At 61.1% G+C, this 55931-nt stretch carries 56 protein-coding genes, 1 other RNA gene and 1 pseudogene (2 of these 58 running past the window's edge); 36 read left to right on the top strand and 22 right to left on the bottom strand.

Annotated features, from left to right (window positions below):
* From LOY54_RS22720 to yaaA, 4 genes are all read right to left on the bottom strand, one after another.
* Window positions 1-387, bottom strand: the 5' portion of a protein-coding gene (locus tag LOY54_RS22720) for an alginate biosynthesis protein Alg44 (protein ID WP_258607987.1). The gene continues 780 nt to the left of window position 1, outside the view; 387 of the gene's 1167 nt are visible here — the first part of the coding sequence; its start codon is at window positions 385-387; the stop codon falls past the left edge of the window.
* Between the two features lie 37 nt (window positions 388-424).
* Window positions 425-1915: a mannuronan synthase gene (gene alg8, locus LOY54_RS22715; RefSeq protein WP_177329156.1), complete on the bottom strand. Its 1491-nt coding sequence runs from the start codon at window positions 1913-1915 to the stop codon at window positions 425-427.
* A 63-nt stretch (window positions 1916-1978) separates the two neighbouring features.
* Window positions 1979-3295 (bottom strand): nucleotide sugar dehydrogenase, encoded by a 1317-nt coding sequence (locus LOY54_RS22710; protein WP_045197240.1) that lies wholly within the window; start codon window positions 3293-3295, stop codon window positions 1979-1981.
* 735 nt (window positions 3296-4030) lie between these two features.
* A complete protein-coding gene (gene yaaA / locus LOY54_RS22705; protein WP_045197242.1) occupies window positions 4031-4810 on the bottom strand; it encodes a peroxide stress protein YaaA in 780 nt (259 codons plus the stop codon).
* A gap of 134 nt (window positions 4811-4944) precedes the next feature.
* Here yaaA and LOY54_RS22700 point away from each other — a divergent pair, with 134 nt between their 5' ends.
* Entirely contained in the window at window positions 4945-6072 is a 1128-nt protein-coding gene (locus LOY54_RS22700) for a polysaccharide deacetylase family protein (RefSeq protein ID WP_258607986.1), read from the top strand.
* Between the two features lie 340 nt (window positions 6073-6412).
* Window positions 6413-7807, top strand: a complete 1395-nt coding sequence (locus tag LOY54_RS22695) for a PhoH family protein (protein WP_045197246.1) — start codon at window positions 6413-6415, stop codon at window positions 7805-7807.
* A gap of 63 nt (window positions 7808-7870) precedes the next feature.
* On the opposite strand, the gene LOY54_RS22690 is transcribed toward LOY54_RS22695, so the two are convergent.
* Window positions 7871-8119: a hypothetical protein gene (locus LOY54_RS22690; protein WP_258607984.1), complete on the bottom strand. Its 249-nt coding sequence runs from the start codon at window positions 8117-8119 to the stop codon at window positions 7871-7873.
* Between the two features lie 186 nt (window positions 8120-8305).
* On the opposite strand from LOY54_RS22690, the pseudogene moaC (LOY54_RS22685) reads away from it, so the two are divergent.
* Window positions 8306-8419, top strand: a pseudogene (gene moaC, locus LOY54_RS22685) (cyclic pyranopterin monophosphate synthase MoaC); the annotation flags it as partial.
* A 39-nt stretch (window positions 8420-8458) separates the two neighbouring features.
* Here the strand turns inward: moaC (LOY54_RS22685) and LOY54_RS22680 are convergent.
* Window positions 8459-9688, bottom strand: coding sequence for an MFS transporter (locus tag LOY54_RS22680; protein ID WP_258607983.1), 1230 nt, complete (start codon window positions 9686-9688; stop codon window positions 8459-8461).
* A 496-nt stretch (window positions 9689-10184) separates the two neighbouring features.
* Here LOY54_RS22680 and moaC (LOY54_RS22675) point away from each other — a divergent pair, with 496 nt between their 5' ends.
* The 4 genes from moaC (LOY54_RS22675) (at window position 10185) to LOY54_RS22660 (ending at window position 12332) form a co-directional block, all read left to right on the top strand.
* Window positions 10185-10661 carry a cyclic pyranopterin monophosphate synthase MoaC gene (gene moaC / locus LOY54_RS22675; protein WP_010220726.1) on the top strand — a complete coding sequence of 159 codons (477 nt, stop codon included), beginning with the start codon at window positions 10185-10187 and terminating at the stop codon, window positions 10659-10661.
* The gene (gene moaD / locus LOY54_RS22670; RefSeq protein WP_045197253.1) at window positions 10658-10903 is read left to right on the top strand and encodes a molybdopterin converting factor subunit 1; all 246 of its coding nucleotides are present in this window, start codon (window positions 10658-10660) and stop codon (window positions 10901-10903) included. The genes moaC (LOY54_RS22675) and moaD overlap by 4 nt, the downstream gene beginning before the upstream one ends.
* Window positions 10904-10905: 2 nt before the next feature.
* Window positions 10906-11352 carry a molybdopterin synthase catalytic subunit MoaE gene (gene moaE, locus LOY54_RS22665; protein WP_195884975.1) on the top strand — a complete coding sequence of 149 codons (447 nt, stop codon included), beginning with the start codon at window positions 10906-10908 and terminating at the stop codon, window positions 11350-11352.
* 200 nt (window positions 11353-11552) lie between these two features.
* On the top strand, window positions 11553-12332 hold the full coding sequence (locus LOY54_RS22660) for an ABC transporter substrate-binding protein (RefSeq protein ID WP_258607980.1): 780 nt from the start codon (window positions 11553-11555) through the stop codon (window positions 12330-12332).
* Between the two features lie 29 nt (window positions 12333-12361).
* On the opposite strand, the gene LOY54_RS22655 is transcribed toward LOY54_RS22660, so the two are convergent.
* The 5 genes from LOY54_RS22655 to LOY54_RS22635 form a co-directional block, all read right to left on the bottom strand.
* On the bottom strand, window positions 12362-12988 hold the full coding sequence (locus LOY54_RS22655; protein WP_045197259.1) for a transcriptional regulator: 627 nt from the start codon (window positions 12986-12988) through the stop codon (window positions 12362-12364).
* A 73-nt stretch (window positions 12989-13061) separates the two neighbouring features.
* Entirely contained in the window at window positions 13062-14192 is a 1131-nt protein-coding gene (locus LOY54_RS22650; RefSeq protein ID WP_258607978.1) for an FAD-binding oxidoreductase, read from the bottom strand.
* Window positions 14193-14202: 10 nt separating this feature from the next.
* Complete coding sequence (locus LOY54_RS22645) at window positions 14203-15153, bottom strand: ornithine cyclodeaminase family protein (protein WP_258607976.1); 951 nt, start codon at window positions 15151-15153, stop codon at window positions 14203-14205.
* A 146-nt stretch (window positions 15154-15299) separates the two neighbouring features.
* Window positions 15300-16733: an ATP-dependent RNA helicase RhlB gene (rhlB, locus tag LOY54_RS22640; protein WP_045197884.1), complete on the bottom strand. Its 1434-nt coding sequence runs from the start codon at window positions 16731-16733 to the stop codon at window positions 15300-15302.
* A 102-nt stretch (window positions 16734-16835) separates the two neighbouring features.
* A complete protein-coding gene (locus LOY54_RS22635; protein ID WP_045197265.1) occupies window positions 16836-17492 on the bottom strand; it encodes an alpha/beta hydrolase in 657 nt (218 codons plus the stop codon).
* A gap of 335 nt (window positions 17493-17827) precedes the next feature.
* On the opposite strand from LOY54_RS22635, the gene LOY54_RS22630 reads away from it, so the two are divergent.
* The 4 genes from LOY54_RS22630 to LOY54_RS22615 all read left to right on the top strand — a co-directional run bounded on the left by LOY54_RS22630 (window position 17828) and on the right by LOY54_RS22615 (window position 21985).
* Window positions 17828-18856: an amino acid ABC transporter substrate-binding protein gene (locus LOY54_RS22630; RefSeq protein ID WP_038998832.1), complete on the top strand. Its 1029-nt coding sequence runs from the start codon at window positions 17828-17830 to the stop codon at window positions 18854-18856.
* A gap of 67 nt (window positions 18857-18923) precedes the next feature.
* Complete coding sequence (locus tag LOY54_RS22625; protein WP_045197267.1) at window positions 18924-20102, top strand: amino acid ABC transporter permease; 1179 nt, start codon at window positions 18924-18926, stop codon at window positions 20100-20102.
* A 10-nt stretch (window positions 20103-20112) separates the two neighbouring features.
* Complete coding sequence (locus LOY54_RS22620) at window positions 20113-21210, top strand: amino acid ABC transporter permease (protein WP_045197269.1); 1098 nt, start codon at window positions 20113-20115, stop codon at window positions 21208-21210.
* A gap of 10 nt (window positions 21211-21220) precedes the next feature.
* Complete coding sequence (locus LOY54_RS22615; protein ID WP_010220739.1) at window positions 21221-21985, top strand: amino acid ABC transporter ATP-binding protein; 765 nt, start codon at window positions 21221-21223, stop codon at window positions 21983-21985.
* Window positions 21986-22067: 82 nt separating this feature from the next.
* Here LOY54_RS22615 and algW read toward each other — a convergent pair whose 3' ends face one another.
* Window positions 22068-23225 (bottom strand): Do family serine endopeptidase AlgW, encoded by a 1158-nt coding sequence (gene algW, locus LOY54_RS22610; protein ID WP_213603325.1) that lies wholly within the window; start codon window positions 23223-23225, stop codon window positions 22068-22070.
* Window positions 23226-23454: 229 nt separating this feature from the next.
* On the opposite strand from algW, the gene LOY54_RS22605 reads away from it, so the two are divergent.
* From LOY54_RS22605 to cysN, 4 genes are all read left to right on the top strand, one after another.
* Window positions 23455-24213, top strand: a complete 759-nt coding sequence (locus LOY54_RS22605; protein ID WP_093379772.1) for a Nif3-like dinuclear metal center hexameric protein — start codon at window positions 23455-23457, stop codon at window positions 24211-24213.
* A gap of 136 nt (window positions 24214-24349) precedes the next feature.
* The gene (cysD, locus tag LOY54_RS22600; RefSeq protein WP_038998836.1) at window positions 24350-25267 is read left to right on the top strand and encodes a sulfate adenylyltransferase subunit CysD; all 918 of its coding nucleotides are present in this window, start codon (window positions 24350-24352) and stop codon (window positions 25265-25267) included.
* A 102-nt stretch (window positions 25268-25369) separates the two neighbouring features.
* Window positions 25370-25711: a four helix bundle protein gene (locus LOY54_RS22595; protein ID WP_258607974.1), complete on the top strand. Its 342-nt coding sequence runs from the start codon at window positions 25370-25372 to the stop codon at window positions 25709-25711.
* A 53-nt stretch (window positions 25712-25764) separates the two neighbouring features.
* Window positions 25765-27666 (top strand): sulfate adenylyltransferase subunit CysN, encoded by a 1902-nt coding sequence (cysN, locus tag LOY54_RS22590; protein WP_045197276.1) that lies wholly within the window; start codon window positions 25765-25767, stop codon window positions 27664-27666.
* Here cysN and LOY54_RS22585 read toward each other — a convergent pair.
* Window positions 27663-28019 (bottom strand): hypothetical protein, encoded by a 357-nt coding sequence (locus LOY54_RS22585; RefSeq protein WP_408980605.1) that lies wholly within the window; start codon window positions 28017-28019, stop codon window positions 27663-27665. The two genes, cysN and LOY54_RS22585, sit on opposite strands and share 4 nt — an antisense overlap.
* 108 nt (window positions 28020-28127) lie before the next feature.
* Window positions 28128-28607 (bottom strand): Lrp/AsnC family transcriptional regulator, encoded by a 480-nt coding sequence (locus LOY54_RS22580; RefSeq protein WP_045197280.1) that lies wholly within the window; start codon window positions 28605-28607, stop codon window positions 28128-28130.
* Window positions 28608-28735: 128 nt separating this feature from the next.
* On the opposite strand from LOY54_RS22580, the gene LOY54_RS22575 reads away from it, so the two are divergent.
* Together LOY54_RS22575 and mdeB are read left to right on the top strand one after the other, a co-directional pair.
* Window positions 28736-29932 carry a methionine gamma-lyase gene (locus LOY54_RS22575; RefSeq protein ID WP_045197282.1) on the top strand — a complete coding sequence of 399 codons (1197 nt, stop codon included), beginning with the start codon at window positions 28736-28738 and terminating at the stop codon, window positions 29930-29932.
* Window positions 29933-29968: 36 nt separating this feature from the next.
* A complete protein-coding gene (gene mdeB, locus LOY54_RS22570; protein WP_258607970.1) occupies window positions 29969-32665 on the top strand; it encodes an alpha-ketoglutarate dehydrogenase in 2697 nt (898 codons plus the stop codon).
* A gap of 84 nt (window positions 32666-32749) precedes the next feature.
* Here mdeB and LOY54_RS22565 read toward each other — a convergent pair whose 3' ends face one another.
* Window positions 32750-33184, bottom strand: a complete 435-nt coding sequence (locus LOY54_RS22565) for a YhcB family protein (protein ID WP_038998843.1) — start codon at window positions 33182-33184, stop codon at window positions 32750-32752.
* A gap of 138 nt (window positions 33185-33322) precedes the next feature.
* Between LOY54_RS22565 and LOY54_RS22560 the strand changes: the two genes are divergently transcribed.
* The 3 genes from LOY54_RS22560 (at window position 33323) to zapE (ending at window position 36509) form a co-directional block, all read left to right on the top strand.
* A complete protein-coding gene (locus LOY54_RS22560) occupies window positions 33323-33958 on the top strand; it encodes an alpha/beta hydrolase (RefSeq protein WP_258607968.1) in 636 nt (211 codons plus the stop codon).
* 24 nt (window positions 33959-33982) lie between these two features.
* Window positions 33983-35332 carry a tryptophan--tRNA ligase gene (locus LOY54_RS22555; RefSeq protein WP_045197286.1) on the top strand — a complete coding sequence of 450 codons (1350 nt, stop codon included), beginning with the start codon at window positions 33983-33985 and terminating at the stop codon, window positions 35330-35332.
* An 82-nt stretch (window positions 35333-35414) separates the two neighbouring features.
* A complete protein-coding gene (gene zapE / locus LOY54_RS22550) occupies window positions 35415-36509 on the top strand; it encodes a cell division protein ZapE (protein ID WP_045197288.1) in 1095 nt (364 codons plus the stop codon).
* A gap of 119 nt (window positions 36510-36628) precedes the next feature.
* On the opposite strand, the gene LOY54_RS22545 is transcribed toward zapE, so the two are convergent.
* Together LOY54_RS22545 and LOY54_RS22540 are read right to left on the bottom strand one after the other, a co-directional pair.
* Window positions 36629-37549, bottom strand: a complete 921-nt coding sequence (locus LOY54_RS22545) for a GlxA family transcriptional regulator (protein ID WP_177329159.1) — start codon at window positions 37547-37549, stop codon at window positions 36629-36631.
* A 190-nt stretch (window positions 37550-37739) separates the two neighbouring features.
* Window positions 37740-38780 carry an NADP(H)-dependent aldo-keto reductase gene (locus tag LOY54_RS22540; protein ID WP_045197290.1) on the bottom strand — a complete coding sequence of 347 codons (1041 nt, stop codon included), beginning with the start codon at window positions 38778-38780 and terminating at the stop codon, window positions 37740-37742.
* Between the two features lie 252 nt (window positions 38781-39032).
* Here LOY54_RS22540 and rplM point away from each other — a divergent pair, with 252 nt between their 5' ends.
* The 7 genes from rplM to LOY54_RS22505 all read left to right on the top strand — a co-directional run bounded on the left by rplM (window position 39033) and on the right by LOY54_RS22505 (window position 43897).
* A complete protein-coding gene (gene rplM, locus LOY54_RS22535; protein ID WP_010220758.1) occupies window positions 39033-39461 on the top strand; it encodes a 50S ribosomal protein L13 in 429 nt (142 codons plus the stop codon).
* A 14-nt stretch (window positions 39462-39475) separates the two neighbouring features.
* Window positions 39476-39868, top strand: a complete 393-nt coding sequence (rpsI, locus tag LOY54_RS22530; RefSeq protein WP_038998850.1) for a 30S ribosomal protein S9 — start codon at window positions 39476-39478, stop codon at window positions 39866-39868.
* A 263-nt stretch (window positions 39869-40131) separates the two neighbouring features.
* Window positions 40132-40725 (top strand): ubiquinol-cytochrome c reductase iron-sulfur subunit, encoded by a 594-nt coding sequence (gene petA / locus LOY54_RS22525; RefSeq protein WP_010220763.1) that lies wholly within the window; start codon window positions 40132-40134, stop codon window positions 40723-40725.
* On the top strand, window positions 40725-41936 hold the full coding sequence (locus tag LOY54_RS22520; protein WP_045197292.1) for a cytochrome bc complex cytochrome b subunit: 1212 nt from the start codon (window positions 40725-40727) through the stop codon (window positions 41934-41936). Before petA ends, LOY54_RS22520 begins: the two co-directional genes overlap by 1 nt.
* Complete coding sequence (locus LOY54_RS22515) at window positions 41936-42715, top strand: cytochrome c1 (protein ID WP_010220765.1); 780 nt, start codon at window positions 41936-41938, stop codon at window positions 42713-42715. Before LOY54_RS22520 ends, LOY54_RS22515 begins: the two co-directional genes overlap by 1 nt.
* Before the next feature lie 118 nt (window positions 42716-42833).
* Window positions 42834-43451: a glutathione S-transferase N-terminal domain-containing protein gene (locus tag LOY54_RS22510; protein WP_010220766.1), complete on the top strand. Its 618-nt coding sequence runs from the start codon at window positions 42834-42836 to the stop codon at window positions 43449-43451.
* A 17-nt stretch (window positions 43452-43468) separates the two neighbouring features.
* Window positions 43469-43897, top strand: a complete 429-nt coding sequence (locus LOY54_RS22505; RefSeq protein WP_045197293.1) for a ClpXP protease specificity-enhancing factor — start codon at window positions 43469-43471, stop codon at window positions 43895-43897.
* A gap of 50 nt (window positions 43898-43947) precedes the next feature.
* On the opposite strand, the gene LOY54_RS22500 is transcribed toward LOY54_RS22505, so the two are convergent.
* From LOY54_RS22500 to LOY54_RS22480, 5 genes are all read right to left on the bottom strand, one after another.
* Window positions 43948-44166, bottom strand: a complete 219-nt coding sequence (locus LOY54_RS22500; RefSeq protein ID WP_045197295.1) for a YgdI/YgdR family lipoprotein — start codon at window positions 44164-44166, stop codon at window positions 43948-43950.
* A gap of 54 nt (window positions 44167-44220) precedes the next feature.
* Window positions 44221-44799 carry a BON domain-containing protein gene (locus LOY54_RS22495; protein WP_045197297.1) on the bottom strand — a complete coding sequence of 193 codons (579 nt, stop codon included), beginning with the start codon at window positions 44797-44799 and terminating at the stop codon, window positions 44221-44223.
* Complete coding sequence (locus tag LOY54_RS22490) at window positions 44796-45389, bottom strand: phosphoheptose isomerase (RefSeq protein ID WP_026001179.1); 594 nt, start codon at window positions 45387-45389, stop codon at window positions 44796-44798. The genes LOY54_RS22495 and LOY54_RS22490 overlap by 4 nt, the downstream gene beginning before the upstream one ends.
* A 134-nt stretch (window positions 45390-45523) precedes the next feature.
* Window positions 45524-45895 (bottom strand): YraN family protein, encoded by a 372-nt coding sequence (locus LOY54_RS22485; RefSeq protein ID WP_045197304.1) that lies wholly within the window; start codon window positions 45893-45895, stop codon window positions 45524-45526.
* The gene (locus tag LOY54_RS22480) at window positions 45895-47715 is read right to left on the bottom strand and encodes a penicillin-binding protein activator (RefSeq protein WP_258607966.1); all 1821 of its coding nucleotides are present in this window, start codon (window positions 47713-47715) and stop codon (window positions 45895-45897) included. The genes LOY54_RS22485 and LOY54_RS22480 overlap by 1 nt, the downstream gene beginning before the upstream one ends.
* Window positions 47716-47901: 186 nt before the next feature.
* On the opposite strand from LOY54_RS22480, the gene rsmI reads away from it, so the two are divergent.
* From rsmI to mraY, 9 genes are all read left to right on the top strand, one after another.
* Complete coding sequence (rsmI, locus tag LOY54_RS22475; protein ID WP_045197308.1) at window positions 47902-48777, top strand: 16S rRNA (cytidine(1402)-2'-O)-methyltransferase; 876 nt, start codon at window positions 47902-47904, stop codon at window positions 48775-48777.
* A 67-nt stretch (window positions 48778-48844) separates the two neighbouring features.
* An RNA gene (rnpB, locus tag LOY54_RS22470) (RNase P RNA component class A) lies at window positions 48845-49204 on the top strand.
* 309 nt (window positions 49205-49513) lie between these two features.
* Entirely contained in the window at window positions 49514-49969 is a 456-nt protein-coding gene (gene mraZ, locus LOY54_RS22465; RefSeq protein ID WP_010220775.1) for a division/cell wall cluster transcriptional repressor MraZ, read from the top strand.
* A complete protein-coding gene (gene rsmH / locus LOY54_RS22460; RefSeq protein WP_408980535.1) occupies window positions 49966-50913 on the top strand; it encodes a 16S rRNA (cytosine(1402)-N(4))-methyltransferase RsmH in 948 nt (315 codons plus the stop codon). The genes mraZ and rsmH overlap by 4 nt, the downstream gene beginning before the upstream one ends.
* Window positions 50910-51203: a cell division protein FtsL gene (gene ftsL / locus LOY54_RS22455; RefSeq protein ID WP_045197313.1), complete on the top strand. Its 294-nt coding sequence runs from the start codon at window positions 50910-50912 to the stop codon at window positions 51201-51203. The genes rsmH and ftsL overlap by 4 nt, the downstream gene beginning before the upstream one ends.
* Window positions 51203-52936 carry a penicillin-binding protein 2 gene (locus tag LOY54_RS22450; protein ID WP_176794319.1) on the top strand — a complete coding sequence of 578 codons (1734 nt, stop codon included), beginning with the start codon at window positions 51203-51205 and terminating at the stop codon, window positions 52934-52936. The genes ftsL and LOY54_RS22450 overlap by 1 nt, the downstream gene beginning before the upstream one ends.
* Window positions 52936-54399, top strand: coding sequence for a UDP-N-acetylmuramoyl-L-alanyl-D-glutamate--2,6-diaminopimelate ligase (locus LOY54_RS22445; protein WP_258607964.1), 1464 nt, complete (start codon window positions 52936-52938; stop codon window positions 54397-54399). The genes LOY54_RS22450 and LOY54_RS22445 overlap by 1 nt, the downstream gene beginning before the upstream one ends.
* Complete coding sequence (gene murF, locus LOY54_RS22440; protein ID WP_258607963.1) at window positions 54392-55762, top strand: UDP-N-acetylmuramoyl-tripeptide--D-alanyl-D-alanine ligase; 1371 nt, start codon at window positions 54392-54394, stop codon at window positions 55760-55762. Before LOY54_RS22445 ends, murF begins: the two co-directional genes overlap by 8 nt.
* On the top strand, window positions 55762-55931 hold the 5' portion of the coding sequence (gene mraY, locus LOY54_RS22435; protein ID WP_036996790.1) for a phospho-N-acetylmuramoyl-pentapeptide-transferase. 913 nt of this gene lie beyond the right edge of the window; only the first 170 of its 1083 coding nucleotides appear in the window; it begins with the start codon at window positions 55762-55764; its stop codon lies beyond the right edge, outside the window. Before murF ends, mraY begins: the two co-directional genes overlap by 1 nt.

The raw sequence follows: 55931 nt of genomic DNA, 5'->3' as shown, positions 1-55931 counted from the left end.
GAGTACGTCGCCGATGGTGATCAGCTCGCCCGACAGGTGCGAGGTGATGATGTGGCGCAGGGTGGCGATATCGCGGGGTTCGAGGTTCTGGAACTGCACGCCGGCGCGGCCGCTGGAGGGGTCGAAGGAGCGCACCTGGAACTCGATGTCCATGGCCAGGCCGAGCTTGTCGACGGTGAACTGCAAGCGCCCGCGCAGCACTTCGCCGACTTTCAACGGGTGCTTGGCATGGAAGCTCAGGCCGCCGGCGGAAAGGTCGTCGACCTTCACTTCGAGGGTTTCGCGGTTCTCCCCCAGGTAGCGCAGCTTGGCCGGGATGCGTACCCGGGCGTGCTGGCGCTGGGCTTCGGACTCATGCACGACATTGACGTTCACGGCGGTATTCATGGCGATTTGTTCCTGTTTAATCCAATCGGGTTCCGGCTCACACGACCATGAACAGCACAGCAATGAAGATGCTGGCCGCCGAGAAGGTCATGGTCCGGGAGGACCAGGTGTTGAACCATTGTTGAAAGCTGGCGAGGTCGCGCTTGAGGGCAGTGGGCTGGCGGGTCCAGGACTGCTTGTCGAGGCGGAAGAACACGTAGATCTTCATGATCGCGCCGACGATCTGGTTGTAATAAAGAATCAGCGGGTAGGCCGGGCCGATGTTGTGGCCCGAGCACAACAGCATCAGGGTCAGGATCAGCCGGGTGATGCCGATCCACAGCAGGTACACCAGCAGGAACGCCGGGCCGAACTTGAGGCTGGCGATCACCGCGACGGTCAGGCCCAGCAGGCTGGTCCACATCGACACGCGCTGGTCGAACAACACCACGCTGGTGAACAGGCCCAGGCGGCGGATGCCCAGGCCCAGGGCGCGGGAGTTCTGCCGCAGGTTGTTGCCGTACCAGCGGTACATCAGTTTGCGGCTGGCCTTGATGAAGCTCTTTTCCGGCGGGTGCTCGACCGTGTTGATCGCCGCGTCCGGCACGTAGAAGGTGTCGTAGCCCAGGCGCATGAGGCTGAACCAGCTCGACTTGTCGTCGCCGGTGAGGAACTTGAAGCGGCCCAGGCGCCAGTGCTGCAGCGAGTCGTTCTCGACGTCGGCGATGAACTCGGGGTTGGTCACCACGGCGGCGCGGAACACCGACATGCGTCCGGTCATGGTCAGCACGCGCTTGGACAGGGCCATCGAGCACATGTTGATGTGGCGCTGGGCGAAGCGCAGCTTGTGCCACTCGCTCATGATGTAGCCGCCACGCACTTCACAGAATTCATTGGTGGTCAGGCCGCCGACATTGCCGAACAGCTTGAACCAGGGCACGGTCTTGCGCACCACGCCTTCGCCGAGCACGGTGTCGCCATCGATCACTGCGACCACGGCGTTTTCATCCGGCAGGTGGCGGGAGATGGCCCGAAAGCCGTAGGCCAGGCCGTCGCGCTTGCCGGTACCGGCAATGCGCACGAAATCGAGGGTCACGCGCTGCGGCGGGTTGTATTTCTCCCACAGGCTTTTCACCAGCAGTTCGTCGGACATTTCCACCAGCGAACAGACCACAGTGGTCGGGTAGCCGCAGTCGATCGCTTCGCGGATCACCGAGCTGTAGACCTGGGCGGTGGTCAGGGCATCGATGCGAAAACTGGTGACCATCAGGTACACATGAGATGGGTCGGCCGCGCTACCGAGCTTGCGCACCTTGCGCCGCAGGTAGGGGTAGACCACGTAGAGAAACAGCATGCCGCGGACAAAGTGCGTGGCACCCATGGAATAGCGCCAGATGCCGACGGCGCCGACCAGGAAAATGAAGTCCTTCGAGTCGGGGTCGAAAATGGAGTTGGGCAAGGCCAGGGCGATCAACATGAGCAGGCTCACGTAGAACAGCCAACCGGCGACCTGTAGCAGGCCGTGCTTGAGCCTATGCATGTTCTGCATCCGTATCGAATGGAAGGGGCGTTGATGGCGCGCGGGGCCGGGCGGCCCCGCGCAACCTGCGGGTTACCAGCAGATACCTTCGGTACGGCTGCTCGGGCAGGAGGCCTTGCTCATGAAACCGACCAGGTCGATGACCTGCTTGCCGGCGGGCGCCTGCTGGGCCAGGGCGCGAAACTTCTCGTCGCGGTTGCCCAGCACGATGACGTCGGCGTGGTTGATCACCTGCTCGAAGTCAGCATTGAGCAGCGACGACACGTGAGGGATTTTCGACTCGATGTATTCCTTGTTGGCGCCGTTGACCCGCGCATACTCGACGTTGCTGTCGTAGATGTTCAGCTCGTAGCCCTTGCCGATCAGGCGTTCGGCAAGCTCCACCAGCGGGCTTTCGCGCAGGTCGTCGGTTCCGGCCTTGAAGCTCAGGCCGAGCAGGGCGACCTTGCGCTTGTCGTGGCTTTCGATGATGTCGAAGGCGTTCTGCACCTGCGACTCGTTGCTGGTCATCAGCGAGTTGAGCAGTGGCGCCTTGACGTCCAGGCTGCCGGCGCGATAGGTCAGCGCGCGCACGTCCTTGGGCAGGCACGAGCCGCCGAAGGCAAAGCCCGGGCGCATGTAGTACTGCGAAAGGTTCAGGGCCTTGTCCTGGCAGACCACATCCATCACGTCACGACCATCGACGCCGACCGCCTTGGCAATGTTGCCGATCTCGTTGGCGAAGGTAACTTTGGTGGCGTGCCAGACGTTGCAGGTGTACTTGATCATCTCGGCCACTTCGATGTCCTTGCGGATGATCGGCGCGTCGAGTTCTTCGTACAGCGATTGCAGAAGGTCGCCACTGGTCTTGTCCAGTTCGCCGATGACGGTCATGGGTGGCTGGTCGTAGTCCTTGATCGCGGTGCTTTCGCGCAGGAATTCCGGGTTGACCGCTACGCCGAAGTCGACGCCGGCTTTTTTCCCCGAGCAGTCTTCGAGGATCGGAATCACCACGTTCTTCACCGTGCCCGGCAGCACGGTGCTGCGTACCACGATGGTGTGGCGGCTGGATTTTTCCCGCAGTACGAAGCCGATTTCGCGGCACACCGACTCGATGTATTCCAGGCCCAGATCGCCGTTCTTCTTGCTTGGCGTGCCGACGCAGATCATCGACAGGTCGCTGTCGCGAATCGCCGCGGCAAAATCGGTGGTGCCACGCAGGCGGCCATTGTCGATACCCTGTTGCAACAGGGCTTCGAGCCCCGGTTCGACAATCGGCGATTTGCCTTGGTTGATCAGGTCGATCTTGGTGGTGGATACATCGACGCCAATCACTTCATGGCCACGTGCCGACAGGCAGCCAGCACAGACTGCACCCACATAACCCAAACCAAAGATGCTGATACGCATCGCATTCACCTCATGTGTTTATCACGCCGGCTCAATAAATAGAGCCAGACCGGGTTGATTAACCAGCAGTTATCGGGCACACGGAGGCGTGGCAGAAAGATGTCACTTCACCGTGTGCAGGCATATAAATATCAAGTGCAAAAGTCGTTGCACTTAAAGTTGGCAGCCAAAGGCCAATAATTATGGGCGTGCCCTGTTATGCAGCCGTCTTTATTGCAGATCGGTTACCCGAAACTGCAGTGCTTGTTCTTTCAAGTGAATAAAATCCTTTGAAATCAACCACAAGGACGATTTGTAGGGGCGCGTTTCTCCTGGGTTCAACTGTGGGTCGGGTGACCGACACTCAAGTCAAAGTTGTCTGGATGCACAATGACTGTGCGCTCCAATTAATGCTGTAGGTCATCTCTCACATAACGCTCGAGAATCGTTACGGGTGGTATGAGCGATGGCTGAGGGGATAAGTTCCGGGGGCGGTTCAGGGGCCGTGAAAGATTTTTTAATATTTTATCTGATGGCCATACTTTCACTTTGATAGCACTTGTCAGTTTCGTCCCTGTATATAAAGGACGAACTCGAGGTGGGATGTTTTTATGCCAGTACCGGAAAAATTTTTTCAAAATTCGTCAAAAAATTACGAACGGTCTTATGGCGTTTTGCGATAAAGCTAGAGGGGTGGTTTTTTGGCGCCAGGATTGTGGCGTATTTATCGCGGGACAAGTCGGGCCGCGAAAGCTTTTACTCGTCCGCGTGATCGCGCAGAAACACCAGGTTGTCGGCCTTCGACAGCTCGGCACTGTAGTAGTAGCCCTGCACATCGAACTGCTTGAGCTGCTCGGGATCGTTGATGCGTTCCTGGATCACGAAGCGGCTCATCATGCCGCGGGCTTTTTTGGCGTAGAAGCTGATGATCTTGTACTGGCCGTTCTTGAAGTCGCGGAACTCGGTGTTGATCACCCGCGCTTTGAGGGCATTGCGCTTGACCGCGCTGAAGTACTCGTTGCTGGCCAGGTTCAGCAGCAGGTCGTCGCCTTGCTCGGCCAGGGCCTGGTTCAGCCACTCGCTGATGCGCGTGCCCCAGAAGGCATACAGGTCCTTGCCGCGGGCGTTGGCAAGCTTGGTGCCCATCTCCAGACGGTAAGGCTGCATCAGGTCCAGCGGGCGCAGCAGACCGTACAGCCCGGAGAGCATGCGCAGGTGCTCCTGGGCGTAGCTGAAGTCGTCTTCGCTGAGGCTTTGCGCGTCGAGCCCGGTATACACGTCGCCCTTGAACGCCAGCAGCGCCTGCTTGGCGTTGTCCGGGGTGAAGGCCGGGGTCCAGCTGCCGAAGCGCGCGGCGTTGAGCCCGGCGAGCTTGTCGGAGAGGTGCATCAGCTCGCTGATCTGCGCCGGCGACAGCTCGCGCAACTGCACGATCAGTTCCTGGGAATCATCCAGGTACTGCGGCTGGGTGTAGCGCTGGGTTACCGGCGGGGTGTCGTAGTCGAGGGTCTTGGCGGGGGAAATCACCGTCAGCATCAGGTCGGCTCCTTTATTCGTGGCGCCGATTCTACGGGGCGGGGGCGGCGATCTCCAGCTATCAAGGCAATAGCCACAGACCATCCCGACACTTGGCGCTATAGTGCGCGGCGAGGAAAACGGAGAGCCCGATCGTGCGCATTGCCCTTGTTTTACTGGCTGGCCTGTTCAGCGTCACGGCCCAGGCCGCGCCAGCCCCGGTCGCCACTTTCGACCGCAGCCACTGGCCAGAGCAGCTCGACAGCCCGGCGCTGTTCGATGTCGCCTCGCGCGCCGAAATCCTCGGGTTTGCCCGGGTGCTGGCTGAAAGCGAAATGCTTGATCAGAACGCCCTGGCGGCGCGGCTGAACCTGCGCCAGGTCAATCTGCTGTCGATCAACACGCTGCGCCAGCGCCTGTGGCAGCGCTTATGGCGCAACTACGACCTGGCGCAAAAGAGCTGCGAGCAGGACGCCTCGTTCTGTTATGCCATCGACGACCTGGGCGATTTTCGCAAGCAGACGGCAACCTTCGAAGTCGCCGCCGACTCGTTCTACGCGAGCTGGGCCGAGCCCAGCCGGGCCTTTCACGAGCGCTACCTGGACGAGCTGCTGCGCAAGGCCGCGCTGTTCCCGCAGACCGCCAGCGAAATCGAGCGCTTCTCCGACCTTGAGCGCAATGGCGACGAGCTCAACGACCGGCTATTCATGCTGACCTTCGATGGCGGCCCATCCTTGGCGGGCGGCAGTACCGACGGCCTGGCCGAGTTCCTGCGCCGGCAACGGCTGTCGGCGACCTTTTTTGTGCTGGGCAACAGCCTGCAGAACCGCCGCGACAAGACCTCGCTTAGCGACCTGCGGGCGCTCTACCAGGGCCAGTGCGTGGGCTTGCAAGGCTGGCAGTACCGCTCCCACGGGCAGTGGCAGGGCTGGCAGGACTCGGTGCTGCGCAGTCAGGCGCGGGTGCAGGGCGACTTGCCGCAGCAGTATGTGCCGTTGTTCCGGCCGCCTTATGGCCAGCGCCGTGCCGACAGCCAGGCATTCTTCGCCGGCCAGCATTTGCAGGTGGTGCTGTGGGATATCGACGCCCAGGATCAGGGCGCGTTGAACAGCGAACAGTCGGCCCAGCGGGTGCTGACCTTGATGTTGCTGTGGCGAAAGGGGCTGATCCAGTTTCACGACGCCCAGCCCAAGGCGCAGGAGGCAGTGGCCTGGTTGCTCAAGCAAACGGTGCAGAGTGGAATTGGCTGGGAAGATTGCCGTAATTTCGGCGAAAAGCTGTGAAAAGGTAAGGTTCTTGCGGCGCCCGGGAATAAAACGCCGCAGGCATTTCACATGACTGGATTTATGACTGTAGCGGTGCTTTGCCCCTGCGCCAAGGGCTAATTGGTCGATCGAAAAATAAACTTCAAAAAAACGTAAAAACGCTTTTTCCGGTCATGGGTTTTGCGGTATTACGAAGACAGACCGCCGAACCCTGCAGCACAGGTGGCGTCCTACGGCCCATTCTTTGTTCGCAGCTCCCTACCCGTAACGACGCGGACCAGGGGAGAACCGGCGGCCACTTCGCGGCGCAGCACCGCTCAGGTATTGCGTCGTCTGGCTCCCACAAAGGTGACCGAGTATGGATGATCAAGGACGCAGCACTTCCTCCAACCAGCCAATCCTTTATGTGCTCGATACCAATGTACTGATTCACGATCCCAACGCTTTGCTCAACTTCGAGGAGCACCACGTCGCCATCCCGATGACGGTGCTGGAGGAGCTCGACAAACTCAAGACGGGCAAACATACGATTGCCGCCGAATGTCGCCAGGCCATCCGCCTGATCGACCAGACCCTGGGCGATGCCTCGCCGGCCGATGTCGAGCAGGGCGTGCCGATCCAGCGCGGCAAGAGCGGCCCCAAGGGCTTCCTGTCGATTCTCATGAGCCCGCGCAACGAGCCCAACCGCCTGCTGCCGGAGAACCTCAACGACAACATCATCATCAACCAGTTGCTCGAGCTGCGTAGCCGGCGCAAGGAACTGGACGTGGTGCTGGTGACCAAAGACATCAACATGCGCCTCAAGGCCCGCGCCTGCGGGATCGCGGCCGAGGACTACAGCACCGACCAGCTGGTGGACGACGTCTCCCTGCTGTCCAAGGGTTACCACAGCGTCACCGGCTCGTTCTGGGACCGCGTCAGCAAGGTCGAGACCCGCCAGGACCATGGCCGCACCTGGCACCGGGTGCAGATGATCGACAACCTGCCGGCCGTGCACATCAACGAGTTCATCATTGACGAGCAGGGCTTCGTCGGCTGGATCAAGGGCATCAAGGATGGCGAGCTGGTGCTGCTCGACCTGCACCAGGAGCCGCTGCTGCACCAGGAAGCCTGGGGCCTCAAGCCGCGTGACATCCACCAGAGCCTGGCGCTGTTCGCCTTGCTCGACCCGGACATTCACCTGGTCAACCTGACCGGCGCGGCCGGTTCCGGCAAGACCATCCTGGCCCTGGCCGCCGCCATCGAGCAGACCATGGTCAGCAAGCGCTACCGGCGCATCATCGCCACCCGCAGCGTGCAGGGGCTGGACCAGGAGATCGGCTTCCTGCCGGGCACTGAAGCAGAAAAAATGGAGCCCTGGCTCGGGGCAATCACCGACAACCTCGAAGCCCTGCACATGGATGACGAAAACACCCATGGCAGCGTCGAGTACATCCTTGAGCGGGTGCCGCTGCAGTTCAAATCGCTGAACTACATTCGCGGTCGCAGCTTCCAGCAGAGCCTGATCCTGATCGATGAATGCCAGAACCTCACCCCGCACCAGATGAAAACCATCATCACCCGTGCCGGCGCCGGTTCCAAAGTGATCTGCCTGGGCAACCTGGCGCAGATCGACACCCCTTACCTGTCCGCCACCAGCTCCGGCCTGACCTACCTGACCGAGCGCTTCAAGGACTTCCCCAACGGCGTGCACATCACCCTGCAGGGCGTACCGCGCTCGATTCTGGCCGAATACGCCGAATCGCACCTGTAACCCGGTACGGAGGTTGCAAAAAGCCCGCATCAGCCGATGCGGGCTTTTTCATTGCTGGTAATTTCATTTCCAACCGCGGCCAAAAGCACCCCAACCGGTGAAAATTACGCTCACTATGCTGTCGTCGTTGTCGAGAATCAGCAGGTAAGGGCTCTGCCCGGTATAACCAATGACTCCCGGCCGAATCTCGCTAACTTCACCTCCACCCGCATTTTTGCAGATCTCGTCGGCTAACTCCTTGCTGAATGTCTTGCCAATGTAGGGAGCAAAGACGGGTTGCATTTTTTCGTAGTCTTTCGCGTTCATGACCATATCGGTGCCTCCTGGCATCAGGTTAGGGTGCGTGCAAGGTTGTTGCATTGGCAGCTTCTACCTGCAGACGCATCAGTGTGTAGTAGATGGATATCGCATGTTTAAAGCCCCAGGCAGTGTCCGCGCTTGTCGCTAAGGTCTGACTCAAGGGTTTACAATCGACTGTCCTGAAACAGGAGTAACGCTGTGCTGACCCATCTCGATTCCCAAGGTCGCGCCAACATGGTCGACGTCACCGATAAAGCCGTGACGTCGCGTGAGGCGGTGGCCGAAGCGCGGGTGCGCATGCTCCCGCAAACCTTTAACTGCAAGCCTGCGCTTTCGCAGGCTTGCAGTGTTTCAGTCTATGGTTGCCCTATCTCGTATGCTGGTACTTTCTGAATGATTCGTCCGATGGGTAACATGTAGCGTACAAGCGATCAAGGTGGTGGAGATACCTGCTGCTAAGAGAACGCTGGCGATGTTGGCCAATTCCGCTAGCCAACCACCCAGTATGGGGAAACTGATGAACAGAGCGATGGATAGAGTGCGCACAGTCGCAAATGTCGTACCCAATTTGTTAGGGGGACAAGTGAGTTGCAAAGTGGTTGTGAGGCCCTGAGTTGTCAGACCATAGGCGAATCCGGCGAGAAGAAACAGTAGCGACAAGAGATTAAGCTCGAAATACGCAGGAAAAAAGCTGAGAGATCCGACTGCGAGTACTGCGAGACCAAAACACATCGACGCTATTGTGGAGCAGATACGCGAACCACTACGATAAAGGCGTGGAAACAATAAGCCTGAAAAAATGCCGCCCAGTGCAGTTGCACTGACGATAACGCCGAAAGACGTTGCACTTTGTCCGTTCCCCTTCAACAGCAAGCTCAATAGGGAGTCGTATAGACCCAAGGCGGCTGACTGGGAAAGTATGCACATTAAAAAAATACGTGCGGTTAATTGTTTTTTGAAAAAACTATAGATTTGTCGGTTGCTGGTTTTTGGAATTAAAGGACATGTGGCTTCGCTTCTCATGATCCTTACAGATAATAAAGTTATGAATAGTAAACCGCACAAACACACAAAAGCGGAAAGTAAAAAACCGGCTGATTTAAAACTCAGTCCTGTGAGAATCCCAGCTGCAAGGGGGGATACGATTTTTACGGTTTGATCTATTATCATAATTAATGAAGTGTTACGGATAATCTGCGGTGCGGTCAGCAAGTTTCTTGTGAGAACGACTTCGGCCGCTATTGAGCCAAGGTTAGATAAGCCCTTTAGCATTGTAAATGCCAAAAACAACTCAACGGAAGGAGCTGCAAACAGAGCGCAAGATGCAATGAAACGAATACAGAAACTGACCGAGATTATTATGCAGGGGTTGAATCGGTCTGCCAATGATCCTAGATAAGGGCCAAAGAGAAGCGCCGGAATCCCATACAAGGAAGCTGCTAATGCTAGCGTTTGTGCCGAGGCATCGAAAATGAAAGTTAGCGTCGAAAAAATGAGTATGAAGTCGAGCCATAGTACAACAGAGCTGCAGAACCGGATTCCACACAGAGAGAAGTAGTTCTTGGTGCTGATCTGTTGCACTTCAACGGTCTCCTGGCTTGATATGCATTGTGTCATTTATCACAAATGTCATTGTTTTGTGTTTGGTGCAAAAATGTCTATTTGTCACTTGCTCGGTCGATGGGCGTTATTGGGTAGTTTACTAATTTGGCGTTGCATGAGTATTTCCAACAAGGTTTTTTTGTTGTGTCTGGTGAGGTTCTTATGCTTGATGTGTGAGGATAATTTTACTCTGGGCAATGTCAAGGTTAAGGCGGGTAAGGGGGTTCTTATAGTGCTGTAGGGATATTCGTGGGGTTTGTGTTTATTGATTTAATAAATTTTGCTGTATTGCTTTGTCTTCAGGCTGGATTTTTTCAAATGATCATGAATATGAAACTTTCTAGTTTTTACACTGCAAAGCCTATATTTAGCCATACACCCCAATAAAGCGCCTTGACGCCGGCCCAGGCTATTTTTCGCTTCGAAGACCTGACCCCAGGGTTTACACTCTTTGCTCCTGAATAGGAGGAAAGCTGTGCTCACTCATCTCGATTCCCAAGGTCGCGCCAACATGGTCGACGTCACCGATAAAGCCGTGACGTCGCGTGAGGCGGTGGCCGAAGCGCGGGTGCGCATGCTCCCGCAAACCCTGCAGATGATCGTCGAAGGCGAACACCCCAAGGGTGACGTGTTTGCCGTGGCGCGCATTGCCGGTATCCAGGCGGCGAAGAAGACCAGTGACCTGATTCCGTTGTGCCACCCGTTGCTGCTGACCAGCGTCAAGGTCGAGCTCAGCGCCGAAGGCAACGACACTGTCTATATCGTCGCCCGTTGCAAGCTGGCCGGGCAGACCGGGGTAGAAATGGAAGCGCTGACCGCTGCCAGCGTCGCGGCCCTGACCATCTATGACATGTGCAAGGCGGTCGACCGCGGCATGATCATCGACGGCGTGCGCGTGCTGGAAAAGCTCGGCGGCAAGAGCGGCCATTACCAGGCGGATGAAGTGAAATGAAAATCAAGGTGATGTATTTCGCCCGTTACCGGGAATTTCTGGGGGTTGATGCCGAAAAGCTCGAGGGTTCGTTCGCTACCCTGGATGACGTACGCAAGGCGCTGGTTGCAAAAGGTGACAAGCATGATGTGCTGCGCGAACAGAACCTGATGTGCGCGCGCAATGAAGAGCTGTGCAAGCTGGACGAGCCGCTTGAAGACGGTGACGAAGTGGCGTTCTTTCCGCCCGTGACTGGAGGCTGAGCATGAGCGTTCGAGTCCAGAGCGAGCCCTTTGACCCGGGGGCTGAAGTCAATGCGATGCACGCGGCTAACGTCGGTGTCGGCGCGGTGGTCGGTTTTGTCGGCTACGTGCGCGACTTCAATGATGGCCAGGACGTGGCGGGGATGTTCCTCGAGCATTATCCGGGCATGACCGAAAAGGCCCTGGCCAAGATCGTGGTTGAAGCCCAGCAGCGCTGGCCGCTGCTCAAGGTCGAGGTGCTGCACCGCATTGGCGGCCTGGAACCCGGTGAACCGATCGTTTTTGTCGGTGTTGCCAGTGCCCATCGTCAGGCCGCATTCGATGCCTGCAATTTCATCATGGACTACCTGAAAACCCGCGCGCCGTTCTGGAAGAAGGAACAGACCGGCGACGGCCCGCGCTGGGTCGAGGGCAAGCAGAGTGATGAAGAGGCTGCCGGGCGCTGGTAAATCTGATCGCGGGGCAAGCCCGCTCCTACAGGGATCAAGGTGGGAGCGGGCTTGCCCCGCGATGCTTTTGCTTGTTGAATTTTAATACCAAAAAGTCCAGTATGGAATTATAAGTACAAAATAATTCCAGGCCGACCCGCGCCTGCCCCTTTCCCTCTGTCTGGCACCACACCTCCAACAACGAGCGAGAGAGCCCCGTCATGAACAAGTTCACCCTGATCAGCGGCCTGGCCCTGAGCCTGATGGCCAGCAGCAGTCTGTTTGCCGCCGAGAAGACATTGCGCATTGGCATCGAAGCCGCGTACCCGCCGTTCGCATTCAAGACCCCTGACGGCAATATCAGCGGCTTCGACTACGACATCGGCAATGCCCTGTGCGCGCAGATGCAGGTCAAATGCCAGTGGACCGAGCAGGAGTATGACGGCTTGATCCCGTCGCTGAAGGTCAAGAAGATCGATGCGGCGCTGTCGTCGATCACCATCACCGAAGAGCGCAAGCGCTCGGTGGACTTCACCCACAAGTACTACTTCACCTCCGCGCGCCTGGCGATGAAGGAAGGCAGCCAGGTCGACGAGCAGTTCGTCAGCCTCAAGGGCAAGCGCATCGGTGTACAGCGGGCAACCACCACCGACCGTTACGTCACCGAAGTGCTGGCCCCCAAGGGTATCGAGGTGGTGCGCTACACCAGTAACGAAGAGATCTTCATGGACCTGGTTTCCGGGCGTCTGGACGGCGTTTTCGCCGACACCATTCCGTTGGAGCAGGGTTTTCTGAATACCGAGAAGGGCAAAGGCTACGCTTTCGTCGGCCCAGAGCTGAAAGACCCGAGCTATGTGGGTGAAGGCGCGGGTATCGCGGTGCGCAAGGGCAACACGCAACTGGTGACCGAGCTGAACCAGGCCATCGACGCCATTCGCGCCAACGGCGAATACCAGAAGATCCAGGCCAAGTACTTCAAGTCTGATATCTACGGCGACTGATCGCCGCTTTACTCAAGGCCTGAGCGTGATCAGGCCTTGAGTTCCTTCAGGTGCTTGTACACCGTCGCCCGTCCCATCCCCAGCACATTGGCCACATAGTTGGCGGCACTCTTGCCCTTGAACGCGCCCTCGGCGTGCAGGGCCAGTACCAGTTCGCGCTTATGGTCGCGGCTGAGCAGGTTGAGGCTCAGTTGACGTTGGCGCAGCCAGCTGTTGAGGAAGGTGTTGATGCGCTCCTGCCAGTCATCGCGAAACAGCGCATCGGGCTGCGGGATCAGCTTGCTCGGCGACAAGAACAGGTCGAGCGCCGCCTTGGCGTTTTCGAACAGGGAAATATTCAGGTTGATGCACAGCACCGCCAGCGGCTTGCCGGCCGGGTCGCGCAGTACGGTGCTCAGCGAGCGGATCTTCTGACCGTCCCAGTTGAGCTTTTCGTACGGTCCGATGTTGGTCTCGTCAGTACCTTCCTCGAACATGTCCTCCAGCGCCGCATCATCGCCAATCTCGCGCTTGGACAGGTTGTTGGCAATGTAGTCGATCTTCTGGCTGCGCAAATCGTGCAGCACCACTTCGGCGTGGGGGAAGAACAGGGTGGCGATGGCGTCGGCGATGGCCCGGTAGTTGTGCAGGACGGGATCGGCTTGGGGTGTGGGCATTCGGACGGGCTCCAGGCGGTGTCAGCGCCCTTGCGACAGGGCGCTGGGAGTGTGCCGCAATCGCGGCCGGGCGTCACCCTTGCAGGCGGCGCGGCGACAGCATCGCAGCGTTGAGGCCAAAGCCCTTGAGGGTGTCAGGCAAGTCTTCACCGCGCACCAGGGCGGCGCTGGCCTGGCCCATGGCCGGCGAGGTCTGGATACCATAGCCGCCTTGCGCGGCCACCCAGAACAGCCCGGGCACCTGCGGATCGAAGCCGGCCACCAGGTCGCCGTCAGCGACGAAGCTGCGCAAGCCGGCCCAGGTACGGGTCGGGCGACGAATGCTCAGGGTGGTGGCTTCTTCGATCTGGTAGATGCCCATGGCGATGTCCAGCTCTTCGGCCTGCACGTCGTGGGGCTCGACCGGGTCGGCATTGGCCGGTGAGCCGAGCAGCATGCCGGCGTCAGGCTTCATGTAGAACGACTCATCGAGGCTGACCAGCATCGGCCAGGCATGGCTGTCGATGCCTTCGGGGCCGGCGAAGATGAACGCGGCGCGGCGCTTTGGCTGAAGGCCCAGGGGTTGGGCGCCGGCCAGTTCGCCGACTTTGTCGGCCCAGGCACCGGCAGCGTTGATCAGCACCGGGGCGGTGAAGGTGCCGCGGCTGGTCTGCACGTGCCAGAGGCCGTCGGCGTCGCGGCTCAGGTGTTGTACTTCGCAGTCGCTGTGCACTTCACCCTGCTGGCGACGAATGCCGCGCAGGTAACCCTGGTGCAGGGCGTCGGTGTCGATGTCGCTGGCACTCGGGTCGTACAGGGCGCCATGCACCTTGTCGCGGCGCAGCACCGGCAGGCGCGTGCAGGCTTGCTCGGCGCTGAGCAGCTCGACCTCTGGCACGCAGGCCTTGGCGCTCTGGTACTGACGCTGCAGCTCTTCAGGGTCACCATTGAGATCGACGGTCATTTCCCCGCGCGGGCTGAGCAGCGGGTGCTCGGTAAAACCCGCTGGCGGCTGGTCGAAAAACGCCCGGCTGGCCAGGGTCAGTGCGCGCACTTGCGGGGTGCCATAGGCGGCGGTGTACAGCGCTGCCGAGCGGCCGGTGGAGTGGTAGCCCGGCTGCGACTCGCGCTCAAGCAGCAGTACCCGGCCGTGGCCGGCCAGCCAGTAGCCGGTGGAGGCTCCGGCAATACCGGCGCCGATAATGATGAAATCAGCCTGTTGCATGAAGGTTTCCTCAGTCGGCGCGTTGCAGGCGGTACAGGGCGTTGGCCAGGGCGATGTCTTCCAGGCCCAGGCCGATGGAGCGGAAAAAAGCGTGGCGCTGGTAGCCCGGCTTGTGCGCCGCACCACTGATCAATTGCGCCAGATCGCCGACGATCGCATCGGCTTGCCAGCCATGTTGTTCGGCGGCGATGCGCATCTCGCCGGCGCTGCCCGGGGTGGTTACGCGGTAGTCGCAGTAAACGTCCATCTCGCTTAAGGTCGCTGGCGGCACTTCGTGGGCACGCACCGCATTGGTGCTGATGGAGGTGATCAGCGCGGGCTTGCTCAATTGGCGCGGGTCGAGCACCGGCGTGGCGCAGGAGGTGCAGAGCATGATCACGTCGGCATCCAGCACCGCCTGCTCCAGGCTTTCGCTGAGCACCAGGCGCGGGTCGAGATTACTCAGGGCCTGACGCTGTTCGGTCGATTGCCGGCCCAGGCTTGGCGAGTACAGGCGGATGTCCTGCCATGGACGCAGGCTGCGGGCGTAATGCAGGTGGGCGCGGGCAAGCGGGCCGCTGCCGATGATGGTCAGGCGCCGGGCCTCGCTGGCTGCCAGGGCATCGACGGCAACGGCGGTAGTGGCGGCGGTGCGCGCGGTGGTCAGTTCACCGGCATCGCACAGCAGCAGCGGCTGGCCGCTGTCCATGGACATCAGCAGGGTCCAGGCGGTGACCAGCGGTCCCTGCTCGCGGACGATATAGGGCGAGGTCTTGACCCCGTATACGCGCTGTTCGGCCAGCACGCCACCGTAGTTGATGAAGTCGCCTTTGCCGGCCGGGAATTCCACCAGTTGCTGGGGCGGTTGTACCGCTTGCCCGGCCGCCAGGTCACGGAACAGGTTGCGCAGGATCTGCGGGACATCCACCTGGGCGAGCAGTTGGCGAGCGTGCTGTTGATCGATGACGAGAGGCGCAGACATGCGAAGCTCCAAATGAACTATTTTGTCTATTATGGACTTTTAGTTTATTTGGGCAATATGCCGAGGTGTAAAAAGCATCGCGGGGCAAGCCCGCTCCTACAGGGTGGTGTAGGAGCGGGCTTGCCCCGCGATTGGTGTTACTGCACTCAGTGATGCTTGCGCGGTACCGGCTTGAGCAACTCGGTCGGCGGCATCTCGCAGCTGATCTTGCGCCCCAGCAGTTCTTCGATGGCTGGCAGCTGGTAGGAGTCATCCTCACCGGCGAAGCTGATCGACACGCCGCTGGTGCCGGCACGACCGGTACGACCAATGCGGTGCACGTAGTCGTCCGGGTCTTCCGGCAGGGTGAAGTTGATCACGTGGCTGATGCCGTCGATGTGGATACCGCGGCCAGCCACGTCAGTGGCCACCAGCACGGTGATGCGCCCTTCGCGAAAGCTCTCGAGGGTCTTGATCCGCTTGTGCTGCGGCACGTCGCCCGACAGCTGGGCGGCGTTGACGCCATCGCGCACCAGGCGCTCTTCGATGCGTCGTACTTCGTCCTTGCGGTTGGCAAAGACCATCACCCGTTCCCACTTGTTCTCGGTCACCAGGTTGTACAGCAGCTTGTACTTGTCGCTGCCGGCCACGGCATAGACGTGCTGCTCGACGGTCTCGCTGGCGACGTTCTCCGGCTCGATCTCGACGATGGCAGGGTCGGTGGTCCACTGCTTGGCCAGGTTCATCACGTCTTCGGTGAAGGTTGCCGAGAACAGCAGGGTCTGGCGCTCGCTCTTGGGCGGGGTCTGGCGGATGATCTGCCGCACCTGGGGGATGAAGCCCATGTCGAGCATGCGGTCGGCTTCGTCCAGCACCAGCACCTCGACCATGTCCAGGTGTGCTTCACCGCGCTGGTTGAAGTCCAGCAGGCGGCCCGGGGTAGCGACCAGGATGTCGCAGTGGCGGGCTTCGAGGGCCTTGAGCTGCTTGTCGAAGTCCATGCCGCCGACGAAGGTCATGACGTTGAGGCCGGTGTATTTGGTCAGCGCCGCGGCGTCCTTGGCGATCTGCACCACCAGCTCGCGGGTCGGGGCGATGATCAGCGCCCGTGGCTCGCCCATGTAGCGCTCTTTCGGCGGCGGGGTCTGCTGCAGCTGGGTGATGATCGAAATCAGGAAGGCTGCGGTCTTGCCGGTACCGGTCTGGGCCCGGCCAATGGCGTCTTTGCCACGCAGGGTGTAGCCCAGCACCTGGGCCTGGATTGGCGTGCAGTACGGGAACCCTAGGTCGTGGATCGCATGCATCAGCTCGGGCGAGAGCTTGAAGTCATGAAAGCGGGTCTTGCCTTCCTGCGGCTCGACGGCGAAGTCTTCGAGCTTCCAGGTGGAGGCGGCGGGCTTTGGCTTGCGCTCACGGCGCGGCTTGGCCTCGGCCGGTTTTTCGGCGCGTGCCGGGGCAGGGTCCACGGCTTCGGTCTTGAGCGGTGCCGACGGGGCAGGGGCCTGGGGTGCTGCGGGCGGCTGCTTCACGGGGGCAGCGGTTTCGGTGGCGAGTTGCTCAACCTCGCTCTTGCCGAACATCTTCTTGAGTGCTTTGAGCACGGTCATCTCATCAATTGGTTAAGGAATGTACGCCGGGCAGTGTAATGCAAGAATCGGGCGCGGCGTAGTGGATTGCACTGACAACTACAGGGAACGCTTCTTTTAGCGCAGGCGCTCGGCCAGCCAGTCGGCGATATCGCGAATTTCTTCCTGCAGCACTTCGTGCTCCATCGGGTACTCGGCCCACTTGGCGCTGACGCCCCAGTTCTTCAGGTGCTCGTAGGCGCTGCGCCCCATGGCCGGTAGCACAACGGGGTCGTACACACCGTGCAGGCACAGGGCCGGGGTGCGTTGCTGGCAGGCGCTCAGTTCGCGTGCCTCGGTGAAAGTCGGGGCATAGGTCGAAAGCGCCAGTACGCCGCCCAGGGCTTCTTGCCACTTTATATAGGCAGTGTGCAGCACCACGGCGCCGCCCTGGGAAAAGCCGGCGAGGATGATCCGCGACAGGGCCACACCCTTGGCCTGCTCGGCCTTGATCAGTTCGATCACCTGTTCCGCCGATTCGTGCAACTGGTCTTCATCGATGGCCCGCGCCGGGCTCATGGCCTTGATGTCGTACCAGCTGGGCATTGCATAGCCGCCGTTGATGGTCACCGGACGGGTGGGTGCCTGGGGCATGACGAAGCGGGTGGTCAGCAGAACTTCCTGCAGGGCCTCAGCCACCGGCATGAAGTCGTAACGATCGGCCCCCAGGCCGTGCAACCAGATCACACAGGCGTCTGCGGTTTTTTGTGGTTCGAGAATCAGCGGGTGGGTCATGACTGCTCCGAAAGTGTGCGCGCGCTCTTGTTTGCGTGCATGAAATGAAGGCGCGTCGGGTAAATCCGGGAAAAACCTGTCGCAAGGTTGCAAGTTTTCCTATTGACGTTAACTGAAACGCTTTAGCCCTTCAGTGTGGTACGCGCTTTGCTATGAAACTCCAGATGCGAGGTTACACGTTTTGGACGGTAACACCCGTTAGCGGTCCCCAAGGCTGTCACAGAACAGCGCATTGCGCCAATTGACCCAAAAACAAGCCAACACGGGTCGGATGCGCCTCATAAGGGTGCGGTGCAATCCCGGCTCACACAACAAGAGCAAAACTGGAGGTTTGAATGAAGATGTTGAAATCCACACTGGCAGTGGTTACCGCTGCTACCGCGTTGGGTATCAGCGGTTTCGCACAGGCAGGTGCGACCCTGGACGCAGTACAGAAGAAGGGATTCGTTCAATGTGGCGTCAGTGACGGCTTGCCGGGCTTCTCGGTACCGGATGCCAAGGGCAACATCGTCGGTATCGACGCCGACGTCTGCCGCGCGGTTGCCGCTGCGGTGTTTGGCGACGCCAAGAAGGTCAAGTTCAGCCAGCTCAACGCCAAGGAGCGCTTCACCGCGCTGCAATCGGGCGAAGTCGACGTGCTGTCGCGCAACACCACCTGGACCAGCTCGCGCGACGCCGGCATGGGCCTGGTGTTCGCCGGTGTTACCTACTACGACGGCATCGGTTTTCTGGTCAACAAGAAGCTCGGGGTTTCCAGCGCCAAGGAGCTGGACGGTGCAACCATCTGCATCCAGGCCGGTACCACCACCGAACTCAACGTTTCCGACTACTTTCGCGCCAACGGCCTGAAATACACCCCGATCACCTTCGACACCTCCGATGAGAGCGCCAAGTCGCTGGAATCCGGCCGTTGCGACGTACTCACCTCGGACAAGTCGCAGCTCTACGCACAACGCTCCAAGCTGGCCGCCCCGGCCGATTACGTGGTGCTGCCAGAGACCATCTCCAAGGAGCCGCTGGGCCCGGTGGTGCGCAAAGGCGATGAAGAGTGGTTCAGCATCGTCAAGTGGACCCTGTTCGCCATGCTCAACGCCGAAGAGATGGGCATCAGCTCGAAAAACGTCGAAGCCGAAGCCAAGGCCACCAAGAACCCTGACGTGGCCCGCATGCTCGGCGCCGACGGCGAGTACGGCAAAGACCTGAAGCTGCCGAAGGACTGGGTAGTGCAGATCGTCAAGCAGGTCGGCAACTACGGCGAAGTCTTCGAGAAAAACCTGGGCAAGGAAACCCCACTGCAAATCGACCGCGGTCTGAACGCCCTGTGGAACAACGGCGGCATCCAGTACGCGCCACCGGTGCGCTGACGGTTGCGGCCTGCGGCGGCATCCGGCCGCCGCAGGCTGTTCGGTTCCCTTCCTTGCGGGGCATTACATGCAAAATAATATCGGCGCACCCAAGGGACTATCCCTGAGCGATCCACGTGTGCGTGCGTGGCTGTTCCAGATTATCACCGTGGTCGCGGTGGTCGGTCTGGGCTGGTACCTGTTTCACAATACCCAGACCAACCTGCAACACCGCGGGATCACTTCGGGCTTCGACTTTCTCGAACGCAGTGCCGGTTTCGGCATCGCCCAGCACCTGATCCCCTATACCGAACAGGACAGTTATGCGCGGGTCTTCGTCATCGGCCTGCTCAACACCCTGCTGGTAACCTTCATCGGCATCATCCTCGCGACCCTGCTGGGCTTCATCATCGGTGTGGCACGACTGTCACCGAACTGGATGATCAGCAAGCTGGCCACTGTGTATGTCGAGACTTTCCGTAACATCCCACCGCTGCTGCAGATCCTGTTCTGGTACTTCGCGGTGTTCCTGACCCTGCCGGGACCGCGGGGTAGCATCAATCTCAACGACACCTTCTTCATCAGCAACCGGGGCCTGAACATGCCCGGTGCTGCCATGGCCGATGGATTCTGGCCATTCGTCGTCGCCGTCGCACTGGCAATCCTTGCCATTGTGGTAATGGTGCGCCTGGCCAACCGGCGCTTTGAGGCCACCGGCGAGCCGTTCCACAAATTCTGGGTCGGCCTGTTCCTGTTCTTCGGCATTCCGGCGTTGTGCGTGCTGCTGTTCGGCGCGCCGGTGCACTGGGAGATGCCGCAGCTCAAGGGCTTCAACTTCGTCGGCGGCTGGGTATTGATCCCGGAACTGCTGGCGCTGACCCTGGCACTGACGATCTATACCGCAGCGTTCATCGCCGAAATCGTGCGTTCCGGCATCCGTTCGGTGAGCTACGGCCAGACCGAGGCGGCTCGCTCCCTGGGCCTGCGCGAAGGGCCGACGCTGCGCAAGGTGATCATTCCCCAGGCGCTGCGGGTGATCATCCCGCCGCTGACCAGCCAGTACCTGAACCTGGCGAAGAACTCTTCGCTGGCGGCCGGTATCGGCTACCCGGAAATGGTCTCGCTGTTCGCCGGTACCGTGCTTAACCAGACCGGCCAGGCCATCGAGGTGATTGCCATCACCATGAGCGTCTATCTGGCCATCAGCATCAGCATTTCCCTGCTGATGAACTGGTACAACAAGCGCATTGCGCTGATCGAGCGGTGAGGACAAGCGCATGAGTACCCATGTTTTCAAACCTGATATGCCTCCACCGGTCAAAGCCGTCGGCGTAATGGCCTGGATGCGCGCCAACCTGTTCTCAAGCTGGCTCAACACCCTGCTGACGCTGTTTGCCGTGTACCTGGTGTGGCTGATCGTGCCGCCGCTGCTGCAGTGGTCGATCTTCGACGCCAACTGGGTGGGCACCACCCGCGCCGACTGCACCAAGGAGGGCGCCTGCTGGGTGTTCATCCAGCAGCGCTTCGGCCAGTTCATGTACGGTTACTACCCGAGCGAGCTGCGCTGGCGTGTCGATTTGACCGTCTGGTTGGCGGTCATCGGCGCCGCGCCGTTGTTCATCTCGCGCTTCCCGCGCAAGGCGGTTTACGGCCTGGGCTTTCTGGTGCTGTACCCGATCATCGCCTACACCCTGCTGCACGGCGGCTACCTGGGCCTGGCCACGGTACCGACCAACCAGTGGGGCGGGCTGATGCTGACCCTGGTGATCGCCACCGTGGGCATCGTCGGGGCCTTGCCGCTGGGCATCTTGCTGGCGCTGGGGCGGCGTTCGAACATGCCGGCGGTGAAGGTGGTCTGCGTGACCTTCATCGAGTTCTGGCGCGGCGTGCCGCTGATTACCGTGCTGTTCATGTCCTCGGTGATGCTGCCGTTGTTCCTGCCTGAGGGCATGAGCTTCGACAAGCTGCTGCGGGCCATGATCGGGGTGATCCTGTTCCAGTCGGCGTACATCGCCGAAGTGGTACGTGGCGGCCTGCAGGCTATTCCCAAGGGCCAGTACGAAGCCGCTGCGGCGATGGGCCTGGGCTACTGGCGCTCGATGGGCCTGGTGATTCTGCCGCAAGCCCTGAAGCTGGTAATCCCCGGCATCGTCAACACCTTCATTGCCCTGTTCAAGGACACCAGCCTTGTGATCATCATAGGCCTCTTCGACTTGCTCAACAGCGTCAAGCAGGCCGCTGCCGACCCGACCTGGCTGGGCATGGCGACCGAGGGCTATGTATTTGCCGCCCTGGTTTTCTGGATTTTCTGTTTCGGTATGTCCCGCTACTCCATGCATCTGGAGCGCAAGCTGGACACAGGCCACAAGCGTTAGGAGTGTTCCCATGAGTGAAGCGATCAAACAGCCTGTGAGCCCTGAAGGCATTATTCAGATGCAGGGCGTGAACAAGTGGTACGGCCAGTTCCACGTGCTCAAGGACATCAACCTGAACGTGCGCCAGGGCGAGCGTATCGTGCTGTGCGGGCCGTCGGGCTCGGGCAAGTCGACCACCATCCGCTGCCTCAACCGTCTTGAGGAGCACCAGCAAGGGCGCATCGTCGTCGATGGCGTGGAGCTGACCAACGATCTCAAGCAGATCGAAGCGATCCGCCGCGAAGTCGGCATGGTGTTCCAGCACTTCAACCTGTTCCCGCACCTGACCATCCTGCAGAACTGCACCCTGGCGCCGATGTGGGTGCGCAAGATGCCCAAGCGCAAGGCCGAGGAAATTGCCATGCACTATCTGGAGCGGGTGCGAATTCCGGAGCAGGCCAACAAGTTTCCCGGGCAGCTATCGGGTGGCCAGCAACAACGGGTAGCGATTGCCCGGGCGCTGTGCATGAAGCCGAAGATCATGCTGTTCGACGAACCGACCTCGGCGCTCGACCCTGAGATGGTCAAGGAAGTGCTCGATACCATGGTTGGCCTTGCCGAAGACGGCATGACCATGCTCTGCGTGACCCACGAAATGGGCTTTGCCCGCACCGTGGCGAACCGGGTGATCTTCATGGATAAAGGCGAGATTGTAGAGCAGGCGGCGCCGGACGACTTCTTCGACCGGCCGCAGAATGAGCGGACCAAGCTGTTCTTGAGCCAGATTCTGCACTGACCCCATCGCGGGGCAAGCCCGCTCCCACAGGTAAACCACAAAACCTGTGGGAGCGGGCTTGCCCCGCGATGCTGTTAACCCATCAGTTTTCTTCTTTGGTTGCCGGTGCCGGCGGTGGACGCAAGCCGATTTCAGCAGTCAGCTTCAATTCCTTGCCGTTACGCATCACCTGGATCGCCACCTTGTCATTGGGCTTGATCCGCGCCACCTGGTTCATCGAGCGGCGGCCATCGCCGGCCGGTTCGCCGTTGATGCTGAGGATCACGTCACCCAGCTCCAGGCCGGCCTTCTGTGCCGGGCCATCACGGAAAATCCCCGCCACGACAATGCCCGGGCGCCCCTGCATGCCGAACGACTCGGCCAGTTCCTGGCTCAGCGGCTGCACCTCGATCCCCAGCCAGCCCCGAATCACCTGGCCGTGCTCGATGATCGACTTCATCACCTCCAGAGCCAGCTTGGTCGGGATGGCAAAGCCGATGCCTTGCGAGCCGCCGGATTTGGAGAAGATCGCCGTGTTGATGCCGGTGAGGTTGCCGTTGGCGTCGACCAGCGCGCCACCGGAGTTGCCCGGGTTGATTGCGGCGTCGGTCTGGATGAAGTCTTCGTAGTTGTTCAGGCCCAGCTGGTTGCGGCCGGTGGCGCTGATGATGCCCATGGTCACGGTCTGGCCGACACCGAAGGGGTTGCCGATGGCCAGGGCGACGTCGCCGATATGGATGTTGTCGGAGCGGCCGATGGTGATCGACGGCAGGTTCTTCAGGTCGATCTTCAGCACCGCGAGGTCGGTTTCCGGGTCGCTGCCGATCACCCGTGCCAGGGTTTCGCGGCCGTCCTTGAGCGCCACCACGATCTGGTCGGCACCGGAGGTCACGTGGTTGTTGGTCAGCAGGTAGCCTTCCGGGCTCATGATCACTGCCGACCCCAGGCTCGACTCCCAGCGGCGCTGCTTGGGCAGGTTGTCGCCAAAGAAGCGGCGGAACTGCGGGTCTTCGAACAGCGGGTGGGCGGTCTTGTTGACCACCTTGGTGGTGTACAGGTTGGCCACCGCGGGGGCGGCGATGCTCACGGCGTCGGCGTAGGACACCGGCCCCTGCATGATCCGCGTGGTTTGCGGGGCTTGCTGCAGGTTGACGTCCTGGCTGGGCAGGCCGACCCACTGCGGAAAGCGCTGGATGACCAACAGGGCGATCAGCACGCCGACCAGCAGCGGCCAGCCAAAGTAACGCAAAGCCTTGAACATTGAACGAATCCTGGGAGTTGGCAGAGGGCCGATGACAGCTGGGAGCGTAAACGCGCGCGATCATACTGCGCTGCGGCTTGTGCAGGAACTGTTAAATCGTCACGAAAACCAACAATGCCAGCCCCCAGGTAACTGCCGTCGGTTTCCCCAAACCCGGCGACGGCCCATAATGCCGCTCATTATACGGGGCCTTGGGCCGCGCTGAACTGCGAAATTGAGGAGTCTTTCCATGGCTGTTGCCTTGAGTACCCTGGTCGAGGAAGCCGAACGCTACCTCGGCAGCGCCAAAATCCAGGACTACTGCCCCAACGGCCTGCAGGTCGAGGGCCGCCCGCAAGTGACCCGCATCGTCAGTGGCGTGACCGCAAGCCAGGCGTTGCTCGACGCCGCAGTCGAGGCCGACGCCGACCTGGTGCTGGTGCACCACGGCTATTTCTGGAAGGGCGAGAACCCGTGCATCACCGGCATGAAGCAGCGCCGGCTGAAAACCCTGCTGAAAAACGACCTGAGCCTGTTGTCCTACCACCTGCCGCTGGACCTGCACGCGGAAGTGGGCAACAACGTGCAGCTGGCGCGCCAGCTCGACATCACTGTCGAAGGCCCGCTGGACCCGCAGAACCCGCGCATTGTCGGATTGGTCGGCTCGCTCGCCGAACCCATGTCGGCGCGCGATTTTGCCCGCAAGGTGCAGGAGGTGATGGGCCGTGAGCCGCTGTTGATCGAAGGCGAGCAGATCATCCGCCGGGTCGGCTGGTGTACCGGCGGCGGCCAGGGCTATATCGACCAGGCGATTGCTGCCGGTGTCGACCTGTACCTGAGCGGCGAAGCCTCCGAGCAGACCTTCCACAGCGCCCGCGAGAACGGCATCAGCTTCATCGCCGCCGGCCACCACGCCACCGAGCGTTACGGCGTGCAGGCGCTGGGCGATTACCTGGCCCGACGGTTTGCCCTGGAACACCTGTTCATCGACTGCCCGAACCCTATATAAAGCTAAAACGGCAGGGCATATTCTTATACTGTTTCGTTCTAGTTGGCTGCCTAAATAGAATCGGGCGCTGTGATAAAGTGGCCCGCTCGAACACGGCCCGCTGGCCGTCCATAAGATCGTATTTCCGTGAGTAGCCATGGTCGACAAACTGACGCATTTGAAACAGTTGGAGGCGGAAAGCATCCACATCATTCGTGAGGTGGCCGCCGAGTTCGATAACCCGGTGATGCTGTACTCGATTGGCAAGGACTCGGCCGTGATGCTGCACCTGGCGCGCAAGGCCTTCTTCCCGGGCAAGCTGCCGTTTCCGGTGATGCACGTCGACACCCAGTGGAAATTCCAGGAGATGTACAGCTTCCGCGACAAGATGGTCGAGGAAATGGGCCTGGAGCTGATCACCCACGTCAACCCGGACGGCGTCGCCCAGGGCATCAACCCGTTCACCCACGGCAGTGCCAAGCATACCGACATCATGAAGACCGAGGGCCTCAAGCAGGCGCTCGACAAGTACGGCTTCGATGCCGCCTTCGGTGGCGCACGCCGCGACGAAGAGAAGTCGCGGGCCAAGGAGCGGGTCTACTCGTTCCGTGACAGCAAGCACCGCTGGGACCCGAAGAACCAGCGTCCGGAGCTGTGGAACGTCTACAACGGCAAGGTCAACAAAGGCGAATCGATTCGCGTGTTCCCGCTGTCGAACTGGACCGAGCTGGACATCTGGCAGTACATCTACCTCGAAGGCATCCCGATCGTGCCGCTGTACTTCGCCGCCGAGCGTGAAGTGATCGAGAAGAACGGCACCCTGATCATGATCGACGACGCGCGCATCCTCGAGCACCTCTCGGAGGAAGAAAAGGCCCGTATCGTCAAGAAGAAGGTGCGTTTCCGTACCCTTGGCTGCTACCCGTTGACGGGCGCGGTGGAGTCGGAGGCCGAAAGCCTCACCGACATCATTCAGGAAATGCTCCTGACGCGCACTTCCGAGCGCCAGGGCCGGGTCATCGACCACGATGGCGCCGGCTCCATGGAAGACAAAAAACGTCAAGGGTACTTCTAAGCTTCAAGTTACAAGCGGCAAGCTGCAAGTTAGAAGCAAGGTGCGTAGCTTCTGGGTTTTGTCGGCTGCCGCCCCATTGTGGGTGCGTGAGAGTGCTTAACAATGGACTTTGAGAAGCTTGCTGTTTGGCAGAGAAGCGAAGATTTGGCGGTAGCGATTTACACGCAGCAGAGGGTGTGCCGGGCTCTTGGATTCAAGGATCAGATCACCCGGGCGGCACTTTCCGTTCCGTCGAATATCGCCGAAGGCATGGAGCGCAGAACGGCAAAAGAAAAGGTTCGCTATCTGTGTATTGCCAAGGCGTCCTGCGGTGAGTTGCGTACGCAGATCATCATCGGGGGAGAGGTAGGCTATCTGCCAAAGCCTTTGTCGAATGAGTGGATTACAGAGACTCGTGAGCTTTCAAGAATGCTGAGCGGGTTGATCAACAAAATTTCTGACTAGTTGTATGCCGACAAGCTTGCCGCTTGAAGCTTACAGCTTGGAGCTTGAATGTAATGAGCCACCAATCTGATCTGATCAGCGAGGACATCCTCGCTTACCTGGCCCAGCACGAACGTAAAGAGCTGCTGCGCTTCCTTACCTGCGGTAACGTCGACGACGGCAAGAGCACCCTGATCGGGCGCCTGCTGCACGACTCGAAGATGATCTACGAAGACCATCTGGAAGCCATCACCCGCGACTCGAAGAAAGTCGGCACCACCGGTGACGATATCGACCTGGCGCTGCTGGTCGACGGCCTGCAGGCCGAGCGCGAGCAAGGCATCACCATCGATGTGGCCTACCGCTACTTCTCCACCGCCAAGCGCAAGTTCATCATCGCCGACACCCCGGGCCACGAGCAGTACACCCGCAACATGGCCACCGGTGCGTCGACCTGCGACCTGGCGATCATCCTGGTCGATGCCCGCTACGGCGTGCAGACCCAGACCCGCCGGCACAGCTACATTGCCTCGTTGCTGGGCATCAAGCACATCGTCGTCGCGGTCAACAAGATGGACCTCAAAGGCTTTGACGAGGGCGTGTTCGAGAGCATCAAGGCCGACTACCTGAAGTTCGCCGAAGCCATCAACATGAGCCCGAGCAGCCTGCACTTCGTGCCGATGTCGGCGCTCAAGGGCGACAACGTGGTCAACCGCAGCGAGCGTTCGCCGTGGTACACGGGCCCGGCGTTGATGGAAATCCTCGAAACCGTCGAAGTCGCGGCCGACCGCAACTTCACCGACCTGCGCTTCCCGGTGCAGTACGTCAACCGGCCGAACCTGAACTTCCGTGGCTTCGCCGGTACCCTGGCCAGCGGCGTGGTGCACAAGGGCGATGAAATCGTCGTGCTACCGTCGGGCAAGAGCAGCCGGGTCAAGTCCATCGTCACCTTCGAAGGCGAGCTGGAAAACGCCGGCCCCGGCCAGGCCGTGACCCTGACCATGGAAGACGAGATCGACATCTCCCGTGGCGACCTGCTGGTGCACGCCGACAACGTCCCGCCGGTGACCGACCAGTTCGACGCCATGCTGGTATGGATGGCTGAAGAGCCGATGCTGCCGGGCAAAAAATACGACATCAAGCGCGCCACCAGCTATGTGCCGGGCTCGATTGCCAGCATCGCCCACAAGGTCGATGTCAACACCCTGGAGCAGGGCGCCGCCAGTGCCCTGCAGCTCAACGAGATCGGCAAGGTCAAGGTCAGCCTCGATGCGCCGATCGCGCTGGACGGCTATGACAGCAACCGCACCACCGGTGCCTTTATTGTCATCGACCGCCTGACCAACGGCACCGTCGGTGCCGGCATGATCATCGCGCCACCGGTTGTGCCCCATGGCAGCGTTGGCCAGCACGGCAAACTGGCCCACGTGGACACCGCAGAACGTGCCCTGCGTTTCGGTCAGCAGCCAGCCACCGTGCTGTTCAGCGGCCTCTCGGGCGCGGGCAAGAGCACCCTGGCCTATGCCGTGGAGCGCAAGCTGTTCGACATGGGCCGTGCGGTGTATGTGCTCGATGGCCAGAACCTGCGCCACGACCTGAACAAAGGCTTGCCGCAGGACCGCGCCGGGCGCACCGAGAACTGGCGCCGTGCCGCGCACGTTGCGCGTCAGTTCAACGAAGCCGGCCTGCTGACCCTGGCCGCCTTCGTCGCCCCGGACGCCGAAGGCCGCGAACAGGCCAAGGCGCTGATCGGCAAGGAACGCCTGCTCACGGTCTACGTCCAGGCTTCGCCTCTGGCGTGCCGCGAGCGTGACCCTCAGGGCCTGTATGCCGCCGGCGGCGACAACATCCCGGGCGAGAGCTTCCCGTATGACGTACCGCTGGATGCGGACCTGGTGATCGACACCCAGAACGTCAGCCTGGAAGACGGCGTCAAGCAGGTGCTGGAGCTGCTGCGCAAGCGTGGCGCGATCTAAGCGCTGGCGCTGAACAAGAAGCCCCACTTCGGTGGGGCTTTTTGTTGGCCGAATTCACCGCACGGCAGGAGCGGGCTTGCCCCGCGAAGGGCCCTCATCTGATAGAGCTCGGTGCCAGCGGCCTCGATAATGTTCTCGATCAGCAATTCGAACTCGGTTGCCGTGTAATCAGCAAAGCTGCTCTGGAGCAATATCTTGCTGATCACCTTAGAGGCTGATGCATTTTTGGGTGTCAGGATTCGCAGGTTGTCCAGGTCATACAGTGCACCGCCCTCGCTCGTTGGCACGATATGGCGCATTTCATAAGAACGGCGATTCTTGACCGTTTCTGAAAATGGCGCGCGGGGTGGCAGTTGGAGTCAGGATTTTCTGAGCAGTGAGAAAATTGCTTCCTACAGGGCGATGCAGTGGGAAAATCGCGGGGCAAGCCCGCTCCCACATTGTAGGAACGGGATTTGAATTCAGATGTGCTTTTCCGACACCGGAATCACCCGCTTCTCCTTCACTGCCTTGAACGAGAAGCTCGAGTAAATCTCTTTCACCCCGGGCAAGGTCTGCAGCACTTCGCGGGCAAACTCACCGAATGACTCAAGGTCGCGGGCAAGGATTTCCAGCAGGAAGTCATAACGCCCGGAGATGTTGTGGCAGGCGACGATTTCGGGGATTTCCATCAGCCGCTGCTCGAAGGCGCGGGCCATTTCCTTGCTGTGCGAGTCCATCATGATGCTAACGAAAGCGGTTACGCCAAAGCCCAGCGACTTGGGCGAGAGGATGGCCTGGTAGCCGATGATGTAGCCGGCTTCTTCCAGTAGCTTGATCCGTCGCCAGCACGGCGAGGTGGTCAGTGCGACCTGGTCGGCCAGCTCGGAAACCGTCAAGCGCGCGTTGTCTTGCAAGGCCGCGAGCAACGCTCGATCGGTGCGATCGATGGTTGTAGGCATGTTTTACCCTCCGTGGTCTGAAATCGTTGTTTTTATGTCAATAACCTTCCGCAAGGACGGCTACATTTGGAAAAAAATCAGCACCTCAGTGGCATAAGCTTATAACAAACCACTAGAGGCTGTTTGCCATGAGCGGCTCCAATAACAATTCAGGTTTTGCCACCCGCGCCATTCACCACGGTTACGATCCACTGGAACACAGTGGTGCCCTGGTGCCACCGATCTACCAGACCGCGACCTTTGCTTTTCCGACCGTCGAGTACGGCGCTGCCTGCTTCGCCGGGGAACAGGCCGGACATTTCTACAGCCGGATTTCCAACCCTACCCTGGCCTTGCTGGAACAACGCATGGCCTCGCTCGAAGGCGGCGAAGCCGGCCTGGCGCTGGCCTCGGGGATGGGCGCGATTACCGCGACCCTGTGGACCCTGCTGCGCCCCGGCGACGAGGTGCTGGTGGGGCGCACCCTGTACGGCTGCACCTTTGCCTTTTTACACCATGGTATCGGCGAGTTCGGGGTCAAGGTCAGGCATGTCGACATGAGCGACCTGCAGGCTGTCGCTGCGGCGATCAACGGCAATACCCGGGTGATCTATTTCGAAACCCCGGCCAACCCCAATATGCAGATGACCGATATCGCTGCCGTGGCCGCGCTTGCGCACCAGCACGATATCAGCGTGGTGGTCGACAACACTTACTGCACGCCGTACCTGCAGCGACCCCTGGAGCTGGGCGCCGACCTGGTGGTGCATTCGGCGACCAAGTACCTCAGTGGCCATGGCGATATCACTGCCGGCCTGGTGGTGGGACGCAAGGCGTTGGTGGACAGGATTCGTCTGGAAGGCTTGAAGGACATGACCGGTGCAGTGATGTCTCCCCATGACGCCGCCTTGCTGATGCGCGGGATGAAAACCCTGAACTTGCGCATGGAGCGCCACTGCAGCAACGCCCAGGCCATTGCCGAATACCTCGAGCAACAGCCGGAAGTTGAAATGCTCAATTACCCCGGCCTGCCCGGCTTTGCTCAATATGAGCTGGCCCAGCGGCAGATGCGTTTGCCGGGCGGCATGATCGCCTTTGAGCTCAAGGGCGGCATCACTGCCGGCAGGCGTTTCATGAATGCCCTGCAGTTGTTCAGCCGTGCCGTCAGCCTTGGCGATGCCGAATCGCTGGCCCAACACCCGGCAAGCATGACCCACTCCAGCTATACCCCAGAGGAGCGTGCGCAGTACGGCATTTCCGAAGGGCTGGTACGCCTGTCGGTGGGCCTGGAGGACATCGACGACCTGCTGGCGGATATTCAACAGGCGCTCAAGGCCTGCGCCTAACCTTTCACGGACGAGGTCAATGCAATGGTGGCAATGATGAACCTTGTGCCTGGCGAAGGTGTGCCGCGGCGCCCGGGCGATCCACAGCAGGACAGCGACCCGGGGGAAACCGCCGAATGGCTGGACGCACTGGATTCGACCCTGCTGCACTGCGGCCCGGAGCGTGCGCGGTTTCTGCTGCAGCAACTGCAAACCCATGCCCGTGAGCTGGGTCTGGAGCGCGGGGCCCAGGCCTTTTCGGCCTATCGCAATAGCTTGTCGGTGGAGCAGCAGGGCGTCTATCCGGGTGATCTGGAGCTCGATGAGCGCATCACCAGCATCCTGCGCTGGAACGCCCTGGCCATGGTCATGCGGGCCAACCACGCTTATGGCGACCTCGGCGGGCACATCGCCAGTTATGCCTCGGCCGCAGAGATTTTCGAAGTCGGTTTCCAGCACTTTTTTCGCGGTGAGGCCGGTGGCGAGCAACGCAGCGCTGACCTGGTGTTCTTCCAGCCGCATTCGGCGCCGGGCATTTATGCCCGGGCCTTCCTTGAAGGACGTTTGAGCGAAGAGCAACTGGCCAGCTATCGCCAGGAAGTGGCTGGCAAGGGCCTGTGCTCCTACCCACATCCGTGGCTGATGCCGGACTTCTGGCAGTTTCCGACAGGCTCCATGGGCATCGGCCCACTCAACGCGATCTACCAGGCGCGGTTCATGCGCTACCTGCACAACCGCCAGTTGCTCGATACCAGTGCCCGGCACGTCTGGGGGGTGTTTGGCGATGGCGAGATGGACGAGCCGGAGTCGATTGCCGGCCTGACCCTGGCCGCCCGCGAGCAACTGGACAACCTGACCTTCGTGGTCAACTGCAACCTGCAGCGCCTGGACGGCCCGGTGCGCGGCAACGGCCAGATCATCCAGGAACTGGAGGCGCTGTTCAGTGGCGCCGGCTGGAACGTGATCAAGGTGCTCTGGGGCTCGGAGTGGGACGCATTGTTCGCTCGTGACACCGAGCACGTGCTGTTGCGCCAGTTGGCGGCGACCCCGGACGGGCAGTTCCAGAACCTTGGGGCCAAAGATGGCGCCTACAACCTCGAGCACTTTTTCAACCAGCAACCGGCCTTGCAAAAGCTGGTGGAGCACATGAGCTCGGCCGAGATCAATGCGTTGAAACGCGGTGGCCACGATTTTCGCAAACTGTACGCCGCCTTCGCCGCCGCCAAGGCCTGCAAGGGCCGGCCAACGGTTATTCTGGCCAAGACCAAGAAGGGCTACGGCATGAGCGCCGCCGGTGAATCGCGAATGACCGCGCACCAGGCCAAGAAGCTCGACGTGCAGGCCTTGCTGGCCTTTCGTGATCGTTTTCATTTGCCGCTGTCGGACGCGCAGGTCGAACAGTTGCAGTTCTATCGACCGGACCAAGACAGCGCAGAAATGCGCTACCTGCGCGAGCGGCGGGAAGCTCTGGGTGGGCCGCTGCCTGCTCGGCGCAGCGACGTACGCCCGGTGCCGGTGCCAGCGCTGGAGGCCATGGGCGGCTTCGCCCTGCAGGCCGACGGCAAGGAAATGTCCACCACCATGGCCGCCGTGCGCATGCTCAGCGCCTGGCTCAAGGCGCCGCAGCTGGGGCCGCGGGTGGTGCCGATAGTCGCCGACGAGGCGCGCACCTTCGGCATGGCCAGCCTGTTCCGGCAGATCGGCATCTACTCGCCCCAGGGGCAATGCTACGAGCCGGAAGACGCAGGGTCGTTGCTGTCCTACAAGGAAGCGCGCGATGGCCAGTTGCTGGAGGAAGGTATTACCGAAGCCGGGGCGATTTCTTCCTGGGTGGCGGCGGCAACGTCCTACGCGGTGCATGGCGAACCGATGCTGCCGGTGTACATCTATTACTCGATGTTCGGCTTTCAACGCGTCGGTGACCTGATCTGGGCCGCCGCCGACCAGCGCGCCCGTGGCCTGCTGCTGGGCGCCACTGCCGGGCGCACCACGCTGGGCGGAGAGGGGCTGCAGCACCAGGACGGTTCAAGCCTGGTGATGGCCTCGATGGTGCCCAACTGCCGGGCCTGGGAGCCGTGCTTTGCTGGCGAGCTGGCGGTGATCCTCGAGTACGCGGCGCGGCGCATGCTCACTGAACAGTGCGATGAATTTCATTATGTCGCGGTGATGAACGAAAACTATCCACAGCCGTCCCTGCCGGCGCAGGTGCATGAAGAGGTTTTGCGCGGCATGTACCGTTATGTCGAACAGCAGCTGCCGGCTGCCCAGGGGCGGGTGCGCCTGCTGGGCTCCGGGGCGATTCTGCGCGAGGTGATTGCTGCCAGTGAACTGCTGGCCAGCGACTGGCAGGTTGCCAGTGAAGTGTTCAGTGTCACCAGCTTCAGCGAGCTGGCGCGTGAGGCGCGGGATGTAGATCGCGCCAGTCGGTTGGGGCAGGGCAGTGCTGATCTGAGCCATGTGCAGCGCTGCCTGGATGGTGACGCGCCGGTGATTGCGGCAACCGATTACGTGCGGGCCTGGCCGCAATTGATTGCTGAATATGTACAGGCACCTTATGTGACGCTGGGTACCGACGGTTTCGGCCGCAGTGATACCCGCCAGCAGCTGCGGCGTTTCTTCGAGGTCGATCGTTTCAGCATTGTTCTGGCAAGCCTGCACAGCCTGGTGCGCCAGGGTGGAGTTGAGCGGCGGGTGCTGGATGAGGCGCGGGAGAAGTATGGCTACCGGGAGGGGGAGGCGCCTTGGTATTGCTGAGGCTCATCACGGGGCAAGCCCGCTCTTGCAGGCTGCAACAGCAGCCATAATAAAAAACCCCGCCAGTTGGCGGGGTTTGCATTTTTAACGCTTGAGCCCGTAATGCTCATCGAGCATGCCCGGTGCGTTGGGCGCTTTCGGTGCGTAGTCGCGCGGCACCTCGGTGTCCTTCGGCGGGGTCAGGCGATCACGCGCAGGCTGCACGGCTTCAGAGTGCAGGGCGGCCAGCAGGCGCTGGCGGGTGAGTTCGTCCAGGGCCAGGCGGTTGGCGCCCTCGGCCAGGTGATCCTGGACGTCCTGGTAACTTTGGGTCAGCTTTTTGACCAGCGCAGCCGTACTGTTGAAGTGAGTAACCACCTCATTCTGGTAGCTGTCGAAACGTTCCTGGATATCATCCAGCTGACGCTGGGTGCTGCTCGGTGCGGCATTGGGCAGCAGGCGGGCGACCAGGAAACCAACGACGACACCCACGACGAGGGCCAGGGTCGGCAACAACCAAACTAAGAGCGAGAGTTCCACGAGTCCTTCCTCTATAAACGGCTTTGCTTTACGTTAACGGCTCGGACCTGCGCTGTATACCGCGAACGATCGCAAATATCTCAGACAGAATCATTCAGCTAGACGAGTCGACCCTTTCCGAGGTCACGGAGTTTATCCTTGCTTATCCGCGAAACCCCCGTATTCATCGATGGCCCGGTCGGCCAACTGGAAGCCTTGTACCTTGATGTTGCCGACGCCCGTGGCGTGGTGTTGCTGTGTCACCCTAACCCGGTGCAGGGCGGGACCATGACCAACAAGGTGGTGTCGATGCTGCAGCGCACCGCCCGCGATGCCGGTTACATCACCTTGCGATTCAACTATCGTGGTGTCGGTGCCAGCGCTGGCAACCATGACATGGGCAGCGGCGAAGTGGACGATGCTCAGGCGGCGGCGACCTGGCTGCTGGAACAACATCCGCAGATGCCCCTGACCCTGATGGGTTTTTCATTCGGCGGCTTTGTTGCGGCCAGCCTCGGCGGGCGTCTTGAAGCAAGCGGTATCGAATTGAAGCACCTGTTCATGGTTGCGCCAGCGGTGATGCGCCTGCAGGATCACGACACCTTGCCACAAGGCTGCGCGCTGAGCGTGATCCAGCCGCAAACCGACGAAGTGATCGATCCGCAGATCGTCTACGCTTGGTCCGGCGCACTGCCACGCCCCCATGAGCTGCTGAAAGTGGCAGAATGCGGACACTTTTTCCATGGCAAGCTCACCGACCTCAAGGAACTGGTGCTGCCACGCCTTTCGAACTGATACAAGCCTGATAAGCGATTACCCATGACTACGCGCATCCTTACCGGTATCACCACCACGGGCACGCCTCACCTGGGCAACTACGCCGGTGCCATCCGCCCGGCGATCCTCGCCAGCCGTGAGCCGGGTGTCGACTCGTTCTATTTTCTGGCCGACTACCACGCCCTGATCAAATGCGACGACCCGCAGCGCATCCAGCGCTCGCGCCTGGAAATCGCCGCGACCTGGCTGGCCGGTGGCCTGGACCCGGAGCGAGTGACTTTCTATCGTCAGTCCGACATCCCCGAGATTCCCGAGCTGACCTGGCTGCTGACCTGCGTTGCGGCCAAGGGCCTGCTCAACCGCGCGCACGCCTACAAGGCGTCGGTGGACAAGAACGTCGAGAACGGCGAAGACCCGGATGCCGGCATCAGCATGGGCCTGTACAGCTACCCGGTACTGATGGCCGCCGACATCCTGATGTTCAACGCCAACAAGGTGCCAGTCGGCCGTGACCAGATCCAGCACGTGGAAATGGCCCGCGACATCGGCCAGCGCTTCAACCACCTGTTCGGCCAGGGCAAGGAATTCTTCGCCATGCCCGAAGCGCTGATCGAAGAAAGCGTCGCCACCCTGCCGGGCCTGGACGGGCGCAAGATGTCCAAGAGCTACGACAACACCATCCCGTTGTTCACCAGCGCCAAGGACATGAAGGATGCCATCTCGCGCATCGTCACCGACTCCCGCGCCCCGGGCGAAGCCAAGGATCCGGACAACGCGCACCTGTTCACCCTGTTCCAGGCCTTCGCCACTGCCTCCCAGGCCGATGAGTTTCGCAGCGAACTGCTCCAGGGCCTGGGTTGGGGCGAAGCCAAGCAGCGCCTGTTCCAGTTGCTCGATGGCCAGCTGAGCGAGCCGCGCGAGCGTTATCACCAGTTGATCAGCCGCCCGGCCGACCTTGAGGACATCCTCCTGGCCGGCGCGCAAAAAGCCCGCAAGGTGGCCACGCCGTTCCTTGAGGAGCTGCGCGAAGCGGTCGGCCTGCGCTCGTTCCGTAACGTCGAGCAGGCCACGGCCCAGGTCAAGAAGAAGGCGGCCAAGACCGCGCGCTTTGTCAGCTTCCGCGAAGACGACGGCAGCTTCCGCTTCCGCCTGCTGGCGGCCGATGGCGAGCAACTGCTGTTGTCGCGCAACTTCGCCGACGGCAAGACCGCAGGTGCTGTGAGCAAGCAACTGCAGCAGGGCGGCGAGCTTGACGTGCGCCACGAAGGCCTGGGCTTCAGCCTGTGGCTGGAAGGCGAGTGCGTTGGCGACGGCCCGCAGTTTGCCGACGGCGCCGCCCGCGACAGCGCCATCGAAACCCTGCGCGCGGCCCTGGTGCCCCAGCAGGACTGAACGGCTTATCGGAAGTCTGATTGCCATTATCCCGGGCCGTCGCTACAGTGACGGCCCGTTTTTGTTACCTTGCTAACGAATTATGACGCCCCTAGAACGATATCAAGCAGATCTGAAACGTCCCGAATTCTTCCATGACGCGGCGCAGGAAACTGCAGTGCGTCATCTGCAGCGCCTGTACGACGATCTGATCGCGGCGCAGAACAACAAGCCGGGTGTGTTCGGCAAGTTGTTCGGCAAGAAGGACCAGGCACCGGTCAAGGGCTTGTATTTCTGGGGTGGGGTAGGCCGCGGCAAGACCTACCTGGTCGATACCTTCTTTGAAGCGCTGCCGTTCAAGCAGAAGGTGCGCACGCACTTCCACCGCTTCATGAAGCGCGTCCACGAGGAAATGAAAACCCTCAAGGGCGAGAAGAACCCGCTGACCATCATCGCCAAGCGCTTCTCCGACGAGGCCCGGGTGATCTGCTTCGATGAGTTCTTCGTCTCCGACATTACCGATGCGATGATCCTCGGCACCCTGATGGAGGAGCTGTTCAAGAACGGCGTGACCCTGGTGGCCACCTCCAACATCGTCCCTGACGGCCTGTACAAGGACGGCCTGCAGCGCGCACGCTTCCTGCCGGCGATTGCCCTGATCAAGCAGAACACCGAGATCGTCAACGTCGACAGCGGCGTCGACTATCGCCTGCGGCACCTGGAACAAGCCGAGCTGTTCCACTTCCCGCTCGACGAAGCGGCCCACGAAAGCCTGCGCAAAAGCTTCAAGGCACTGACCCCGGAGTGCACCCAGGCGGTCGAGAACGATGTGCTGGTGATCGAGAACCGCGAAATCCGAGCCCTGCGTACCTGTGACGACGTGGCCTGGTTCGAATTCCGCGAACTGTGCGACGGCCCGCGCAGCCAGAACGACTACATCGAACTGGGCAAGATCTTCCATGCCGTGCTGCTCAGCGGCGTCGAGCAGATGAGCGTCGCCACCGACGACATCGCCCGACGCTTCATCAACATGGTCGACGAGTTCTATGACCGCAACGTCAAGCTGATCATCTCGGCCGAGGTTGAACTCAAGGACCTGTACACCGGTGGTCGCCTGACCTTCGAGTTCCAGCGCACCCTGAGCCGCCTGCTGGAAATGCAGTCCCACGAATTCCTGTCGCGGGCGCATAAGCCTTAAAAGTAGCTGCAAGTTTCAAGCTTCAAGCTGCAAGCAGGATCAAGAGCCGACCGCGTGCTGCTTTTGATCCTGCTCTTACTTGCCGCTTGTAGCTTATAGCTTGCCGCTGAAGAGGCCTTTCAGGCCTCCTGCATAAACTGCTGCCGATACTGATTCGGCGACAACTCTGTGTGCTGCCTGAACAACCGGGCAAAGAAACTCGCATCGTCATAACCAACTTCATAGCTGATGGTCTTGATGCTTTTGCGTGTGCCCGACAGCAAGCCCTTGGCCGTTTCGATCCGCAGCCGTTGCAGGTAGTGCAGCGGCTTGTCGCCGGTGGCGCTCTGGAAGCGGCGCATGAAGTTGCGGATGCTCATGCCGTGGTTGCGGGCCACGTCCTCGAAGCGGAACTTGTCGGCGAAATGTTCTTCGAGCCAGTGCTGGATCTGCAGGATGATCAAGTCCTGGTGCAGTTTCTGCCCGCCAAAGCCCATGCGCCCCGGGGTGTAGTTGCGCTGTACTTCGTAGAGGATGTCACGGGCCACCGCTTGCGCAACGTTGGCCCCGCAGAAACGCTCGATCAGGTAGATGTACAGGTCGCAGGCCGAGGTGGTGCCGCCGGCGCAATAGAGGTTGTCGGCGTCGGTCAGGTGTTTGTCCTGGTTGAGGCTGACCTTGGGGAAGCGCTCTTCGAACTGGCTGAAGAAGCGCCAGTAGGTGGTCGCCTCCTTGCCGTCGAGCAACCCGGCTTCGGCCAGCCAGAACACGCCGCTGGCCTCGCCGCAGAGCACGGCGCCGCGGGCGTGTTGCTCGCGTAGCCAGGGCAATACTTGCGGGTAGCGCTGGCAGAGGGCATCGAAATCGTCCCAGAACGCCGGCAGGATGATGATGTCGGCCTGCTCCAGGCCGCTGTCGACCGGCAGCATCACTTCGCTGAAGCTGCGCACAGGCTGGCCGTCAGGGCTCACCAGGCGGGTTTCGAACATCGGCTGCAGGCCCAGGCCCAACTGCTTGCTGTAGCGCAGGCTGGCGAGATGGAAGAAATCCTTGGCCTGCATCAGGGTCGATGCGAAGACATTGTCGATGGCCAGGATACTGACGCGCCGCAAGGACGCCGTGGGTTGGGTAAACATCATTTTCTTTATTCTTATAGGGTAGAGTGGTCAATCACCGGCTGGATCGTCTTATTTTTTGGCGATTGTGTCTACCCTCGGTTCCCACCTTGTTGATGGGAACCGGGATTGCGTCTCAGGGCGCGGGGTTGGGCTGGTCCTGATGGATGGCCTCGATGGCCGCCAGCAGCTCGTCGCTGAGCTTGAGGTCGGCGCTTGCCAGGTTGCTGTCCAGTTGCTCGAGGGTGGTGGCACCGATGATGTTGCTGGTCACGAACGGCTGGCGGGTGACGAAGGCCAGGGCCATTTGCGCCGGGTCCAGGCCATGGTCGCGGGCCAGCTTCACGTAGCGGCTGCAGGCAGCCACGGTTTGCGGGTTGGAGTAGCGCGAGAAGCGGCTGAACAGGGTCAGGCGGCCCGCGGCCGGGCGTGCGCCGTTTTCGTACTTGCCCGAGAGCATGCCGAAAGCCAGGGGCGAGTAGGCCAGCAGGCCGCACTGTTCGCGGATGGCGATTTCCGCCAGGCCCACTTCGAAGCTGCGGTTGAGCAGGTTGTAGGGGTTCTGGATCGACACCGCGCGGCTCCAGCCGCGGCTTTCGGCCAGCTGCAGGAACTTCATGGTGCCCCACGGGGTTTCGTTGGACAGGCCGATGTGGCGGATCTTGCCGGCCTTGACCTGCTCGTCGAGCACTTCGAGGGTTTCTTCCAGCGGGGTGAACAGGTCTTGCGGCGCATGCTGGTAACCCAGCTTGCCGAAGAAGTTGGTGCTGCGCTCTGGCCAGTGCAACTGGTAGAGGTCGATCCAGTCGGTCTGCAGGCGCTTGAGGCTGTCGTCCAGGGCGGCGACGATGTGCTGGCGGTTGTGCTTGAGCAGGCCGTCGCGGATATGGTTGATGCCGTTGCCGGGGCCGGCCACCTTGCTGGCCAGGATCCACTGGGCGCGATCGCCGCGCTGCTTGAACCCGTTACCGATCATGCGCTCGGTGGCGGCGTAGGTTTCCGGGCGGGGAGGGACGGGGTACATCTCGGCGGTATCGATGAAATTGATCCCGGCGGCCTTGGCCCGTTCGATCTGGGCGAAGGCCTGGGTCTGGTCGTTCTGCTCGCCCCAGGTCATGCTGCCAAGGCACAGGGCGCTGACGTTGAGGTCGGTTCGGCCCAGCTGGCGATAGTCCATTCGACTGCTTCCTGTCTAAAAGAAGCATAAAAGCAGGTTGAATTTTTTTTCGCAATCTGGATAATTCAGCCCCTCTCCGTGCAGCGGGAGTGATGCCCCGCTCCATAGAAGAACCCTGCCGAATATTGGACGCGCTGACCCGAGCCCCCGATAGCGTCCGTGTGCGGCTGTGTCCTTGACTTGTCAAGGTGCGCACTATCCAGTAAGATCTGCCGTCTTATTTTCGCTGGGCGGCCCCTGAGGCTATAAAGAATGAAAACTTTTACTGCTAAACCGGAAACAGTAAAGCGCGACTGGTTCGTCGTTGACGCTGCTGGCAAGACCCTGGGTCGTCTGGCCACTGAGATCGCGAGCCGTCTGCGTGGCAAGCACAAGCCAGAGTACACTCCTCACGTTGACACCGGCGACTACATCGTCGTCATCAACGCCGAGCAGGTTCGTGTCACTGGTGCCAAGACTTCGGACAAAATGTACTACTCCCACTCCGGCTTCCCGGGCGGTATCAAGGAAATCAACTTCGAGAAGTTGATCGCCAAGGCCCCAGAGCGCGTGATCGAGACCGCGGTTAAAGGCATGCTGCCTAAGAACCCACTGGGTCGCGACATGTACCGTAAGCTGAAAGTCTATGCGGGCGCTACTCACCCTCATACTGCTCAGCAGCCCCAAGAACTGAAGATTTAACGGAATAGTTCATTATGTCGGCGACTCAAAATTACGGCACTGGCCGTCGCAAGACCGCAACCGCTCGCGTTTTCCTGCGTCCAGGTACCGGTAACATCTCCATCAACAACCGTTCTCTGGACGTGTTCTTCGGTCGTGAAACCGCGCGCATGGTAGTACGCCAGCCGCTGGAACTGACCGAGACCACCGAAAAGTTCGACATCTACGTCACCGTTATCGGTGGTGGTGTCAGCGGCCAGGCCGGTGCAATCCGTCACGGTATCACCCGTGCACTGATGGACTACGACGAAACCCTGCGTGGCGCTCTGCGCAAAGCTGGCTACGTCACCCGCGACGCCCGTGAAGTCGAGCGTAAGAAAGTGGGTCTGCGTAAAGCACGTAAGCGTCCTCAGTACTCCAAGCGTTAATTTCGCTTCGGCGTTCAAAAAAAGCCCGGTTCCTGGTGGAACCGGGCTTTTTTTATGTCTTGAATAACTATGCTGTTGTTTACTGTGACAACTTGCCGCATAGACGCAAGTCAAGAGTTACAAGGGATAGCGGGGTGGCACAAGGCTAATCACCTTGTCAGAGAAGGGTCTTTTCATTACCATGCGGCAAATTTTTAGCAGTTCAGAAATTACTTAGTAGATGCCTGTTGCAACAGGCCATAAAGCTGATGGGAGAGGACTGAATGAGCAATGACGGCGTCAATGCAGGCCGGCGTCGCTTCCTCGTAGCAGCCACGTCCGTGGTGGGTGCTGCAGGAGCGGTGGGGGCTGCGGTCCCGTTCGTAGGGTCATGGTTCCCCAGTGCCAAGGCGAAAGCCGCGGGTGCACCGGTGAAGGTCAATATCGCCAAGGTAGAGCCTGGTCAGCAGATGATTGCTGAGTGGCGCGGCCAACCGGTGTTCATCGTCCGTCGTACCGAGGAGATCCTCGGTAACCTCAAGAAGATCACCGGCGACCTCTCCGACCCAGAGTCCAAGGCTTCGGTTCAACCCACTTACGTCGATCCGTCGAACCGCTCGATCAAGCCGGAAATCCTCGTGCTGGTCGGCCTGTGCACCCACCTGGGCTGCTCGCCGACCTTCCGTCCGGAAGTGGCACCTGTCGACCTGGGTCCGAAGTGGGTCGGCGGCTACTTCTGCCCGTGCCACGGCTCCCACTACGACCTGGCTGGCCGCGTCTACAAATCCCAGCCGGCGCCGCTCAATCTGCCAGTGCCGCCGCACTCTTATGAGTCGGACGACATCATTGTCGTCGGCGTCGATCAGGAGAACGCGTGATGAGTAAGTTCATGGATTGGGTTGACGCCCGCTTCCCCGCGACCAAGATGTGGGAAGACCATCTCAGCAAGTATTACGCACCGAAGAACTTCAACTTCTTCTATTTCTTCGGCTCCCTGGCCCTGCTGGTCCTGGTCAACCAGATCGTCACCGGCGTGTGGCTGACCATGAGCTTCACCCCTTCGGCCGAAGAGGCGTTCGCCTCGGTCGAATACATCATGCGTGACGTCGAATACGGCTGGATCCTGCGCTACCTGCACTCCACCGGCGCCTCGGCGTTCTTCATCGTCGTCTACCTGCACATGTTCCGCGGCCTGCTGTACGGCTCGTACCAGAAGCCTCGCGAACTGGTCTGGGTGTTCGGCATGCTGATCTACCTGGCGCTGATGGCCGAAGCGTTCATGGGCTACCTGCTGCCATGGGGCCAGATGTCCTACTGGGGTGCCCAGGTGATCATCTCGCTGTTCGGCGCCATTCCGGTGATCGGCGACGACCTGACCCAGTGGATCCGCGGTGACTACCTGATCTCCGGCATCACCCTGAACCGCTTCTTCGCCCTGCACGTGGTGGCCCTGCCGATCGTCATTCTCGGCCTGGTGGTGCTGCATATCCTGGCGCTGCACGAAGTCGGTTCGAACAACCCTGACGGTGTCGACATCAAGAAGCACAAGGACGAGAACGGCGTGCCGCTGGACGGTATCGCGTTCCACCCTTACTACACCGTGAAGGATATCGTCGGCGTCGTCGTGTTCCTCTTCGTGTTCTGCGCCATCGTGTTTTTCTTCCCGGAAATGGGCGGTTACTTCCTGGAAAAACCGAACTTCGAACAGGCCAACGCCTTCAAGACCCCTGAGCACATTGCCCCGGTCTGGTACTTCACTCCGTTCTACGCGATCTTGCGCGCTGTTCCGGACAAGCTGCTCGGTGTAATTGCCATGGGCGCCGCGATCGCCGTGCTGTTCGTCCTGCCGTGGCTGGATCGCAGCCCGGTCAAGTCCATGCGCTACAAGGGCTGGATGAGCAAGGTCTGGCTGCTGGTGTTCTGCATCTCGTTCGTGATCCTCGGTGTGCTCGGCGTTCTGGCGCCTACCCCGGGCCGTACGCTGCTGTCGCAGGTATGCACCTTCCTGTATTTCGCCTACTTCCTTCTGATGCCGTTCTACACCCGGCTCGAGAAGACCAAACCGGTTCCGGAAAGGGTGACTGGCTGATGAAAAAGCTATTTGCAGTATTGATTCTGGCAGTGATGCCCGCGTTCACCTTCGCCGCCGAACACGGCCTGGAGCTGGACAAGGTCGATATCGACCTCACCGACAAGGCCGCCATGCAGGACGGCGCACGCACCTTCGCCAACTATTGCATGGGTTGCCATAGCGCCAAGTTCCAGCGTTACGAGCGCGTGGCTGACGACCTGGGCATTCCTCACGAGCTGATGCTCGAGAAGCTGGTGTTCACCGGCGCCAAGATTGGCGACCACATGAAGATCGGCATGAAGCCTGAAGATGCCAAGACCTGGTTCGGTGCCGCGCCGCCTGACCTGACCCTGGTTGCCCGGGTCCGTGGTACCGACTGGCTGTACAGCTACCTGCGTAGTTTCTATGAGGACAAGTCGCGTCCGTACGGGGTGAACAACAAGGTTTTCCCCAACGTCGGCATGCCTAACGTGCTGGTTGGCCTGCAGGGCAACCAGGTGATTGGCTGCAAGCAAGTGCAGACCGTGGTCGATGGCAAGAAGCAATACGACCCGCTGACCGGCTCGCCTTTGACTCATGAAGCATGCGACCAGCTGACCGTGGAGCCGAAATCCGGTACCCTGACGCCAGAGCAGTTCGACGAGAAGGTCAAGAACCTGGTGACCTTCCTGGCCTACTCGGCTAACCCGGTCAAACTGGAAAGCCAGCGCATCGGTACCTATGTGCTGCTGTATCTGGCCTTCTTCTTCGTATTCGCTTACCTGCTCAAGCGCGAATACTGGAAGGACGTGCACTGATCACGCAGTAGTTTCTGGTAGTTGAACGCGCCCTGGGGCGCCTCTGGAATCACAGGGGCGCTCGCAGGGCGCGTTTGCATTTGCAGCATTTATAAATTCATACGCGAGGAGGACCACTATGGGCGTGACCAACCGGTTAGCCTGCTACTCCGACCCCGCTGACCATTATTCTCATCGGGTGCGCATCGTTCTCGCCGAGAAGGGTGTCAGTGTCGAGATCATCAACGTCGATCCTGGTCGCCTTCCGCCCAAGCTGGTTGAAGTGAACCCCTATGGCAGCGTGCCAACCCTGGTCGATCGCGACCTGGCGTTGTACGAGTCGACCGTGGTGATGGAATACCTCGATGAACGTTACCCGCACCCGCCATTGTTGCCGGTGTATCCGGTGGCGCGGGCCAACAGCCGCCTGCTGATCCACCGTATCCAGCGCGACTGGTGTGCGCTGGTCGACCTGATACTCGACCCGCGCAGCAAGGAGCCGGCACGGGTACAGGCGCGCAAGGAGCTGCGCGAGAGCCTGACCGGAGTGTCGCCGTTGTTTGCCGACAAGCCTTGTTTCTTGAGTGAGGAGCAAAGTCTGGTCGATTGTTGTCTATTGCCCATACTCTGGCGTTTGCCGGTGTTGGGTATCGAACTGCCGCGGCCGGCCAAGCCGTTGCTCGACTACATGGAGCGACAGTTTGCCCGCGAAGCCTTCCAGGCAAGCCTGTCCGCTGCTGAACGTGAAATGCGCTAGGTTTTAAGGAGCTGTCGATGAACTCCAGTCGCCCCTATTTGGTACGTGCACTCTATGAGTGGATCGTGGACAACGACTGCACACCGCATATGCTGGTCAACGCCGAATACCCGGCCGTCCAGGTACCCCAGAGCTTCGCCAGTGACGGCCAGATCGTCCTCAACATCTCACCCAGTGCCGTACGTCACCTGCACATGGATAACGAGGCTGTGAGCTTCGAGGGCCGCTTTGGCGGCGTTGCTCACACCCTGTTCGTGCCTGCCGGTGCCATCCTCGGTATTTATGCCCGGGAAAACGGCCAGGGTATGGTCTTCGAACTCGAGCCGCCGCTGCTCGATGATGAAGATGAAGAAGACGACAGCGTCGAGCCGGATGACGACGGTCCGCCTGCCGGCGGCCAGCCGCCGCGGCCAAGCGGGCGTCCGAGCTTGAAGGTGGTCAAGTAACAAAAAAGGCGATCCGCATGGATCGCCTTTTTTGTGTCTGCCGGCCTGGATTACAGGTCGGTGATCGTGCGGACCTGGTCCTTGTTGACCTTGATCACCTTGCCATCGAGCTGCTTGAACTCGTAGAAGCCGGCGGCGCGGTCGTAGTGCGGCGCGTCGACTGCCTGGAATTCGCGGCCGTCGTTGAGGGTGATCTGGGTTGGGGTGGAGCAGCCGGCCAGGGTGGCGAAGGCGCCAATCAGCAAGGTTGGCAGCAGGCCGTTTTTCATGGGGACTTCCTAAGGATGGTTGGATCGCGGGGCGCTTGCCCCGCGATGGGTTTATCAGTCGATGTATTCGAACAGCTTGACGATCTTCTGCACGCCCGACACGCCCTGCACCAGGTTGGTGGCGCGCGAGGCTTCCTGCTGGGTCAGCAGGCCGAGCATGTAGACGATGCCGTTTTCGGTGATGACCTTGATGCGTGAACCGGGAATGTTGCTGTCGGTGAGCATCTGGGTCTTGATCTTGGTGGTCAGCCAGGCGTCGTTGTTGCGCGCCAGGATCGAGGAGGGCGGCAGCACCTGCAGCTCGTTATGCACCTTTTTCACCCGCTGGACCTGGCCGGCAGCCTGTTCGGCCAGGCCCTTGAGGTCGGCGCGCGGGGTTTGCCCGGCGAGCAGGACGATGCCGTTGAAGCTGCTGACGACAATGTGCGAGTTCTTGTCCAGGTCAGGGCTGGCCTTGGCGACGTTCACCGCGACTTTGGTTTCGATCAGCGAGTCATCGATCTTGCTGCCGAAGGTGCGGGTGCCGCGGTCGTCCTCGATCGGCTTGTCGCGGGTGGCGGTGAGCACCGAGCTGCAACCGGTGAGGCTCAGGCACAGGGTCAGGGCCATCAGGCCGAGGCGGTTAGGGGTCATTCTTCACTCCCGAACAGTTGGCTGTCGATCAGGTCGCAGAGGCAGTGGATCGCCAGCAGGTGGACTTCCTGGATACGTGCGGTGACGTTGGCCGGTACGCGAATCTCGACGTCTTCAGGCAGCAGCAGCGAGGCCATGCCGCCGCCATCGCGCCCGGTCAGAGCTACGACAATCATTTCGCGATCATGTGCGGCCTGGATCGCCTGAATAATGTTCGCCGAGTTACCGCTGGTCGAAATCGCCAGCAGCACATCGCCGGGCTGGCCCAGGGCGCGGATCTGCTTGGAGAATATTTCGTTGTAGCTGTAGTCGTTGGCGATCGAGGTGATGGTCGAGCTGTCGGTGGTCAGGGCGATGGCCGGCAGGCTCGGGCGCTCACGCTCGAAGCGGTTGAGCAGTTCGGAAGAAAAGTGCTGGGCATCGCCGGCCGAGCCGCCGTTGCCGCAGGCAAGCATCTTGCCCTCGTTGAGCAGCGCATTGACCATGACCTGACTGGCTTGCTCGATGTGTGGTGCAAGGACTTCCATCGCCTGTTGCTTGGTGTTGATGCTGGCCTGAAAAAGCTGGCGAATTCGGGATTGCATGTCCATCAGTGTGACCTTAAGTAGGGCGGCTGGCCGGGCGCGTCGGGAGTATACAAAAAAGGTCCCGGCACATGACTGTGCAGCCCGTGAAGCAAAGAGCAAAAAAGTTGTAGGGGTAATGGCGCAGGGCAGTGGCGGGTTCAGCACTCGAAGGCATTTTTCAGCCAGTCCAGCGGTGGGCCCGAATGGCCTCTGCCTTGCAAGGCGATGACATCGAAACGGCAGGGGTGGTTGGCCCAGCGTGTTTCCTTTTGCAGAAAAGACTCGGCGGCTAGCACCAGTTTGTCCTGCTTGCGCCCGTCGATACTGGCGAGCGCACCGCCAAAATCCGCGTGCAGCCGGTAGCGGACTTCGACGAATACTACTGTATCGCTGTCGAGCATGACCAGATCAAGCTCGCCGCGTTTGCATCGCCAGTTCTGCGCCAGCAGCCGCAGGCCTTGCCCTTGAAGGTATTCAAGGGCTTGCCGTTCGGCGGCCTGGCCGGCCTGTTGGCGCGAACTGTCGGGCATCAGCGTGGGGTGTCGGGCAGGCGTTTGATTTGGCCGCCGGTGAACTCGGCCCACGGCAGTTGCCGCTCGATGCGCTGGTTCTCGTTCATGCTCAGGCTGCCGGACAGGCCGTCAATGCGGTTTTCCGGCAGCGCGCGCAGCTGGCCCAGGCGTGGTGCCAGGCTGAAGGCGTCGATGCCCATGGCGTACAGGCGGCCGAGGCTGCCGGCCGCTTGTGGCCACTGACGTTCTACCTGCTGGCGCAACGGGTTGCCGCTGTCGAGCAGCCATGGAGTATCGCAAAAGCGCACGCCGGTGAGGTCGCGGTACTGGTTGACGTCGCCGCTGGCGCTGTAAACGTGCGAGGTGGCATACACCGGTACGTCGCCAGCGTACTGGAAGTTCAGGGTCGGCTTGATCTGCTGGCCTTGCTGCGGGGTGGCGGCAAGGAAGATGAAGTCGATGTCCTGGCGGCGCGACGGCTGGGCCGATACGGCGCCGCCGACGGTGCTTTGCAGGCTCTTGGCGCGGCCTTCGCTCTGGCGCAGCTGGAACAGCTCGGCGATCTGCTGGGCCAGGGCTACCGGCTGGTCGATGTGCTGGGCAGCCAGCAGGCTGCCACCGTTGGCTTCCCAGTCCTGGCGGAAGGCCTTGAGCACGCGGTCGCCCCATTCGCCTTTCGGCACCAGGGCGACGGCGCGCACCATGCCGTCGGCGCGGGCGCGGCGCGACACTTCACGGGCTTCGTCTTCGGCGGCGAGGCCGAACTGATACAGCTGCTCCGGGCCTTTCTGGCCGGCATCGCTGTAGTTCAGGGCGAGGGTGGTGATCGGCAGTTGCGGGTAGGCGGCGAGCTTTTTCACCAGCGGTTTTTCCAGCGGGCCAACCACCAGTTGCACGCCAGAGGCCTGGGCCTGGCGGTAAAAGTCGTCCAGCGAGGTCAGTCGCGAGCTGTCGAAGACTTCGATGGTCGGCGGCTTCTGGCCGGCTTGCTGGGCCTGGAAGTGCGCGGCCATGAAACCGTCACGCAGGGCGCGGGCAACGCCGGCCAACTGGCCTTCCTGTGGCAGCAGCAGGGCGATTTTGGTCAGCGGCTGGCTGGTCAGTTCCATCAGCTTGATCAGCGACGGTGGCAGCTGGGCGGCGGCCGGGTGATCGGCGTGCTGGGCGCGCCAGGCGTCGATGGCGGCTTGTTGCTGCTCGACGGTGCCGGCGCCTTTTACCGCCAGGGCCAGGCTGGCCCAGCCGGCCATGGTGTCGGTGCCGCTGCTGAGGTTATTGAGCTGATCGCGCGGGGTGGCGGCTACCAGGTTCCAGATCGCGTCGTTGTTGGCGTTGGCAGCATCGCCCTTGAGCAGCGGCGTCAATTGCGCGCGCTCCTGGGCGGCGGCCAGTGGCTGGCCGTTGGCTTCCAGCACTGCGGCATGCACGCTGCGGGTACGGATCTGTTGATCTTCCGGCAGCTCGTTGAGGCGCGCCAGGCTTGGGTGGCTCAAGGCGACCAGGGCCATTTTCGGCTGGTTGCGGCTCATGGCCAGTTCTGCCGCCAGGGTGCTGGCGAAGATCTGCTGGGCCGGTTTGAGCTGCTCCAGCGGCACCTGCTCGAGGATGCGCGCGGCGCGGGCATTGTCCTTTTGCTTGTAGGCCAGGTCGGCGGCGCTCAGGCGCAACAGTGCAGCTTGCTCCGGCGTCTTGCTGGTGGTGGCCTGTTCAAGCAGTTGCTCGATGCTGGCATCCGGTGTGCGCGGCAGTTCGCCGAGGCTCGACGAGGGCGAGCTGGCGCAGGCTGCCAGCAGGGCGGCGAGGCAAAGGGCTGTGAACAGCCGCAGGCAAGCGATCATGTAAGGGTCCTGTTACTCGATCAAATTAACTGGCAATTGTACCCAAGCGCTGGCCGGGGCGCGATCTTGCTGGCGTTAATCCTTCAATATAGGTGCTGGAACGCCGCTTTGCGGCAATCCTGATTGCCCAATGTTGCCGAGTCTCGGGCTACAATGGCGCTTTGATCATGACGACAGGTGTGTGCAGTGACTGATGTTCCAGGGGCTTCCCAATCCACTTCGGGCACGCTTTACGTGGTGGCCACGCCGATCGGCAACCTGGATGACATGAGTGCCCGGGCACTGAAAATACTCGGTGATGTGGCGCTGATCGCCGCCGAAGACACCCGTCACTCCATTCGTCTGATGCAACACTTTGGTATCAACACGCCGCTGGCTGCCTGCCACGAGCACAACGAGCGTGATGAGGGCAGTCGTTTTATCACCCGTTTGCTGGCGGGCGACAACGTCGCGCTGATTTCCGACGCCGGTACGCCGCTGATTTCCGATCCTGGCTATCACCTGGTGCGCCAGGCCCGCGCCGCCGGCATCGCAGTGGTGCCGGTGCCCGGTGCCTGCGCGCTGATCGCGGCGCTGTCGGCCGCTGGCCTGCCGTCGGACCGGTTCATCTTCGAAGGCTTCCTGCCAGCCAAGGCTGTAGGACGTCGCGCGCGCCTGAGTCAGGTAAAGGAAGAGCCGCGTACGCTGATCTTCTACGAAGCACCGCACCGGATTCTCGAGTGCCTGCAGGACATGGAAGAGGTATTCGGTGGCGAGCGCCCGGCGTTGCTGGCCCGCGAGCTGACCAAAACCTTCGAGACCCTCAAGGGTTTGCCGCTGGCCGAGCTGCGCGCTTTCGTCGAGGCTGACAGCAATCAGCAGCGTGGCGAGTGTGTGGTGCTGGTGGCGGGCTATACCGCGCCGGAAGATGAGCAGGCGGTCAGCAGCGAGGCAATGCGTATTCTCGACCTGCTGCTGGCGGAAATGCCGCTCAAGCGCGCCGCTGCGCTGGCGGCGGAAATCACCGGGGTGCGCAAGAACCTGCTGTACCAGGCGGCACTGGAAAAACAGAAAGCCCACTGATGTTATAGTGCTATTATCGGTTTTATCGCTTGTTCTTGGCGCCCGCTACCGTTAACCTTTGCGGCGGAGAGTCGATTGGACAGTCGCTGCCTTCTATTGTTCCGCAATAGAGGGGGGAGGAAAGTCCGGGCTCCATAGGGCAGAGTGCCAGGTAATGCCTGGGGGGCGCGAGCCTACGGAAAGTGCCACAGAAAATAACCGCCTAAGCACTTCGGTGCCGGTAAGGGTGAAAAGGTGCGGTAAGAGCGCACCGCATGACTGGCAACAGTTCATGGCTAGGTAAACCCCACTCGGAGCAAGACCAAATAGGGTTCCATATGGCGCGGCCCGCGTTGGAACCGGGTAGGTTGCTAAAGGCGTCCAGTGATGGCCGTCGTAGAGGAATGACTGTCCTCGACAGAACCCGGCTTACAGATCGACTCTCCACCTCTTCCCCTCCTGCTTGAATCGATAGCAGATGCGTGCTGGTAATACCGAAAAAATCTTACTCTTAATAAATTACTTTAACTTCGCTCTCTATCCGTCTGAGCGGGTTTGAGTTTTTTTGTCAAAATCCCTTCCGAATTGTCCTTCTATCTTCTCTGTGCGCGCTAAATCTCCGATCTGTAAGGGATTTCCTTATAAGCGTGCCTTGACGGTGTGGTAGGCGGATTCCTATAGTGTGCGCAAGTGGCAGAAAGTGGCATGAAGTGGGTTTTCTGACACAAAAACGCTAACATTGTGGGGAATCGCAGCCGTGTTCCGCGGAGCCAACGCCATCAACCTCGACGCAAAGGGCCGTCTCGCAATGCCGAGCCGGTACCGTGACGAGCTCGATTCGCGTAGTTCCGGGCAGTTGATCGTGACCATCGATGCGGTTGATCCCTGTTTATGTGTGTACCCGCTCGATGAGTGGGAGCTGATTGAAGCCAAGTTGCGCGCCTTGCCGTCATTGCGTGAAGAGAACCGCCGCCTGCAGCGTTTGCTGATCGGCAATGCGGTGGATCTTGAGCTTGATGGCAGTGGGCGTTTCCTGGTGCCGCCGCGTTTGCGCGAGTACGCCAAGCTCGACAAGAAGGCAATGCTGGTGGGGCAACTGAACAAATTTCAGCTGTGGGACGAGGATGCCTGGAACGCGGTTTCGGCAGCCGACCTCGCAGCTATCCAACAACCGGGCGCCATGCCTGATGAACTGCGTGATTTGATCCTGTGACTATAGATAGCGGCTTTAACCACATCACCGTACTGCTTGACGAAGCCGTCGAGGCTCTCGCCGTACGCGCCGATGGCTGCTATCTGGATGGCACCTTCGGGCGCGGCGGGCATAGCCGGTTAGTCCTCAGCAAGCTCGGGCCGCAGGGCCGGCTGCTGGGTTTTGACAAGGACCCACAAGCGATTGCCACCGGGCAAGCGCTGGCGGCCGAAGACGGCCGCTTTGTCATTGTGCAGCGCAGTTTTGCCGAGCTGGGCGCCGAAGTTGCCGAGCGCGGCCTGGCCGGCAAGGTCAGCGGCATCCTGCTCGACCTGGGCGTCTCGTCGCCACAGCTGGACGACCCTGAGCGCGGCTTCAGCTTCCTCAACGACGGCCCGCTGGACATGCGCATGGACCCGACTCGCGGCGTCAGCGCTGCCGAGTTCATCGCCGCTGCGCCGGAAGAAGAAATCGCCCGGGTGTTCAAGGAATACGGCGAAGAGCGCTTTGCCAAGCGCATGGCCCGTGCCGTGGTGCTGCGCCGTGAAGAAACTCCGTTTACCCGCACCGCCGACCTTGCCGAAGTGCTCAAGGTTGCCAACCCGGCCTGGGAAAAGGGCAAAAACCCGGCAACCCGTGCCTTCCAGGGCCTGCGCATTCACGTCAACAACGAACTCGGTGATCTTGAGGCCGGCCTTGAGGCTGCGCTCGAAGCGCTGGAAGTCGGCGGGCGCCTGGTGGTGATCAGCTTCCACTCGCTGGAAGACCGCATCGTCAAACTGTTCATGCGCAAGCTGGTCAAGGGTGAGGCCGACAACCTGCCGCGCAACCTGCCGGTCCAGCACAAGCACTTCGAGCCGAAGATCAAGGTCCACGGCAAGGCCCAGTTCGCTTCCGAAGCCGAGCTCAAGGCCAACCCACGTTCGCGTAGCGCGGTCATGCGCGTCGCCGAGAAACTGCGGTGAGCCGTTTGTTCGCCAAGCCTTTGCCAGGCGGAAGCTTCCTGATGCTTCTGCTGTTCATTGGCGTGCTCGTTTCTTCGGTGGCGGTGTCCTACAGCGCGCACTGGAACCGTCAGTTGCTCAACACCCTGTACGGCGAACTCAGCGAGCGCGACAAGGCCCAGGCCGAGTGGGGCCGACTGATTCTCGAGCAGAGCACCTGGACGGCCCACAGCCGTATCGAGAACCTTGCCAGCGAACAGCTGAAAATGCGTATTCCGGCCGCTGACGAAGTACGGATGGTGGCGCCATGATGAAACTTGAAGGCGCACTCTACCCATGGCGGTTCCGCGTGGTCATCGCCCTGCTGGCACTGATGGTCGGCGCGATTGCCTGGCGCATCATCGACCTGCAGGTGGTCGACCGTGACTTCCTCAAGGGCCAGGGCGATGCCCGCAGCCTGCGACATATTCCTATTCCTGCGCACCGCGGGCTGATCACCGACCGTAATGGCGAGCCGCTGGCCGTCAGTACCCCGGTGACCACCCTGTGGGCCAACCCGAAAGAAATGCAGGCTGCCAAGGACCGCTGGCCGGCCCTGGCTGCCGCGCTCAAGCAGAACCCGCAGCAACTGGCGGCGCGCCTGGAACAGCAGGCCAGCAAGGAGTTCATTTACCTGGTCCGCGGCCTGACCCCGGAGCAGGGCCAGGTGGTGCTCGATCTTAAAGTCCCCGGTGTCTATGGCATCGAGGAATTCCGTCGTTTCTACCCGGCCGGCGATGTCGCCGCGCACATGGTCGGCTTTACCGACCTCGACGACCATGGCCGCGAAGGCGTGGAGCTGGCCTACGATGAATGGCTGGCCGGCGTGCCCGGCAAGCGACAGGTGATCAAGGACCGGCGCGGCCGGCTGATCAAGGACATCCAGGTAACCAAAAACGCCAAGGCCGGAAAGACCTTGGCGTTGTCGATCGACCTGCGCCTGCAATACCTGGCCACCCGCGAGTTGCGCAACGCCATTGCCGAACAGGAAGCCAAGGCCGGCAGCCTGGTGATCCTCGACGTCAAGACCGGCGAAGTGCTGGCCATGGTCAACCAGCCGACCTACAACCCCAACAACCGTCGCAGCATGTTCCCGGCGGCCATGCGTAACCGGGCGATCATCGACGTGTTCGAGCCAGGTTCGACGGTCAAGCCGCTGTCCATGAGCGCGGCCCTGCAGAGCGGGCGCTGGAAGCCGACCGACAAGGTCGAGGTCTACCCGGGCACCCTGCAACTGGGCCGCTACACCATTCGCGACGTATCGCGCAGCGAAGGGCCGATCCTCGACCTGACCGGCATCCTGATCAACTCCAGTAACGTCGGCATGAGCAAGATTGCCTTCGATATCGGTGGCGAATCGATCTACCGGGTCATGTCCCAGCTGGGGCTTGGCCAGTACACCGGCCTGGGCTTCCCGGGCGAGCGCGTCGGCAACCTGCCCAACCACCGCGAGTGGCGCAAGGCCGAGACCGCGACCCTGTCCTACGGCTACGGCCTGTCGGTGACCGCGCTGCAACTGGTGCATGCCTACGCCGCGCTGGCCAACGACGGCAAGATGGTGCCGCTGAGCATCCTCAAGGTCGACAAGGCGCCGGAGTCTACCCAGGTCGTGCCCAAGGAAGTCGCCGAGACTATCCAGGGCATGGTCCAGCAGGTTATCGAGGCGCCGCGCGGGGTGTTCCGCGCCCAGGTGCCGTTCTACCACGTGGGTGGCAAGTCGGGCACCGCGCGTAAAGCCACTATCGGTTCCAAGGGTTACACCGAGAATTCGTACCGTTCGCTGTTCGCCGGCTTCGGGCCGATGAGCGACCCGCGCTATGCCGTGGTCGTGGTCATCGATGAGCCGAGCAAGGGCGGCTACTTCGGTGGTCTGGTATCGGCGCCGGTGTTCAGCAAAGTCATGTCCGGCACCCTGCGCCTGATGAACATTCCGCCGGACAACCTGCCGCCGGCAACACCTACGCAGCAAGTCAACGCTGCACCGGTCAAGGGAGGACGCGGTTGATGACAATGCCATTGAGCAAGCTTTTTACCCAGGCCAGCCGCGATCCGTCGATCCGCGAACTGACCCTGGACAGCCGCAACGTGCGCCCGGGCGACCTGTTCCTGGCGGTGCCGGGTACGCGCATGGATGGCCGTGAACACATTGCCGACGCGCTCAAGCGCGGTGCCGCGGCGGTCGCCTATGAAGCCGAAGGCGCCACCGTGCTGCCGATCGCCGAGGTGCCGTTGATCCCGGTCAAGGGCCTGGCCGCGCAACTGTCGGACATCGCCGGGCGTTTCTACGGTGAGCCGAGCCGCCTGCTCGACCTGGTCGGCGTCACCGGCACCAACGGCAAGACCAGCGTCACCCAGCTGGTAGCCCAGGCGCTGGACCAGCTCGGCCAGCACTGTGGCCTGATCGGCACCCTCGGGACCGGTTTCTATGGCGCCCTGCAAAGCGGTCGCCTGACCACGCCGGACCCGATCGCCGTGCAGGCGACCCTGAGCGACCTGAAAAAGGCCGGGGCCAAGGCCGTGGCCATGGAAGTCTCTTCCCATGCCCTGGACCAGGGCCGGGTCGCGGCTCTGGCATTCGATATTGCGGTGATGACCAACCTGTCCCGTGATCACCTCGACTACCACGGCAGCATGCAGGCTTACGAAGACGCCAAGGCGCGCCTGTTCGCCTGGCCGAACCTGCGTTGCCGGGTGGTCAACCTCGATGACGATTTTGGCCGGCGCCTGGCAGCCGGGCAGGGCGAGTCGCGCCTGATCAGCTACAGCCTCAAGGATCCGGCCGCGTCGCTGTACTGCCGCGAAGCGCATTTCGATGATGATGGCGTGCGCGCCGTGATCGTCACCGCCCAGGGTGAGCACGCGCTGCGCAGCCGCCTGCTCGGGCGCTTCAACCTGAGCAACATGCTCGCGGCGGTCGGCACCTTGCTGGCGCTGGATTACCCGCTGGACGAAATTCTCAAGGTCACCCCGGCGCTGGAAGGCCCGGTCGGGCGCATGCAGCGCCTGGGCGGCGGCAGCAAGCCGCTGGTGGTGGTCGATTACGCGCATACCCCCGATGCCCTGGAGCAGGTGCTGCAAGCGTTGCGCCCGCACGCCAAGGGCCAGTTGCTGTGCCTGTTCGGTTGCGGCGGCGATCGCGATCGCGGCAAGCGGCCGCTGATGGCTGAAGTTGCCGAGCGCCTGGCTGACCGCGTGCTGGTTACCGACGACAACCCGCGCACTGAAGACCCGCAGCAGATCTTCGCCGACATCCGCCCGGGTTTTGCCCAGGCCGATGCGGTCGATTTCGTTGCCGGCCGCGGTGCCGCCATCGCTCAGCTGATTGCCAGCGCCGGCGTTGACGATGTCATCGTCCTGGCCGGCAAGGGGCATGAGGACTATCAGGAAATCAACGGCGAGCGCCACGACTTCTCCGACCTGGTTGAAGCTGAGAAGGCCCTGGCCGTGTGGGAGGCTGCCCATGCTTAAGCCATTGTCCCTCAGCCAACTGACGGCGCCGCTCAACGGCCGCCTGCACGGTCAGGATGCAACCTTCAATGGCGTCAGCATCGACAGCCGTGCCATCACCGCCGGGCAGCTTTTCGTTGCCCTGGCCGGGCCGCGTTTTGACGGCCACGATTACTTGAACGACGTTGCTGGCAAAGGCGCGGTCGCCGCCCTGGTGCAGCGCGAAGTGCCGGGCAGCAGCCTGGCGCAGTTGGTGGTTGCCGATACCCGCCTGGCCCTGGGCCAGCTCGGCGCGTTGAACCGCGCCGCTTTCGACAAGCCGGTCGCCGCCATTACCGGCTCCAGCGGCAAGACCACGGTCAAGGAGATGCTTGCCAGCATCCTGCGCACCCGTGGCCCGGTGCTGGCCACCCGTGGCAACCTCAACAACGATTTTGGCGCACCGCTGACCCTGCTCGAACTGGCTCCGGAACACACCGCGGCGGTGATCGAGCTGGGTGCCTCGCGCATCGGCGAAATTGCCTACACCGTCGGCCTGACCAAGCCACAGGTCGCGTTGATCAACAATGCCGGAACTGCTCATGTCGGCGAGTTCGGCGGGCCAGAGAAGATTGTCGAAGCCAAGGGCGAGATCCTCGAAGGTCTGGGGCAGGATGGCGTGGCCGTATTGAACCTTGATGACAAGGCCTTCGCCATCTGGAAAAAGCGCGCCGGTAATCGCCCACTGCTGACCTTCGCCCTGAACAACGCCGACGCCGATTTCCACGCTGCCAACATCGCCCACGACCCGCGCGGTTGCCCGTCGTTCGACCTGCACAGCCCGCTGGGCGTGGCGCGGGTCCAGCTCAACCTGCTGGGCACCCACAACGTGGCCAACGCACTGGCGGCCGCCGCTGCCGCGCATGCCTTTGGTCTGACCCTGGACGGTATCGTCCAGGGCCTCAATGCCGTGCAACCGGTCAAGGGCCGCACTGTGGTGCAGATGGCGGCCAACGGTGTGCGGGTGATTGATGACACTTACAACGCAAACCCCACCTCGATGTGCGCTGCCGTTGATATACTCGCCGGCTTTTCCGGCCGCACCGTCCTGGTGCTCGGGGATATCGGCGAATTGGGCCAGTGGGCTGAGGAAGGGCATCGGCAGGTAGGCGAGTACGCCAAAGACAAGGTTTCGGCACTCTATGCGGTGGGCACCAACATGGCCCACGCGGTAGCTGCGTTCGGTACCAATGCCCGACATTTCGCTAATCAAGCTGACCTGATCGACGCCGTTCGCGCCGCCGAACAGGCCACCAACACCACTATTTTGATCAAGGGTTCGCGCAGCGCTGCGATGGAGAACGTCGTGGCGGCTTTGTGCGGTTCCAGCGGGGAGAAACATTAATGCTGCTGCTGCTGGCTGAGTATCTGCAACAGTTCTACAAAGGCTTCGCGGTCTTTCAGTACCTGTCCCTGCGCGGGATTCTGGGTGTACTGACCGCGTTGTCGCTGGCCCTGTGGCTGGGCCCATGGATGATCCGTACCCTGCAGATTCGCCAGATCGGTCAAGCCGT

Origin of the sequence: Pseudomonas sp. B21-032, from assembly GCF_024748965.1 — a bacterium.
Taxonomy (GTDB): Bacteria; Pseudomonadota; Gammaproteobacteria; order Pseudomonadales; family Pseudomonadaceae; genus Aquipseudomonas.
This window is presented reverse-complemented; position numbering and strand designations above follow the sequence as displayed.

Excerpts from the sequence above, each read along its gene's own strand:
- alg8 (WP_177329156.1), bottom strand. The coding sequence starts at position 1,915 with ATGCAGAACATGCATAGGCTCAAGCACGGCCTGCTACAGGTCGCCGGT.
- LOY54_RS22710 (WP_045197240.1), bottom strand. The coding sequence starts at position 3,295 with ATGCGTATCAGCATCTTTGGTTTGGGTTATGTGGGTGCAGTCTGTGCT.
- yaaA (WP_045197242.1), bottom strand. The coding sequence starts at position 4,810 with ATGCTGACGGTGATTTCCCCCGCCAAGACCCTCGACTACGACACCCCG.
- LOY54_RS22695 (WP_045197246.1), top strand. The coding sequence starts at position 6,413 with ATGGATGATCAAGGACGCAGCACTTCCTCCAACCAGCCAATCCTTTAT.
- LOY54_RS22690 (WP_258607984.1), bottom strand. The coding sequence starts at position 8,119 with ATGGTCATGAACGCGAAAGACTACGAAAAAATGCAACCCGTCTTTGCT.
- moaD (WP_045197253.1), top strand. The coding sequence starts at position 10,658 with ATGAAAATCAAGGTGATGTATTTCGCCCGTTACCGGGAATTTCTGGGG.
- moaE (WP_195884975.1), top strand. The coding sequence starts at position 10,906 with ATGAGCGTTCGAGTCCAGAGCGAGCCCTTTGACCCGGGGGCTGAAGTC.
- LOY54_RS22660 (WP_258607980.1), top strand. The coding sequence starts at position 11,553 with ATGAACAAGTTCACCCTGATCAGCGGCCTGGCCCTGAGCCTGATGGCC.
- LOY54_RS22655 (WP_045197259.1), bottom strand. The coding sequence starts at position 12,988 with ATGCCCACACCCCAAGCCGATCCCGTCCTGCACAACTACCGGGCCATC.
- LOY54_RS22650 (WP_258607978.1), bottom strand. The coding sequence starts at position 14,192 with ATGCAACAGGCTGATTTCATCATTATCGGCGCCGGTATTGCCGGAGCC.
- LOY54_RS22645 (WP_258607976.1), bottom strand. The coding sequence starts at position 15,153 with ATGTCTGCGCCTCTCGTCATCGATCAACAGCACGCTCGCCAACTGCTC.
- LOY54_RS22635 (WP_045197265.1), bottom strand. The coding sequence starts at position 17,492 with ATGACCCACCCGCTGATTCTCGAACCACAAAAAACCGCAGACGCCTGT.
- LOY54_RS22630 (WP_038998832.1), top strand. The coding sequence starts at position 17,828 with ATGAAGATGTTGAAATCCACACTGGCAGTGGTTACCGCTGCTACCGCG.
- LOY54_RS22625 (WP_045197267.1), top strand. The coding sequence starts at position 18,924 with ATGCAAAATAATATCGGCGCACCCAAGGGACTATCCCTGAGCGATCCA.
- LOY54_RS22620 (WP_045197269.1), top strand. The coding sequence starts at position 20,113 with ATGAGTACCCATGTTTTCAAACCTGATATGCCTCCACCGGTCAAAGCC.
- LOY54_RS22615 (WP_010220739.1), top strand. The coding sequence starts at position 21,221 with ATGAGTGAAGCGATCAAACAGCCTGTGAGCCCTGAAGGCATTATTCAG.
- algW (WP_213603325.1), bottom strand. The coding sequence starts at position 23,225 with ATGTTCAAGGCTTTGCGTTACTTTGGCTGGCCGCTGCTGGTCGGCGTG.
- LOY54_RS22605 (WP_093379772.1), top strand. The coding sequence starts at position 23,455 with ATGGCTGTTGCCTTGAGTACCCTGGTCGAGGAAGCCGAACGCTACCTC.
- cysD (WP_038998836.1), top strand. The coding sequence starts at position 24,350 with ATGGTCGACAAACTGACGCATTTGAAACAGTTGGAGGCGGAAAGCATC.
- LOY54_RS22595 (WP_258607974.1), top strand. The coding sequence starts at position 25,370 with ATGGACTTTGAGAAGCTTGCTGTTTGGCAGAGAAGCGAAGATTTGGCG.
- cysN (WP_045197276.1), top strand. The coding sequence starts at position 25,765 with ATGAGCCACCAATCTGATCTGATCAGCGAGGACATCCTCGCTTACCTG.
- LOY54_RS22580 (WP_045197280.1), bottom strand. The coding sequence starts at position 28,607 with ATGCCTACAACCATCGATCGCACCGATCGAGCGTTGCTCGCGGCCTTG.
- LOY54_RS22575 (WP_045197282.1), top strand. The coding sequence starts at position 28,736 with ATGAGCGGCTCCAATAACAATTCAGGTTTTGCCACCCGCGCCATTCAC.
- mdeB (WP_258607970.1), top strand. The coding sequence starts at position 29,969 with ATGAACCTTGTGCCTGGCGAAGGTGTGCCGCGGCGCCCGGGCGATCCA.
- LOY54_RS22555 (WP_045197286.1), top strand. The coding sequence starts at position 33,983 with ATGACTACGCGCATCCTTACCGGTATCACCACCACGGGCACGCCTCAC.
- zapE (WP_045197288.1), top strand. The coding sequence starts at position 35,415 with ATGACGCCCCTAGAACGATATCAAGCAGATCTGAAACGTCCCGAATTC.
- LOY54_RS22545 (WP_177329159.1), bottom strand. The coding sequence starts at position 37,549 with ATGCAGGCCAAGGATTTCTTCCATCTCGCCAGCCTGCGCTACAGCAAG.
- LOY54_RS22540 (WP_045197290.1), bottom strand. The coding sequence starts at position 38,780 with ATGGACTATCGCCAGCTGGGCCGAACCGACCTCAACGTCAGCGCCCTG.
- rplM (WP_010220758.1), top strand. The coding sequence starts at position 39,033 with ATGAAAACTTTTACTGCTAAACCGGAAACAGTAAAGCGCGACTGGTTC.
- rpsI (WP_038998850.1), top strand. The coding sequence starts at position 39,476 with ATGTCGGCGACTCAAAATTACGGCACTGGCCGTCGCAAGACCGCAACC.
- petA (WP_010220763.1), top strand. The coding sequence starts at position 40,132 with ATGAGCAATGACGGCGTCAATGCAGGCCGGCGTCGCTTCCTCGTAGCA.
- LOY54_RS22520 (WP_045197292.1), top strand. The coding sequence starts at position 40,725 with ATGAGTAAGTTCATGGATTGGGTTGACGCCCGCTTCCCCGCGACCAAG.
- LOY54_RS22515 (WP_010220765.1), top strand. The coding sequence starts at position 41,936 with ATGAAAAAGCTATTTGCAGTATTGATTCTGGCAGTGATGCCCGCGTTC.
- LOY54_RS22510 (WP_010220766.1), top strand. The coding sequence starts at position 42,834 with ATGGGCGTGACCAACCGGTTAGCCTGCTACTCCGACCCCGCTGACCAT.
- LOY54_RS22505 (WP_045197293.1), top strand. The coding sequence starts at position 43,469 with ATGAACTCCAGTCGCCCCTATTTGGTACGTGCACTCTATGAGTGGATC.
- LOY54_RS22500 (WP_045197295.1), bottom strand. The coding sequence starts at position 44,166 with ATGAAAAACGGCCTGCTGCCAACCTTGCTGATTGGCGCCTTCGCCACC.
- LOY54_RS22495 (WP_045197297.1), bottom strand. The coding sequence starts at position 44,799 with ATGACCCCTAACCGCCTCGGCCTGATGGCCCTGACCCTGTGCCTGAGC.
- LOY54_RS22490 (WP_026001179.1), bottom strand. The coding sequence starts at position 45,389 with ATGGACATGCAATCCCGAATTCGCCAGCTTTTTCAGGCCAGCATCAAC.
- LOY54_RS22485 (WP_045197304.1), bottom strand. The coding sequence starts at position 45,895 with ATGCCCGACAGTTCGCGCCAACAGGCCGGCCAGGCCGCCGAACGGCAA.
- LOY54_RS22480 (WP_258607966.1), bottom strand. The coding sequence starts at position 47,715 with ATGATCGCTTGCCTGCGGCTGTTCACAGCCCTTTGCCTCGCCGCCCTG.
- LOY54_RS22450 (WP_176794319.1), top strand. The coding sequence starts at position 51,203 with ATGAAACTTGAAGGCGCACTCTACCCATGGCGGTTCCGCGTGGTCATC.
- LOY54_RS22445 (WP_258607964.1), top strand. The coding sequence starts at position 52,936 with ATGACAATGCCATTGAGCAAGCTTTTTACCCAGGCCAGCCGCGATCCG.
- murF (WP_258607963.1), top strand. The coding sequence starts at position 54,392 with ATGCTTAAGCCATTGTCCCTCAGCCAACTGACGGCGCCGCTCAACGGC.